This window comes from Photobacterium sp. CCB-ST2H9 (genome assembly GCF_023151555.2).
Lineage (GTDB): Bacteria > Pseudomonadota > Gammaproteobacteria > Enterobacterales > Vibrionaceae > Photobacterium.
On sequence record NZ_CP100425.1, the window covers coordinates 57,672 to 115,342 of the forward strand.

At 46.7% G+C, this 57,671-nt stretch carries 51 protein-coding genes and 1 pseudogene (2 of these 52 cut by a window edge); 35 read left to right on the forward strand and 17 right to left on the reverse strand.

The features are described 5' to 3' along the window. Window positions 1-502, forward strand: the 3' end of a protein-coding gene (gene traF / locus L4174_RS00265) for a conjugal transfer protein TraF (protein ID WP_248144594.1). The gene continues 743 nt to the left of window position 1, outside the view; 502 of the gene's 1,245 nt are visible here — the last part of the coding sequence; its start codon lies off the left edge, out of view; the stop codon is at window positions 500-502. 358 nt (window positions 503-860) lie between these two features. Beyond that, entirely contained in the window at window positions 861-1,388 is a 528-nt protein-coding gene (locus L4174_RS00270) for an AidA/PixA family protein (RefSeq protein ID WP_248144593.1), read from the forward strand. A gap of 167 nt (window positions 1,389-1,555) precedes the next feature. On the opposite strand, the gene mdtI is transcribed toward L4174_RS00270, so the two are convergent. From mdtI to L4174_RS00285, 3 genes are all read right to left on the reverse strand, one after another. Then, window positions 1,556-1,885 (reverse strand): multidrug/spermidine efflux SMR transporter subunit MdtI, encoded by a 330-nt coding sequence (gene mdtI / locus L4174_RS00275; protein WP_248144592.1) that lies wholly within the window; start codon window positions 1,883-1,885, stop codon window positions 1,556-1,558. After that, window positions 1,882-2,274, reverse strand: coding sequence for an SMR family transporter (locus L4174_RS00280; protein ID WP_248144591.1), 393 nt, complete (start codon window positions 2,272-2,274; stop codon window positions 1,882-1,884). The genes mdtI and L4174_RS00280 overlap by 4 nt, the downstream gene beginning before the upstream one ends. Window positions 2,275-2,450: 176 nt before the next feature. Next, a complete protein-coding gene (locus L4174_RS00285; RefSeq protein ID WP_248144590.1) occupies window positions 2,451-3,392 on the reverse strand; it encodes a LysR family transcriptional regulator in 942 nt (313 codons plus the stop codon). A 452-nt stretch (window positions 3,393-3,844) separates the two neighbouring features. Between L4174_RS00285 and L4174_RS00290 the strand changes: the two genes are divergently transcribed. Then, window positions 3,845-6,841, forward strand: a complete 2,997-nt coding sequence (locus L4174_RS00290) for an amino acid adenylation domain-containing protein (RefSeq protein ID WP_248144589.1) — start codon at window positions 3,845-3,847, stop codon at window positions 6,839-6,841. Between the two features lie 164 nt (window positions 6,842-7,005). Here L4174_RS00290 and gorA read toward each other — a convergent pair whose 3' ends face one another. Together gorA and L4174_RS00300 are read right to left on the reverse strand one after the other, a co-directional pair. Beyond that, complete coding sequence (gene gorA, locus L4174_RS00295) at window positions 7,006-8,361, reverse strand: glutathione-disulfide reductase (protein WP_248144588.1); 1,356 nt, start codon at window positions 8,359-8,361, stop codon at window positions 7,006-7,008. A gap of 164 nt (window positions 8,362-8,525) precedes the next feature. Next, window positions 8,526-9,365, reverse strand: coding sequence for a 23S rRNA (adenine(2030)-N(6))-methyltransferase RlmJ (locus L4174_RS00300; RefSeq protein ID WP_248144587.1), 840 nt, complete (start codon window positions 9,363-9,365; stop codon window positions 8,526-8,528). Window positions 9,366-9,557: 192 nt separating this feature from the next. Here L4174_RS00300 and prlC point away from each other — a divergent pair, with 192 nt between their 5' ends. Next, window positions 9,558-11,600, forward strand: coding sequence for an oligopeptidase A (gene prlC / locus L4174_RS00305; RefSeq protein WP_248144586.1), 2,043 nt, complete (start codon window positions 9,558-9,560; stop codon window positions 11,598-11,600). Window positions 11,601-11,668: 68 nt separating this feature from the next. Here prlC and gppA read toward each other — a convergent pair whose 3' ends face one another. Next, a complete protein-coding gene (gppA, locus tag L4174_RS00310) occupies window positions 11,669-13,165 on the reverse strand; it encodes a guanosine-5'-triphosphate,3'-diphosphate diphosphatase (RefSeq protein ID WP_248144585.1) in 1,497 nt (498 codons plus the stop codon). A gap of 14 nt (window positions 13,166-13,179) precedes the next feature. Continuing rightward, window positions 13,180-14,484, reverse strand: coding sequence for an ATP-dependent RNA helicase RhlB (gene rhlB, locus L4174_RS00315; protein WP_248144584.1), 1,305 nt, complete (start codon window positions 14,482-14,484; stop codon window positions 13,180-13,182). 113 nt (window positions 14,485-14,597) lie between these two features. On the opposite strand from rhlB, the gene trxA reads away from it, so the two are divergent. The 6 genes from trxA (at window position 14,598) to fre (ending at window position 20,220) form a co-directional block, all read left to right on the forward strand. Continuing rightward, a complete protein-coding gene (gene trxA / locus L4174_RS00320) occupies window positions 14,598-14,924 on the forward strand; it encodes a thioredoxin TrxA (protein WP_248144583.1) in 327 nt (108 codons plus the stop codon). Window positions 14,925-15,126: 202 nt separating this feature from the next. Then, window positions 15,127-16,392 carry a transcription termination factor Rho gene (rho, locus tag L4174_RS00325; protein WP_036750450.1) on the forward strand — a complete coding sequence of 422 codons (1,266 nt, stop codon included), beginning with the start codon at window positions 15,127-15,129 and terminating at the stop codon, window positions 16,390-16,392. A 146-nt stretch (window positions 16,393-16,538) separates the two neighbouring features. Further along, the gene (locus tag L4174_RS00330) at window positions 16,539-17,597 is read left to right on the forward strand and encodes a hypothetical protein (protein ID WP_254589106.1); all 1,059 of its coding nucleotides are present in this window, start codon (window positions 16,539-16,541) and stop codon (window positions 17,595-17,597) included. A 140-nt stretch (window positions 17,598-17,737) separates the two neighbouring features. Continuing rightward, window positions 17,738-19,210 (forward strand): 4-hydroxy-3-polyprenylbenzoate decarboxylase, encoded by a 1,473-nt coding sequence (gene ubiD, locus L4174_RS00335; RefSeq protein ID WP_248144581.1) that lies wholly within the window; start codon window positions 17,738-17,740, stop codon window positions 19,208-19,210. A 19-nt stretch (window positions 19,211-19,229) separates the two neighbouring features. Further along, window positions 19,230-19,526 (forward strand): 2Fe-2S iron-sulfur cluster-binding protein, encoded by a 297-nt coding sequence (locus tag L4174_RS00340; RefSeq protein ID WP_254589107.1) that lies wholly within the window; start codon window positions 19,230-19,232, stop codon window positions 19,524-19,526. Continuing rightward, window positions 19,510-20,220, forward strand: a complete 711-nt coding sequence (gene fre, locus L4174_RS00345) for an NAD(P)H-flavin reductase (RefSeq protein WP_248144579.1) — start codon at window positions 19,510-19,512, stop codon at window positions 20,218-20,220. Before L4174_RS00340 ends, fre begins: the two co-directional genes overlap by 17 nt. A 114-nt stretch (window positions 20,221-20,334) precedes the next feature. Here the strand turns inward: fre and L4174_RS00350 are convergent, their stop codons facing one another. Together L4174_RS00350 and L4174_RS00355 are read right to left on the reverse strand one after the other, a co-directional pair. Then, entirely contained in the window at window positions 20,335-21,207 is an 873-nt protein-coding gene (locus L4174_RS00350) for a carboxylate/amino acid/amine transporter (RefSeq protein ID WP_248144578.1), read from the reverse strand. A 124-nt stretch (window positions 21,208-21,331) separates the two neighbouring features. After that, window positions 21,332-21,754 carry a universal stress protein gene (locus L4174_RS00355; protein WP_248144577.1) on the reverse strand — a complete coding sequence of 141 codons (423 nt, stop codon included), beginning with the start codon at window positions 21,752-21,754 and terminating at the stop codon, window positions 21,332-21,334. Between the two features lie 242 nt (window positions 21,755-21,996). On the opposite strand from L4174_RS00355, the gene ftnA reads away from it, so the two are divergent. The 7 genes and pseudogenes from ftnA (at window position 21,997) to L4174_RS00390 (ending at window position 30,265) form a co-directional block, all read left to right on the forward strand. Further along, window positions 21,997-22,524, forward strand: a complete 528-nt coding sequence (ftnA, locus tag L4174_RS00360; protein WP_248144576.1) for a non-heme ferritin — start codon at window positions 21,997-21,999, stop codon at window positions 22,522-22,524. A gap of 111 nt (window positions 22,525-22,635) precedes the next feature. Further along, window positions 22,636-22,974 (forward strand): universal stress protein UspB, encoded by a 339-nt coding sequence (gene uspB, locus L4174_RS00365; RefSeq protein ID WP_248144575.1) that lies wholly within the window; start codon window positions 22,636-22,638, stop codon window positions 22,972-22,974. Window positions 22,975-23,116: 142 nt separating this feature from the next. Further along, entirely contained in the window at window positions 23,117-24,304 is a 1,188-nt protein-coding gene (locus L4174_RS00370; protein WP_248144574.1) for an NAD(P)/FAD-dependent oxidoreductase, read from the forward strand. A 124-nt stretch (window positions 24,305-24,428) separates the two neighbouring features. Beyond that, a complete protein-coding gene (locus tag L4174_RS00375; RefSeq protein ID WP_248144573.1) occupies window positions 24,429-25,256 on the forward strand; it encodes a TnsA endonuclease N-terminal domain-containing protein in 828 nt (275 codons plus the stop codon). After that, a complete protein-coding gene (locus L4174_RS00380) occupies window positions 25,225-27,405 on the forward strand; it encodes a transposase (RefSeq protein ID WP_248144572.1) in 2,181 nt (726 codons plus the stop codon). Before L4174_RS00375 ends, L4174_RS00380 begins: the two co-directional genes overlap by 32 nt. Beyond that, window positions 27,395-28,846: pseudogene (locus tag L4174_RS00385) on the forward strand (ATP-binding protein). Before L4174_RS00380 ends, L4174_RS00385 begins: the two are co-directional and overlap by 11 nt. A 6-nt stretch (window positions 28,847-28,852) precedes the next feature. Continuing rightward, window positions 28,853-30,265 (forward strand): TnsD family Tn7-like transposition protein, encoded by a 1,413-nt coding sequence (locus L4174_RS00390; protein ID WP_203496809.1) that lies wholly within the window; start codon window positions 28,853-28,855, stop codon window positions 30,263-30,265. 11 nt (window positions 30,266-30,276) lie between these two features. Here the strand turns inward: L4174_RS00390 and L4174_RS00395 are convergent, their stop codons facing one another. Further along, window positions 30,277-31,197 carry an S-4TM family putative pore-forming effector gene (locus L4174_RS00395; protein WP_157629874.1) on the reverse strand — a complete coding sequence of 307 codons (921 nt, stop codon included), beginning with the start codon at window positions 31,195-31,197 and terminating at the stop codon, window positions 30,277-30,279. A 3-nt stretch (window positions 31,198-31,200) separates the two neighbouring features. Beyond that, window positions 31,201-32,190, reverse strand: coding sequence for a nucleotidyltransferase (locus tag L4174_RS00400; RefSeq protein WP_228213368.1), 990 nt, complete (start codon window positions 32,188-32,190; stop codon window positions 31,201-31,203). A gap of 119 nt (window positions 32,191-32,309) precedes the next feature. Between L4174_RS00400 and L4174_RS00405 the strand changes: the two genes are divergently transcribed. The 8 genes from L4174_RS00405 (at window position 32,310) to L4174_RS00440 (ending at window position 42,995) form a co-directional block, all read left to right on the forward strand. Next, a complete protein-coding gene (locus L4174_RS00405; RefSeq protein ID WP_248144571.1) occupies window positions 32,310-32,918 on the forward strand; it encodes a restriction endonuclease subunit S in 609 nt (202 codons plus the stop codon). A 3-nt stretch (window positions 32,919-32,921) separates the two neighbouring features. Next, on the forward strand, window positions 32,922-34,439 hold the full coding sequence (locus L4174_RS00410) for a type I restriction-modification system subunit M (protein ID WP_248144570.1): 1,518 nt from the start codon (window positions 32,922-32,924) through the stop codon (window positions 34,437-34,439). After that, the gene (locus tag L4174_RS00415; RefSeq protein ID WP_248144569.1) at window positions 34,429-35,700 is read left to right on the forward strand and encodes a restriction endonuclease subunit S; all 1,272 of its coding nucleotides are present in this window, start codon (window positions 34,429-34,431) and stop codon (window positions 35,698-35,700) included. The genes L4174_RS00410 and L4174_RS00415 overlap by 11 nt, the downstream gene beginning before the upstream one ends. Window positions 35,701-35,765: 65 nt before the next feature. Beyond that, the gene (locus L4174_RS00420) at window positions 35,766-37,103 is read left to right on the forward strand and encodes an AAA family ATPase (protein WP_203496815.1); all 1,338 of its coding nucleotides are present in this window, start codon (window positions 35,766-35,768) and stop codon (window positions 37,101-37,103) included. Then, window positions 37,087-37,731 carry a TIGR02646 family protein gene (locus L4174_RS00425; RefSeq protein WP_248144568.1) on the forward strand — a complete coding sequence of 215 codons (645 nt, stop codon included), beginning with the start codon at window positions 37,087-37,089 and terminating at the stop codon, window positions 37,729-37,731. Before L4174_RS00420 ends, L4174_RS00425 begins: the two co-directional genes overlap by 17 nt. Next, entirely contained in the window at window positions 37,731-41,009 is a 3,279-nt protein-coding gene (locus tag L4174_RS00430; protein ID WP_248144567.1) for a type I restriction endonuclease subunit R, read from the forward strand. Before L4174_RS00425 ends, L4174_RS00430 begins: the two co-directional genes overlap by 1 nt. Before the next feature lie 2 nt (window positions 41,010-41,011). Then, on the forward strand, window positions 41,012-41,803 hold the full coding sequence (locus L4174_RS00435) for a M48 family metallopeptidase (protein ID WP_157629882.1): 792 nt from the start codon (window positions 41,012-41,014) through the stop codon (window positions 41,801-41,803). Further along, on the forward strand, window positions 41,796-42,995 hold the full coding sequence (locus L4174_RS00440; RefSeq protein WP_248144566.1) for a hypothetical protein: 1,200 nt from the start codon (window positions 41,796-41,798) through the stop codon (window positions 42,993-42,995). Before L4174_RS00435 ends, L4174_RS00440 begins: the two co-directional genes overlap by 8 nt. A 77-nt stretch (window positions 42,996-43,072) precedes the next feature. Here the strand turns inward: L4174_RS00440 and L4174_RS00445 are convergent, their stop codons facing one another. Beyond that, complete coding sequence (locus L4174_RS00445; protein WP_065771970.1) at window positions 43,073-43,540, reverse strand: hypothetical protein; 468 nt, start codon at window positions 43,538-43,540, stop codon at window positions 43,073-43,075. 1,048 nt (window positions 43,541-44,588) lie between these two features. After that, window positions 44,589-44,924, reverse strand: coding sequence for a hypothetical protein (locus tag L4174_RS00450; protein WP_248144565.1), 336 nt, complete (start codon window positions 44,922-44,924; stop codon window positions 44,589-44,591). A gap of 678 nt (window positions 44,925-45,602) precedes the next feature. Between L4174_RS00450 and L4174_RS00455 the strand changes: the two genes are divergently transcribed. From L4174_RS00455 to L4174_RS00500, 10 genes are all read left to right on the forward strand, one after another. Continuing rightward, on the forward strand, window positions 45,603-45,950 hold the full coding sequence (locus L4174_RS00455; protein WP_248144564.1) for a hypothetical protein: 348 nt from the start codon (window positions 45,603-45,605) through the stop codon (window positions 45,948-45,950). Between the two features lie 2 nt (window positions 45,951-45,952). Then, a complete protein-coding gene (locus L4174_RS00460; protein WP_248144563.1) occupies window positions 45,953-46,264 on the forward strand; it encodes a hypothetical protein in 312 nt (103 codons plus the stop codon). Between the two features lie 6 nt (window positions 46,265-46,270). After that, window positions 46,271-47,878, forward strand: a complete 1,608-nt coding sequence (locus tag L4174_RS00465) for a hypothetical protein (RefSeq protein ID WP_248144562.1) — start codon at window positions 46,271-46,273, stop codon at window positions 47,876-47,878. Between the two features lie 95 nt (window positions 47,879-47,973). Continuing rightward, window positions 47,974-49,107, forward strand: coding sequence for a hypothetical protein (locus tag L4174_RS00470; RefSeq protein WP_248144561.1), 1,134 nt, complete (start codon window positions 47,974-47,976; stop codon window positions 49,105-49,107). Continuing rightward, window positions 49,104-51,476, forward strand: coding sequence for a hypothetical protein (locus L4174_RS00475; RefSeq protein ID WP_248144560.1), 2,373 nt, complete (start codon window positions 49,104-49,106; stop codon window positions 51,474-51,476). The genes L4174_RS00470 and L4174_RS00475 overlap by 4 nt, the downstream gene beginning before the upstream one ends. 195 nt (window positions 51,477-51,671) lie before the next feature. Further along, window positions 51,672-53,315, forward strand: a complete 1,644-nt coding sequence (locus tag L4174_RS00480) for a HEAT repeat domain-containing protein (RefSeq protein WP_248144559.1) — start codon at window positions 51,672-51,674, stop codon at window positions 53,313-53,315. Window positions 53,316-53,360: 45 nt separating this feature from the next. Further along, window positions 53,361-53,693 carry a hypothetical protein gene (locus L4174_RS00485; protein ID WP_248144558.1) on the forward strand — a complete coding sequence of 111 codons (333 nt, stop codon included), beginning with the start codon at window positions 53,361-53,363 and terminating at the stop codon, window positions 53,691-53,693. Window positions 53,694-53,798: 105 nt separating this feature from the next. Continuing rightward, complete coding sequence (locus L4174_RS00490) at window positions 53,799-54,128, forward strand: hypothetical protein (RefSeq protein ID WP_248144557.1); 330 nt, start codon at window positions 53,799-53,801, stop codon at window positions 54,126-54,128. A gap of 18 nt (window positions 54,129-54,146) precedes the next feature. After that, window positions 54,147-54,503 carry a hypothetical protein gene (locus L4174_RS00495; protein WP_248144556.1) on the forward strand — a complete coding sequence of 119 codons (357 nt, stop codon included), beginning with the start codon at window positions 54,147-54,149 and terminating at the stop codon, window positions 54,501-54,503. After that, on the forward strand, window positions 54,503-54,829 hold the full coding sequence (locus tag L4174_RS00500; RefSeq protein WP_248144555.1) for a hypothetical protein: 327 nt from the start codon (window positions 54,503-54,505) through the stop codon (window positions 54,827-54,829). The genes L4174_RS00495 and L4174_RS00500 overlap by 1 nt, the downstream gene beginning before the upstream one ends. Window positions 54,830-54,879: 50 nt before the next feature. Here L4174_RS00500 and L4174_RS00505 read toward each other — a convergent pair whose 3' ends face one another. From L4174_RS00505 to L4174_RS00520, 4 genes are all read right to left on the reverse strand, one after another. Next, the gene (locus tag L4174_RS00505) at window positions 54,880-55,200 is read right to left on the reverse strand and encodes a hypothetical protein (protein WP_248144554.1); all 321 of its coding nucleotides are present in this window, start codon (window positions 55,198-55,200) and stop codon (window positions 54,880-54,882) included. Between the two features lie 401 nt (window positions 55,201-55,601). Beyond that, window positions 55,602-55,958 (reverse strand): hypothetical protein, encoded by a 357-nt coding sequence (locus L4174_RS00510; protein WP_248144553.1) that lies wholly within the window; start codon window positions 55,956-55,958, stop codon window positions 55,602-55,604. A 118-nt stretch (window positions 55,959-56,076) separates the two neighbouring features. Further along, window positions 56,077-56,676 carry a TetR/AcrR family transcriptional regulator gene (locus L4174_RS00515; RefSeq protein ID WP_254589108.1) on the reverse strand — a complete coding sequence of 200 codons (600 nt, stop codon included), beginning with the start codon at window positions 56,674-56,676 and terminating at the stop codon, window positions 56,077-56,079. Window positions 56,677-56,700: 24 nt separating this feature from the next. Continuing rightward, window positions 56,701-57,671, reverse strand: partial view of a coniferyl aldehyde dehydrogenase gene (locus L4174_RS00520; RefSeq protein WP_248144551.1) — the 3' portion only. The gene runs 472 nt beyond the window's last position; the window shows 971 of its 1,443 coding nt (coding positions 473-1,443); the start codon falls outside the window, past its right edge; the stop codon is at window positions 56,701-56,703.

The following is a 57,671-nucleotide window of genomic DNA, read 5'->3' on the forward strand; positions in this document are numbered from 1 at the left end:
TTTCCAGGAAGAATATCGCGATGACACCGCTTTTAACCTGGATTTCGGTCTGGCTTATCAGCCAATCCCTGCTGTTACGGTGGGCTTCAGCGGCCGCAACCTGTTCAAACAGGAGCTGGAAACCAATACTCCGGTGTCCCCTGCAGGCAAAACTGAGAAGTTTACGGCCAAAACACTGGTGGTTGAGCCGAAGTACACCCTGGGTGTGGCTTACAGCAACAGCTGGTTTACCGCAGCCGCGGATGTCGATCTGAACGAGCAGAAATACTTCAAAGAGTTCGATCTGGCGACTCAGTATGCCCGCTTCGGGATGGAACTGAACGGTTGGGACTGGATACAGATGCGTGCCGGTTACAGCCTGAGTCTGACCGATTCTGCGAAAGACACCATGAGTGCCGGTCTGGGTCTGAGTCCGTTTGGGGTGATGGCGGTTGATCTGGCGCTGCAATATGGTCAGGACAACAACTACGGCGCAGCCCTGCAGTTTGCTTTCACCATGTAAGGTGGCTCTCTGTTCTGAAAAAACTCGTCACAAGTTTGACGGGTTTTTTTATGTAACCAAGAAATTAATTACATGAGAGTGTGTGGTGAATCGTAAAAAGGACAGAAAATAACAACCAAAAAATAAAGCCATGAAATGCAACGACAATTTATTGTGTCTTTTCATGCATGAAATTCGATCTCACTGAAATCTTGACTAGTCTCATAGGCAATGGAGAGAGACTTCATTGAAGTAGTAACTTGAGCAACATTCAACGCTTTCTTTATTTACAGTTTCCGGTGTATTTGAAACCACGAGTGGCAGTATCGACGTGCTCTCAAAATGGAAATCATTTTCAGAAACAACAAGGAAACTTACTATGTCGACAATCCACAAAGTAGAAATCGTCATCGACTGTGAAGCCGTTGAACACGGTGCGCAGGGGTATCAGGCCGTCCAAATGTTTGCTGATTCGGATATTGTGATAGATAACTCGCAAGGTTCTTATGAGTTAAGTATTTTGGTGAATAATGGCGACATTATGCGCTGGGCAGCTTTTCCGAAAGTGATTGAGTCTGAGGATGGCCACCATTATTCAGTGCTGATTGATGCGGAACATGAGTGGAATGACAGCACACTGATTAAAGACTGGACCGCGTATCAGGGAAATACCCAAGTCTTTGTGTACGAAAGCGATGCGATTCCAATGAGTGATGAAGTACATCTTTCTTATCAACGCCAAACAGCTTACCAGCCATATGTTCAGGCTGAAGCGACGTTGCCAGGTCGTCCAAATCCAGGGGCAAAACAAAAAGCCGCGTATACATTCTGGGTTAAGGTCTTTAAAGATGATACATGTATCGCCGAAATTAACTGGGACCCTTATGTCACCGCGGTTCAGCCTTAATGTGTCTGGTCCGGAAGCTTTCTCTCAGGTGATATGTGGGTGCTCTGGAGATGCGTGAGCAGGGTTTGTAAGCAACATACCTGTTGGAAGCAGCTAAAAATGCCAGAGGAATAACCTCTGGCTTTTTGTTTTGCAGCGGAGAGATTACTCGTTGTTGCCCTGACCGGTCAGGCCGTTTTCATAACCACCACTGCAGCAATGACGACAAAGATGCCGGTCCATCCCAGTGGCGTCAGCCGTTGTTTGAATAGCACCGAACCGCCGATGGCTGTGCCCAGAATTCCGATGGCACCCCATGACGCATAAGCAACCGCCAGATCAATCTCTCTGACAGCCTGGGCCAGCAGGGTAAATGCAGTGAGGACCAGCACAATAGAAGTGGCTCCCCAAATCCGGTGTTTGAATCCGTCGGAGCGGGTGAGCGCCATATTGGCTGCAATATCCACGACAGCTGCCAGCACAACAAAACCAAATGACAGAGTAAAAAACTGATTCATGACCAACTCCCTGAGGACGTGTGAGACTGAGGGCGTTCTTCGGCGATGGCCTTGTCTGAACTCTGTTGTTGCTCGCCCAGCGTGACCATCACAATCCCTACCACCGCCAGACCCAGTCCAAGCAGTTCCTGCGGATTTAAATCGGCGTCAAACAGCAGTAGGGATGCCAGCGTGATCAGTGCGATTCCCAGCCCCTCCCACACGGCATACGCTACGCCAATCGCAATTTTCTTGGCAGCTAAAGAGAGAAAGTAATAGGACACAGTGATCAGCAAATACATGACTCCGTAGCCCCAGAGTGAGTGTTGCTGACCAATGAAAGTCATCGTGCTGGTGCCGGCGACCTCAGAGGTAATTGCCAGCAGCAGAAAGATTCGTGCAATAAACATGCTATACCTGCCAATGAATGAACATAAATGGATAGCAAAGGATTGCCGGGTCATGAGGCTGGTCGAGACAAAGAAAAGTCTGAGCTATGGATGACGGGCAATGCTTTGCAATACACGGCAAGGTTAGCTGTTGGTCTACTGGGTGGACAGGTATATGAGATATTCAATTATGAATATCACTTTGGTCGGCTGGGACCGGCCTGAAAGCATTTCTTTATCACACGATGCAAATGCTGATGGAGCGGGTGATTGCGGTTGGACTGTAAGAATCCACCGGAAATCACAAAATCACTGAATTCGCGGTTAACCGTCGGCATCGGGTAGGCGGCCAGTTCAGGAAACAACCGGATGGTGCTCTGACTCGAGTACATAATGGCGTCGGTATCCAGCAGCATCTGTGCCGCGACCCGCAGGTTATAGGTTTTCAGCAGAACATTTGGCTGATAGCCCATACGCTGATATTCCGATTCGACGGTACACAGCGGGTTGTATGAGGCGGGCGCGGGCAGGGAAATGATGGGCAACTGAGCGACAGTTTCCCATTCGTTGACGTCTTTATGTTGCGATAATGTTGGGTGGTACTTCCGTGCCACAATCATCCGCTTTTCTGTAAAGAGCGGCCGCATATAGAGATCTTTTGGCAGCTCGGTCTCCTGATCCAGAATGCAGTAGTCATGCTGACCTTCAAGCATTTCGTCCTGACTGTAACTGTTCCAGTTGGAAAAGGTAAAAGTTGCCTTCGGAAATGCCTGATGGCAGACGCGCAACAATTGCTGACCTTGTTCATCCAGCAGGTAGGGGTCAATCACCAGTGACAAATGGCCGTCGTATGCCCCGGCACTGAAGTCTTCAAACTCTTTCAGCACTTTATCGATGGGGGCCAGAATGTTGTCAAATTCTTCCGCCAGCCGTAATGCCATGGGAGAAGGCTCTACGCCGTGCGGTTTACGCACAAACAAAGGGTCGTTCAGCGTCGCTTTTAAGCGTGCAATGCCCCGGCTGGCACTGGGTTGCGACATGCCCAGATGCATCGCAGCAACTTTAATACTTCGATGGTCGACCACGGCTTTGAGTAAGCGCATGAGATTGAGATCCAGTGCATCGAGCTGATGGGCCATGGTTTTGCCTGCAAGTGATTGTCCGGGGAGAATATCAGTGATTGTAATCTGCCGGGCGGATCAGGTCACGACCCGACCCAGTTTGTTTTTCTGAGACGGGAGGCGCGGAGAAAGGTCTGAGAAACAATTCACCCCGGGAAGAATAATAAAGACGAACCATTTTATTCTGTGAAATAAAAAAGGAGATGCATAAACAAAATGAGATTGAGTGATTTTATGTTTTATATTTATTTAATTATTTTTATATCGATCTGAAAAATATTCGTCTGTTAAAGTCAATTTTTTTATTTTTGTTCGGTCTGGATGTTTTCTGGTTTTCGGCTGTGAATCACGCTTTCAAATGAATAAGCGGCTATACATAGGTTTTGATATACAAATGGGGCGGCAGAGAAGAAGAGGGCTGGTTTTAATCTCTGTCTGTGCATTTTTGCGAAATCTTTCAGGTGCTTATTATGGCTAGGACTGTGTTGGATGGGTTTTATCAGCAATTATCTGAAAATAAAGATAAAACAGCGGTGGTGTATCAAAATCAGCAGCTCACCTTTCAGCAGCTTCATGAATTCAGTGATCAGCTTTGTTACTTTTTAAAAGCAAAAGGCGTGCGAGCCAGTCAGATGGTTCCCATTATTGCGCAGCGAACGCCCAATTTAATCATTGGTATTCTAGCTGTCATGAAATCGGGGGCAAGTTATATTCCGGTGGATGCTTCTTATCCGCAACGGCGAATTCAGGATATTCTTGAACAGGTGAATGCAACCGTTGTTCTGACCACGGATTTATTTTCAGAATTGACGTCAGACTTTGTGCCTTACTGTTTCATCAATATAGAAACAGCAAAAGAAATGATGAGTCAGGAACACGAGAAAAGTGACATCAGCCCGGATGATCTGGCTTATATCATTTTCACTTCAGGTACCACAGGCAGTCCGAAAGGTGTGATGATCCCACATTCGGCTTTACAGAATGTGGTTGCCTGGCATAACACGCATTTTGACATGACGGCAGCCGCCCGGATGCCATGGATTGCCGGGATCAGCTTCGATGTGTCTCAGTGGGAAATTTGGTCGGCACTGACTTCCGGGACGACCCTGTTTATTCCGGAGCCAGCGATTCGTCAGCAGCCTGATCAGTTGTTGCAGTTTTTCGCGGATCAGCAAATCACGCATGCTTTTGTGCCCACGGTCTATATCGAGGCGATCGTTTCGCAGCCTCAGCCAGAGCATCTGGTGCTGCGTTATCTGTTTACGGCCGGTGAAAAACTCAGTCCGGTGGATTTATCCGGGGTGAACTACACCCTGATTGATTATTACGGTCCGACAGAAGCGACAATTTTTGCAACCTGCCAGCAGGTGCCGTGCCGCAGTTTGCAACAGCCGGAGTCAATTGGCCGGCCGATCGCAGGCGCTGAAGTTTTCATTCTCGACACCGACCAACAGGAAGTCAAAGCCGGTCAGTCGGGAGAGCTTTGCATTGCCGGTCCCGGTTTGGCGGCGGGTTACCTGAATGCCCCTGAACTGACCGCAGAGAAGTTTGTCCGGCTGCCCCGGGTGTCCGATCAGCGGTTGTACCGCAGTGGCGACCGGGCACGCATGTTGCCGGATGGACGGATTCAGTATCTAGGCCGGCTGGATGATCAGGTCAAAATCCGTGGCAACCGGATTGAACTGGGCGAGCTGGAAGGGGTGATTCAGGAGCTGGAGGATGTCAAACAGGCAGTTGCCCTAGTTGCCCATGCGGACAATCCAGCTCTGAAGAAAATCCTGGTGTTTCTGCTTGCCGACACTAAAGAGAGCTCGGCGCTGATTGCCTCGGTCCGGCAACAGATTGACAAGTCGCTGCCTGAATATTTTCAGCCTGCCGCGATTGTACCGGTAATGCATTTCCCGTTGACTTCCAATGGCAAAATCGACAAGCAACAACTGCTGAATCAATACCTCGCACAATTGGAACAAGCAGAAGCTAACATGTCTCATCTGTCTGAGGCGGAGGCTCAGATTGCTGCGATCTGGTGCGAATTGCTTGGAAACCGGACGTTTTTGCCCGGCGATGCTTTTCTGGATGTCGGGGGCGACTCTTTACAGGCCGTGCAGCTGGCGATGCTGATCAGCAACCGACTGGGGGTTCAGACCTACGTCAGGGATATCTACGATTTTCCGACCTTACAGCAGCTGGCGCATGCTATGGCCCGCAGAGCAGGCGCCATACCATCGGAAGTGGACAGCGAGCCCGTCCGCGAACTGCATCAGGACGTGAATTTGCCACCGGATGTGCAGATCAATCCGATGTTTGAGCTGAAGCAGATCATCGCACCTCAGAGCATCCTGCTGACCGGAGCGACGGGTTTTGTCGGCTCTCATCTGCTGGCGGAATTGCTGCGAACGACCGCCAGTCAGATTGTCTGCCTGGTGCGGGCGACGTCCGCTGAAACTGCGATGGCCCGGCTGCTCTCTGTCCTGACGCAGTACCGGATCGAACTGACAGAACCACAGCGACGGCGGATTCAGGCTGTTGCGGGTGATCTGGCTGAACCTGATTTCTCAATGGACTCAGAGCAATATCAAGCCTTATGTCAGCAGGTGGATCTGGTGTATCACTCGGCCAGTGCCGTGAATTTCATCCAGCCGTATTCCTATATGAAGCATGACAATGTGCAGGGGCTGAAAGAAGTCATCCGGTTTGCATCGAGCGTAAGAACCAAGCCTCTGATCTTGCTGTCGACGGTTTCGGTTTACAGCTGGGGACACCTATTCACCGGCAAAACCGTGATGTATGAAGCGGATGACATCGACCAGAATCTGCCGGCAGTGGCGAAGGATATCGGTTATGTGCGCAGTAAATGGGTGATGGAAAAGGTCGCGGATCTGGCCGCGGCACAGGGGCTGCCGTTAATGACCTTTCGGCTGGGTTATGCGACGACGCACAGCCAAACCGGGGTGACTGCAGATTATCAGTGGTGGGGACGCTTGGTAAAAACCTGTCTGAAGACCGGTTGTGTGCCGGATTTGAGAGATTTTCATGAGGGCCTGACCACGGTGGATTACATGACCGCTGTCATTGCACATATCAGCCGGAACCCGGAAGCACTGTCGCTGAAGTTTAATCTGGTTCATGAAGTAACGAACAACCTGAAGCTTCCGGAATTCTTCCGTCGTTTGGGGCAAGCCTGTGGCACCGATTTTCAGGTCTTGCCTTACCGGAGCTGGCTGGCGTTGTGGGAATCGGAACCTGGGATGCCGCTCTATCCGCTGCTCAGCATGTTCAAAGATCGGGTGTATCAGGGACAGTCGACGGTTGAGCTGTATCAGAAAACCTATCAGTGGGACTGCCGCAACGTGAAGCGTTTCCTGCAAGGCAGCCACATTCAGGAACCGGTTTTTAACCAGGCGTTGCTCAGGCGTTATCTGGAACAGTCGATCCGGGCAGAGACAGCAGACTTGTCTTTGGCGTAATGTCAGCTTTGTACGTCCGTTCAGACATATTTGATGACAATTGAGAGATGGCCGAGATGAATGAGCCGATGAAGGTGTGAACGCAGGCCAGTAAAAAAGCTATACACCAAGGACAGTGTATAGCTTTCTTTTTATTTTCAGGCTTAAGTTGCTGGAAGCGCCTATTAACGCATGGTCACAAACTCTTCCGAGCCGGTTGGGTGGATGGCAACCACGCTGTCGAAGTCGGCTTTGGTTGCGCCCATCTTCATGGCGACGCCGAAGCCCTGGATCATTTCATCGACGGTATAGCCGATGCCGTGCAGGCCGACCACGGTTTCTTCCGGACCGGCGCACACCAGTTTCATCTTACATGGTTGGCGGTTGCTGGTAACGGCGGTGTACATGGCGGTGAAACCGGATTTGTACACTTTCACGTTGTCTTCGCCGTACTGAGCGATGGCTTCCGGCTCGGTCAGGCCGATGGTGCCGATTGGCGGGTGACTGAACACCACGGTTGGCACCAGCTTGTAATCCATCTTGGCGTCCGGCTTGTTGTTAAACAGTCGCTCAGACAGCTGACGGCCTGCTTTGACAGCCACCGGCGTCAGCTCGATACCGCCTTCCATGATGTCGCCCACGCAGTAGATGCCCGGCACGTTGGTCTGCTGGTATTCGTCAACCTTGATGTAGCCTTTGTCAGTGGTTGCAACGCCGGTCGCTTCCAGATTGATTTTGTGGGTAACCGGGTTACGGCCGATGGCCCAGATCAGCAGGTCGGTGTTATGAGACTCGCCGTTTTCGAAGTGCAGGGTGATGCTGCCGTCGGCTTCTTTCACTACTTCTTTTGGCACAGAATGGGTGTGCAGCGTCGGGCCTTCATTGTTCATCACTTCCACCAGCGTTTCGACAATCATCGGGTCGAAGCTGCGCAGCGGCGATTCTTTACGGACGAACAGGTGGGTGTCGGTGCCCAGCGCATGCAGCACACCGGCGATCTCAACGGCAATGTAGCCAGCACCGATCACGGCGGTACGTTTTGGCTGTGCGTTCAGCTCGAAGAAACCGTTGGAATCGATGCCGTGCTCGGCGCCCGGAATGTTCGGAATAGTCGGCTCACCGCCCACGGCGATCAGGATGTGGTCGGCGGTATACTGCTGACCGTTCACTTCGACGGTTTTGGCATCAACGAACTTGGCAAAGCCGTGAATGACTTCAATTTTGTTATTGCCCAGGACGTTTTCATACGCCTGGTGGATACGGCCGATGTAGGCTTCCCGGCTTTCAACCAGGGTAGACCAGTTGAAGTTTTTCACTTCCACATCAAAGCCGTAGTCTTTGGCATACAGATGCATGGCTTCTGCAATCTGAGCGCCGTGCCACATCACTTTTTTCGGCACACAGCCGACGTTGACACAGGTCCCGCCCAGGGCTTTGGCTTCAATCAGCGCGACTTTCGCGCCGTACATTGCTGCGCGGTTTGCCGATGCAATCCCGCCGCTGCCGCCGCCAATACAGATGTAATCAAAATGCGTTGCCATGACTTTTCTCTCTATGCTGTGGAATCTTAGCTGGCGGACAGTGTATACCTAAGTCACCGTCAGATGCTAGGTGCGGCGAAATGGACGCCTGGGATGTGCTTTCAGGGAAAGGAGACCGGTGACCGGATAGTGCGGTTGGTCACCGGTTGGTGTGTGATTGCCGATTACTCCGGCACCACCCAGCGCAGGGTGGTGTGGCCGCGCGTCGGGGCAATCACGGATTGCAGCCAAGGCAGCAGGGTTTCCATCTGGCTTTCCAGCTTCCAGGGCGGGTTGATGACAATCATGCCTGAGGCGGTCATGCCGCGCTCTTCGGTATCTGGCTCAACACCCAGCTCGATTTGCAGGATTTTGCGAATCCCGAGTGCTTCCAGCCCTTCCAGCATGGCGTCGATGTTGCTGCGGTAAACCACCGGATACCAGATGGCATAGGTGCCGTTTGCCCAGCGTTTGACACTTTCGTCAATGGCTTTCACCACGTCCATGTACTCGTGTTTGAGCTCATACGGCGGGTCGATCAGCACCAGTCCGCGACGTTCTTTCGGTGGCAGGCTGGCTTTCAGGCGGGCAAAGCCGTCTTCTTTATAAATGCGGACCTGACGGTCGCCGCGGAATTCCTGCAACAGCAACGGAAAATCGGTCGGGTGCAGCTCAGTCAGTACCATGCGGTCCTGCTCGCGGATTTGTGCCCGGGCCACTTTCGGTGAACCCGGATAGTATCGCAGGGATTCACCTTGATTTAGGACCCGGATTGCATCCAGATAAGAAGCCAGCTCGGCGGGCAGGTCGTCGCGCTGCCACAGGCGGGCAATGCCCTGCAGGAACTCACCGGTTTTCTCGCTGCGCTCGTCCTGCAGATCATAGCGGCCGACCCCTGAATGGGTGTCGTGATAGACAAAGGCTTTGTCCTTTTGCTTGAGGGCATCAAGGATCAGGCTCTGGACGATGTGCTTGAGCACGTCGGCATGGTTGCCAGCGTGGAAACTGTGGCGATAACTCAGCATGGGTCACTCTGTGATAGTCGGTGAAGGGCGCTATTATCGCCGAATCAGTCGGAATATCCAGCGTGTATGTGGCCTGTTCACAAAGCTTGCCACTAAAATAGAGGATGCAGCCCGCCAAAATTGCGCTAAGGGATTGAAAAAGGCGTCGTTCAGACGCATTTATTCTGGAATCACTTCAAAAAGGATACGCTGATGTCGAACCCACTACTGACCATGACGGATCTGCCGCCGTTTTCACAAATCAAACCCGAACACATCTTTCCTGCCGTTGAGCAGGCCATCAAAGACTGCCGGGCCAAGGTAGAAGAAGTTCTGGCCAGCGGTGAGACGCCGAGCTGGGACAGCATCTGTGCGCCACTGGCGGAGGCGGATGATCGCCTGGGCCGTATTTGGTCGCCGGTCGGTCACCTCAACGGGGTGAAGAACAGCCCGGAACTGCGTGAAGCCTATGAAAGCTGCCTGCCGATGCTGTCGGAATACAGCACCTGGCTGGGACAGCACAAAGGTCTGTATGAAGCTTATAAAAGCATTCGTCAGAGCGAGTCATTTGCTGAACTGTCGAAAGCAAGACAAAAAGCGATCACGGATGCACTGAAAGAATTTGAGCTGTCGGGCATTGGCCTGCCTGCGGCAGAACAGCATCGCTATGGTGAAATCAGCAAGCGACTGTCTGAGTTGTCCTCGACTTTCAGCAACAATGTGCTGGATGCGACCATGGGATGGACCAAGCTGGTCAAAGATGAAAAAGAGTTAGCCGGGATGCCTGAGTCAGCCTTGCAGGCCGCTGCAGCTGCGGCGGAAGCCAAAGGTGAAACCGGTTATCTGCTGACACTGGAGATCCCGTCTTACCTGCCGGTGATGACTTACGGAGACAACCGCGAACTGCGTCGCGAGATGTATGAAGCATTCGTCACCCGTGCTTCAGATCGGGGTCCGAACGCCGGTCAGTGGGACAACAGCGAGATCATCGCAGAGAAACTCAAGCTCAGCCATGAACTGGCACGCCTGCTGGGTTTCAATACCTACAGTGAAAAATCACTGGCGACCAAGATGGCCGAATCGACCGAGCAGGTGCTGGGCTTTCTGAACGATCTGGCTGCCCGTGCGAAACCTCAGGGGGAGCGGGAAGTGGCTGAGCTGCGTGATTTTGCCCGGGAGGAATTCGGCGCAGAAGAACTGGCGCCGTGGGATATTGCTTACTATGCCGAAAAACTGAAGCAGCATCGTTACAGTATTTCTGATGAGCAGCTGCGTCCTTATTTCCCGGAACACAAAGTGGTGTCCGGACTGTTCGAAGTGCTCAAGCGTGTCTTCGGCATGACCGTGACTGAGCGTGAAGGCGTGGATGTCTGGGACCCGAGCGTACGTTTCTACGATATCTTTGATGCCAGCGGCGAGCTGCGCGGCAGCTTCTATCTGGATCTCTACGCCCGAGAGCACAAGCGCGGCGGAGCCTGGATGGATGAGTGCATCGTGCGCCGTGTGCGTGAGGACGGCAGCCTGCAGCGTCCGGTGGCTTACCTGACCTGCAACTTTAACAAGCCGATCGGTGATAAACCGGCGCTGTTTACCCATGATGAGGTGGTGACTCTGTTCCATGAAACCGGCCACGGCATTCATCATATGCTGACGAAGGTGAATGAATCAGCAGTCTCCGGCATCAATGGCGTGCCTTGGGATGCGGTTGAGCTGCCAAGCCAGTTCCTGGAAAACTGGTGCTGGGAAGAAGAGGCGCTGGCCTTCATTTCCGGTCACTATCAAACCGGAGAGCCACTGCCGTCTGAACTGCTGGAAAAAATGCTGGCAGCCAAGAACTTCCAGTCGGCGATGGGCATGCTGCGTCAGCTGGAATTCGGCCTGTTCGATTTCAGTCTGTACACTAATTACGATCCGGAAATCGGCGCACAGGTGCTGGATACGCTGGCGTCTATCAAGCAGAAGGTCTCTGTGGTGCCGAGTCCGGAATGGGGACGTTTCCCGCACAGCTTCAGCCACATTTTTGCCGGGGGCTACAGTGCCGGTTACTACAGCTACCTGTGGGCTGAAGTGTTGTCGTCTGATGCCTATTCCCGCTTCGAGGAAGAAGGGATCTTCAATGCGCAGACCGGCGCAGACTTCCTGGACTGCGTGCTGGAACGCGGCGGCAGTGAAGAGCCGATGGATCTGTTCAAACGCTTCCGCGGCCGGGAGCCGAAAATTGATGCATTACTGCGTCACAGCGGTATTACTGGTTAAGCACTGCTGTGCTGAAACTGAAAAGGCTCCCTCGGGAGCCTTTTTTCATGTGAGTCAGACGATGTTGATCAACTGGTCTGACTGATGTGCAGCGGCCAGCCCAGATCGGTCTGGCGGTGTGCTTCCTGATGCAATTCAGCATCGGTCAGCGGGTTGGCTGCCAGCCAGCTTTGCGGTAATTCCAGAGTGAGCTGACTGTCGTCAACAGACAGACGGGCCGGTGGTTGGTGCTGACTGTCGCGGCGGTGGCAGAGGATCACGGCCAGCCGCAGCAGGCGCAGGATCCGGACTGCATTCGCGGCCGGCAGGGCATGTTGCTCCGGCAGGCTGGTCAGGTTGTCGCGGTAACGGCGCAGCATTTCCCCCAGCAGGTGTTTCTGGGCGCGGGTAAAACCCGGCAGATCCAGATGCTGAATCAGGTAGGCGGCGTGGTCGCCGCTTTGCTTGAAGCCAATCCCGGTGCCGATTTCGTGCAGCATGGCACTGGCATGGAGCAGCGAGCGGGTCTGGGCATCGGTTTGCCACAGAGGCTGGCAGTCATCCAGCAGGGTCATGGCTGTTTCTGCCACCGTGGCGGCATGTTCGGCATCAATCTGGAAACGATACTGAAGACTGCTTAGCGTTCGGGTACGCACGTCATCATGGCGCATCTGCCGGCTCATCATGTCGTATACCATACCTTCGCGCAGGGCACCGCCAGCCAGTGTCATGGTCTGGATTTCCAGGGTTTCAAACAGGGCGATCAGAATGGAAAGACCACTCGGAAAGACCAGTGCACGCTCGAGCGTCAGACCTTCAATATCCAGATCTTCCAGGCGCTCGTACTGCATCGCCTGACGCTGCAGTCTTTTCAGTTTGGACAGCGTAATCAGCTCGTCCATACCCTGAGCAACCATGATTTCCTGGAGTGCCTGTACGGTGCCGCTGGCACCGACACAATGATCCCAGCTCAGGTCACGGTAAGGCTCGACGATGGGCGCGATCGCTTCTTTGGCTGCCTGAATTGCGGCACTGAAGTTTTCGGTCGTCAGGTGGCGGTCTTTGAAATAGCCTTCCAGCCAGGTGACACAGCCGATCTTCAGGCTGGTGAGCGCCCGGGCTTCAAAACCTTCGCCGATAATGACTTCGGTACTGGCGCCACCGATGTCGACCACCAGTCGCTTACCCAGTCCGCCGGATGTATGTGCGACACCCTGATAGATGATGCGGGCTTCCTCTTCTCCCGGAATGATGTCGATCGGATGATTGAGGATAGCCGTAGCTCTGGAAAGAAAGTCGTCAGCATTCACAGCTGTGCGCAGCGCAGCCGTGCCTACAATCCGGATCCGCTCGGCCGGGATATCCTGCAGGCGTTCAGCAAAAAGTGACAGGCACTCCCAGCCGCGCTGCATGGCTTCCTGACTCAGTTCATTCTGGCTGTTCAGGCCAGCTGCCAGGCGGACTTTGCGTTTGATTTTCGCCAGAGTATGCACACTGCCGGCCACTTCACGCACGATCCACATATGGAAACTGTTAGAGCCCAGATCGATGGCTGCATACAGTGGGGATACGACACAACTTTCCATAGCGTCTTCTTCAGTTACTGCGTTTTCTGTGGAGAACGGCGGCGGCTCCGCTGACGTCCCTGTTGTCCTTGACCCTGACGGGATCCACTGCTGCGACGGCTGCCCTGACGCGGTGCGCGCTGAACTTTGACCGGCGGCGGCAGGTCTTCCAGCATTGCACTTGGGTCGTAATTCGAACGTGGAATGGTATGCTCGATATAAGTTTCAATCGCGAGCAGATTATGCGAATAGGCTTCACAGGCAAAGCTGATGGAATGACCACTGGCTCCTGCACGGCCCGTCCGGCCAATCCGGTGTACGTAGTCTTCGGCATCGTCAGGCAGATCGTAGTTGAACACATGCGTTACCTGAGGAATATGCAGACCTCGTGCAGCCACATCAGTCGCCACCAGAATGTCGACCTCGCCCTGGGTAAACTGTTCCAGAATGCGCACGCGTTTTTTCTGCGGCACGTCGCCGGTCAGCAGTCCGACGCGGTGATTATCGGCTTCCAGGTGTGCCCAGATGTTTTCACAGCTGTGCTTGGTGTTGGCAAAAATAATTGCACGATCCGGCCAGTCTTCTTCAATCAGCGTCTGCAGCAGGGGCATTTTGTCCTGATTTGACGGATAGAACAGTTCTTCCTGAATGCGGTGACCGGTTTTTTGATCCGGCTCAACGACAACGTTTTCCGGGGTGTTCATGTGCTCGAACGCCAGCTCTTTCACCCGGTAAGACAGCGTTGCTGAGAACAGCATGTTCCGGCGTGCTTTCGGGTTTGGCATCTGGCGGAACAGGAAGCGGATATCTTTGATAAAGCCCAGATCGAACATCCGGTCGGCTTCATCCAGAACCACCACTTGAATGCCTTTCAGGTCAATCACGCGCTGTTTGAAAAAGTCGATGATCCGGCCGCAGGTGCCGATCAGAATGTCGACGCCGTTTTCCAGATGCTGTTTCTGTTTTTCATACGCTTCGCCACCGTAAGCCAGACCTGCGGTCAGGCCGGTGCTATTTAGCAGTGGCGCAGCATCGTTGTATATCTGAATTGCCAGTTCCCGTGTAGGTGCCATAATGATTGCACGGGGCTGATTGGTCTTTCTCTCCTCAGGTGCTGGCGTCAGCATCAGATGGTTAAAGGTGGCCGTCAGGAAAGCCAGGGTCTTGCCAGTCCCTGTCTGCGCCTGACCGGCAATGTCACGGCCGGAGAGCACTACCGGCAATGCCTGGGCCTGGATTGGGGTACAATAATGGAACCCTTTCTCTTCCAGCCCTTGTAAAACCTGAGGGTGTAGCCCCAGGTCGGCAAATTTTTGCTCTGTGATATGAGTCGTCTTCATTCGTATAGAATATCAGCTTAGGGTTGCAATACGAAACGTATTCAATTCAAATAGGGCATCGATTTGCTGGTTAAAATAGAATCAGCGTTGAAAATCAACCATTGGAGTGGAAGATGAGCGACAAGATTGTGCAGCTGACAGACGCAAGTTTTGATAACGATGTGATTAACGCTGCAGGCCCTGTTTTAGTCGATTTTTGGGCCGAGTGGTGCGGACCATGTAAGATGATCGCGCCTATTCTTGACGAAATCGCAGAAGAATACGAAGGCAAACTGACGATTGGTAAGCTGAACATTGATCACAATGCTGCGACGCCACCGAAGTTCGGTATCCGCGGTATTCCGACCCTGCTGCTGTTCAAGGACGGCGCAGTGGCAGCGACCAAAGTGGGCGCGCTGTCTAAGACGCAATTGAAAGAGTTTCTGGACGCTAATCTGTAATTAGCAGAATTGAGACCTGTGCCGCGTACAATACTTTATTGTGCGCGGTGACTTTTCAGCGTACTAGACGGACGCTGGCTTTAGTGCTAAGTTATTGCACGTAAATTATACGACAGTTCATTTCTTGACCAGCCCCATTGGTCAAAGCTTTTCTCAATTAACCTATAGAACCCCTAATTTGACTGACAAGAAACCCACCACTATGAATCTTACAGAACTGAAGAACCAGCCTATTTCCAAGTTGGTTGCGCTCGGCGAAAGCTTAGGACTCGAAAACCTGGCGCGTTTGAGAAAACAGGACATTATCTTCGCCATTCTCAAACAACACGCGAAAAGTGGTGAGGACATATTCGGCGACGGGGTTCTGGAAATTCTGCAAGACGGTTTTGGCTTCCTCCGCAGCGCAGACAGCTCTTACCTGGCCGGCCCGGATGACATCTATGTCTCGCCAAGCCAGATTCGCCGCTTCAACCTGCGTACCGGTGATACCATTTCAGGTAAAATCCGACCACCCAAAGACGGCGAACGCTACTTTGCCCTGCTGAAAGTCAACGAAGTTAACCACGATAAACCTGACAACGCCCGCAACAAGATCCTGTTCGAAAACCTGACCCCGCTGCATGCAAACGACCGTATGCGTATGGAACGCGGTAACGGTTCTACTGAAGATATCACCGCACGTGTTCTGGATCTGGCCTCACCGATTGGTAAAGGTCAGCGTGGTCTGATTGTGGCACCGCCGAAAGCGGGTAAAACCATGCTGCTGCAAAACATTGCGCAGAGCATTGCCTACAATCACCCTGAGTGTGAGCTGATGGTGCTGCTGATTGACGAACGTCCTGAGGAAGTCACCGAAATGCAGCGTCTGGTCAAAGGCGAAGTGGTTGCTTCAACGTTCGATGAACCAGCTTCCCGTCACGTTCAGGTTGCAGAAATGGTGATCGAAAAGGCCAAGCGTCTGGTTGAGCACAAAAAAGACGTGGTGATCCTGCTGGATTCCATCACGCGTCTGGCACGTGCCTACAACACCGTGGTGCCATCTTCCGGTAAAGTTCTGACCGGTGGTGTGGATGCAAACGCCCTGCATCGTCCGAAGCGTTTCTTCGGTGCGGCCCGGAATGTTGAAGAGGGCGGCAGCCTGACCATCATCGCGACTGCGCTGGTGGATACCGGTTCGAAGATGGACGAAGTGATTTACGAAGAATTTAAAGGTACAGGTAACATGGAACTGCACCTGTCCCGTAAGATTGCTGAGAAGCGTGTCTTCCCGGCGATTGACTTCAACCGCTCAGGTACCCGTCGTGAAGAGCTGCTGGCGAAGCCGGATGAGCTGCAGAAGATGTGGATCCTGCGTAAGATTGTTCACCCGATGAACGAAACGGACAGTATGGAATTTTTGATCGACAAACTGTCGATGACCAAGACCAACGACGAGTTCTTCGAGGCCATGCGTCGCCAGAAATCCTGATATCTCTGGCTTCACATCACAGTTCACAAAAACGCCACCTTGTGTGGCGTTTTTTATTGCTGATAATATTCATCAAACTGTTTTATACAGCATTCAATTCATGCGGTATGAATGGTTGTGACTCACAACGGAGCAGGCCTGCCAGGATGGCGGCTCTCATAACTTATCTGACGATAACACGTGCCGGTGATGGCACTGAGGATAACGACATGCGACAAGGATGGGGCATGTGGCTCGGGTTGTGGATGGCTTGGCTTGCCTTACCGGTTCAGGCTGATGAAATCAGTCAGCGGGAATACCGGCAGGTGACTGAAGCTATCACATCTGAACTGAAACCGCTTAAAAACCTCTACCGTGAAAGTGAGATTTCCCGGCTGGATCAACAGCTGACCGATTTTCCTGTGCTGGAACAGGAAGCCCTTCGTGCTGCGCTGGTGGATTACGCGCAAAGCCTCAAGCAACTGGATGAACAAAAGATTGGCTGGCTGGAAACACTGGCCTCCCGCAATCCCCGGTTTACCCTGACAGAGCAGGGCGACGGCTATACGGTAACCCGATCTGCTTTCAACTACGGCCCTCAGGCCCGGCAATTACTACAACACTGGGAAAGTGAACAACTGGCGCAGCGCTTTGTCCGCGAAGTTGAAGCCGGCACGCTGGTGCTGACCGACTGGCTGGGGGATGAACTGAACACCCAGCGGACTCGGCGTGATATTGCACTGGCCCAGTTATCTGAACTGTCTGAATCCGGCGTACGTTATCTGGCCGATCAATTTCTGTCTGACCGGCATCTGTTATGGTTGCCGGATAACGGCCTGCTGTCCCGGCTGGCAGAAATCAGCGGTGATCAGGGATTATATGAGCAACTCTGGCGACGCCGGACCGATCGTTACAGTCGCGCAGAACTCAATCGCTTAATTGATCTGCTGCCTAAGCCAGCAGCCATTACCCAGCTGATTGAAGCGACACGGAATCCGTCGCTGAAGGATCAGGCATACCAGGCACTCGCTACGCTGAAACCACTACCGAGTCGGGTGGAGGTTTTTCTGCTCAGTAAGCTGTCGGAGCCGGAAGATGGCGGGCTGGTGGCCAGCCAGCTGGTCAGTCAGGGCCATTCCGGCTGGTTAGCCAAGCTGGCGGCCGGATCGAAAAGTTATACCCTGAAGCGAAACCTTGAAACGGCCTTGTCCGCATCAGCACCTTAGTGGCTCTGGCGTATTGAAATAACGAACGGTCAATAATTTCCCACGAAACAAGCATCTTGGTCATGAGACGTATATAATGTGTCCTATTTTCATCCCGGTCTGCTGAATGGGCCGGGCGAATTGACAGATAGGGTGCAGGAATGAAATTCAACGATCTGCGCGACTTCATTGCCTACCTGGAAGAGCGTGGGCAACTCAAGCGTATCAAGCAGCCGATCGATCCCCGGTATGAGATGACGGAAATCTGTGACCGTACCCTGCGTGCGGGCGGCCCGGCATTATTGTTTGAAAATCCGGTGGGTTACGACATGCCTGTGCTGGCAAACCTGTTCGGCACCGCAGAGCGGGTGGCCATGGGGATGGGCCGCGAAGATGTGCTGGAGCTGCGGGAAGTCGGCAAGCTGCTGGCCTATCTGAAAGAGCCGGAGCCGCCAAAGGGATTCCGCGATGCCATCGATAAACTGCCGGTCTTTAAACAAGTGCTGAATATGCCGGCCAAGCGGCTGAGCAAAGCACCGTGCCAGCAGATTGTCTGGCAGGGCGATGAGGTTGACCTGGATAAGATCCCGGTGATGAGCTGCTGGCCGGGGGATGTGGCACCACTGATGACCTGGGGTCTGACCATCACCCGTGGTCCGGAAAAGAAACGCCAGAATCTCGGGATCTATCGTCAGCAGAAACTGAGCAAGAACAAAGTGATCATGCGCTGGCTCGCTCACCGCGGCGGCGCACTGGATTTGCGGGAATTCATGCAGGCGCATCCGGGCGAAAAATTCCCGGTATCGGTCGCCTTTGGTGCTGATCCTGCCACCATTCTCGGTGCGGTGACCCCGGTGCCGGATACCTTGTCAGAGTACGCGTTTGCGGGTCTGCTGCGGGGCAGCAAAACGGAAGTCGTGAAGAGCATCAGTAATGATCTGGACGTGCCTGCCAGCGCAGAAATCGTGCTGGAAGGCTATATTGATCCCAACGAGTATGCGGATGAAGGGCCGTATGGGGATCATACCGGTTATTACAATGAGGTGGAGCGCCACCACGTATTTACTGTCACTCATGTCACCATGCGCAAAGACCCGATTTATCACAGCACGTACACCGGCCGCCCGCCGGATGAGCCTGCGGTACTGGGCGTGGCGCTGAATGAAGTATTCGTACCGATCCTGCAAAAGCAGTTCCCGGAAATTGTTGATTTCTATCTGCCGCCGGAAGGGTGTTCGTACCGTATGGCTGTGGTGACGATGAAGAAGCAGTATCCGGGTCACGCCAAGCGGGTAATGATGGGCGTATGGTCCTTCCTGCGCCAGTTTATGTACACCAAGTTCGTGATTGTCTGTGATGATGATGTGAATGCACGCGACTGGAACGATGTGATCTGGGCCATTACCACCCGGATGGATCCGGCGCGGGATACGGTGATGATTGAAAACACCCCGATTGACTCGCTGGACTTTGCGTCGCCTGTGGTCGGACTGGGCTCCAAAATGGGGCTGGATGCGACGAACAAATGGGAAGGTGAGACTCAGCGCGAATGGGGCACGCCTATCGTGAAGGACCCGGAAGTGGTTGCGAAGGTGGATGCTCTCTGGGATGAGCTGGGAATTCTGGCGAAATAGCAGCCAGAGAAAACAAGTCATGACAACGTACCGGATCAGACTGCTGCCAGAACAGGTTGACTTCAATGCCGGTGAGGAAGAAACCCTGCTGAGTGCGGCACGCCGGGCAGGACTTGCCTTTCCCCACCGCTGTCAGGTCGGGGCCTGCGCCAGCTGCCTGTGTCGTAAACTGTCGGGCGAGGTGGCCTATCAGCTGGCGCCGATGCTGACCGGGAAAGAGCAGGCTGCCGGATGGATTTTCCCTTGCCTGGCGATGGCCCGCAGCGATCTGGTACTGACTATGGATAACGAGGAACAGAATGTCGATTCAATGTGAAGTGAAGTCAGTCGAGTCACTGGCATGCAATACCTACCGTATCCTGCTGAAGCCTCAGCAGGCGGTAGATTTTAAGGCTGGCCAGTATCTGCTGGCGGTCATGGGTGAAAAGGATAAGCGTCCGTTTTCCATTGCCAGCAGTCCTTGCCGTGGCCAGGAGCTGGAGCTGCACATTGGTGCTGCGGATCATAACCCGTTTGCCATTGAGGTGGTTGAGGCCATGCGTCAGGCCATGGAAGACGGCCAGCTGTTCGACATTGAAGCGCCCATGGGTGATGCCTGGCTGCGTGAAGACAGCACTAAACCCTTGCTGCTGATTGCAGGTGGCACCGGATTCTCCTATGTTCGCAGCTTGCTGGATAACTGTCTGAGCCGGGGCATGACCCAGCCAATCTTTGTGTACTGGGGCGGTCGTGATGATTGTCAGCTGTATGCTCATGATGAGCTGGTTGAGCTGGCATCCAAACACGCGAATCTGACTTATGTCCCTGTGGTTGAAACTGCCCCTGAAGGCTGGCAGGGCAAGCTTGGGAACGTACTGGAAGCTGTCAGCGAGGATTTTGTCAGCCTGTCTGCGTACGATATTTATATCTGTGGCCGTTTTGAAATGGCTGGCGCTGCCCGCGAACTATTCACCGCTGAGAAAGGTGCAGACCGTGAGCGGATGTTCGCGGATGCTTACGCCTTTATCTGATTCGTTCAGTATGAATAAAAAAGCCCCTGTGATTACCTCAATCGCAGGGGCTTTTTATTGTTCTCACGAAACCAGTGCCGATGGCGAGGTGGTTTTGTATTTCAGCAATGCTGATCAGGCATGTGCTGCAGCGACCCGGCGTTTCACCCAGGTCTCATTGATCCACAGTGACAGCAGAATAATCGCACCCCCGATGAGCAGACGAGGATAGTCGACATCCCGGTTCCAGATCACGATGTTGACGATCAGACCCGCAGGCACCAGTGCATTATTCATGATGGCCAGCGCCCCGGCATTGACCAGGGTTGCCCCCTTGTTCCAGATAAAATATCCCAGGCCTGAAGCCACAATCCCCAGATAGATCAGGATACTCCACTGAGTGTTGGTGGTCGGCAGTTTTTCCATGTTGCCGAATATCAGAAACATCGGCAGGGCAATACAGGCTGCACCGAGATAGAACAGACCGAAAACAGTATGCTGAGGCAGATCGGCTTGTTCTTTTTCCATAATCACCTTGTAGCCCACCTGGCCGATGGCGAAACACAGGTTTGCCCCCTGAACAATCAGGAAACCGAGAATGAAGTTTTCGTTAATGCCTTCAAACTTGATCACCGCAGCACCCAGTACCGCAATGACCGCAGTGACCAAATACCAGGCCGAGAAGCGGCGCTGAAGCAGGTCGTAAATCAGGGTGACGTAAATTGGCGTAAAGATGGTGAACAGCAGTACTTCCGGAACCGTCAGATAGAGGAAAGACTGATAGTAGAAGCAGTACATGATCCCGAGCTGGAAAGCCCCGACGACCATCAGCTTGAGTGACAGTCTCAGTGTCAGGTGCTGGCGACGCAGAAATGGCAGAAAGACCAGTGCAGCCAGAGCGACCCGGGTGAGGACGGAGAACCAGGCATCGACCTGTCCGGCCAGATAGACTCCAATCAGGCTGAAAGAAAACGCCCACAGCAGCGTTATCGCAGTTAAGTATCCCATTTGACAGTGTCCTTTGAATTTCGGCCGCCTAGTGTAACCGAAATCAGTGCTGAGCCAATGGGTGGGCTGGTCTGATGTTGCGGGAGACTGGCTGACGCTCACAGTCGTCAGCCAGAGCAAAGACTTAGTGTAGCGGGACCATTAGCAGGTCAACCGGGGTGTGGTTGATCAGTTGCTTGGTGGAGGAGAGGATTTTGCTCCAGAAATCCTGATGGTGGCCGCAGATCATCAGGTCAACATCCGACTCTTTGATGATATTGCAGATTTCATCGCTCAGATCACCGCTGCCGACAAAGGTATGCGTGACCGGATGTTCTGCTTTTTTAGCCAGCTCCTGCAGCTGTTCCTTCGCATTATCGGCCATACGGAACTGAGCTTCAGCCAGATTGATATCAATCAGACCGGTGTAGAGTTCGGCATAGTTGGTATCAATGTGGATCAACGACAGCTTGGCATTGAGTGTCCGCGCCAGTGCTGCGCCTTTGCTGACCAGAATGTGACTGTCTTCAGATAAATCAACCGCAACCAAAATATGTTGATAGGTCATAACCTGCTCTCCTGTATGTTTTTTGTATGCTAGCATGGCGTATTCGGGAAAAATGCTGTGCTGATCTCATTGCGTACACCGACGGAAAATTCTGCGAGCTCTGTAGCCAAGCAGTTGGATCTTTTTAGCTTTTTTATGATTTGCCGTCAGGATAAGCATGATACCTTGTCAGGTGAGTTGCAAACTCAGTTATGCATAGTGACAATGTGTTGATTACACTTGATTAGGAAAGGAGTAGTGCGATGCTAGCTCAAGCAATGGTTGATAAACTGAACGAACAAATCAACTTGGAGTTCTTTTCATCAAACCTGTACTTGCAGATGAGTGCCTGGTGTGAAGATAAGGGCTTTGAAGGAGCGGCAGAGTTTCTCCGCATGCATGCGGCAGAAGAAATGCAACATATGCAGCGTTTGTTTACCTATGTAAGCGAGACGGGTGCGATGCCGATTCTGGGCAGCATTGAAGCACCGCAGCATGAGTTTGGTTCTCTGGGTGAAGTGTTCCGCGCCACTTACGAACATGAGCGTCTGATCACTGGATGTATTAATAAGCTGGCACATGTCGCTTTCACCACTCAGGACTACTCAACCTTTAACTTCTTGCAGTGGTATGTTGCAGAACAACACGAAGAAGAGAAACTGTTCAAAGGTATTCTGGACAAGATCGAACTGGTTGGTGAAGACGGTAAAGCTCTGTTCTTCATCGATAAAGATCTTGCCGCCATGGCGAAGCAGGAATCCAGCTCTGTCATGGGTCAGCAGGCCGGCTGACAGGCACTGGGGATCACGGCGGCGTTCCTCTCCGAAAGTTCGCCGCTGTGGATTGCAGCCCCCGGCTTATCCCGGCCAGCATTGAACAATAGCCGTTGTTCGGGGGGTACTATGTTTAGTGGCGATGCAATCCTCATGGCACTGTTTTTAGTGGCCATTATCAACATTTCTCGTTACGTCAGTACGCTGAAAACCTTGCTGGTGGTCATGCGTGAATGCGATCCGCTCTTATATCAGCAGGTTGACGGCCGGGGCTTTTTCTCCTCTCAGGGGAATGTGAACAAGCAGATCCGGCTCTTCCACTATATCCGCAGTCAGCAGTACCAGAAGCATCATGATGAAATATTCATGGCCAAGTGCGAAAAGGTACGCAAGCTGTTTGTTCTCGCCAGCACCAGCCTGATGGTTTTCCTGATTACCATCTTCGTGGTCGCCTATCTCGGTATCTGACTTCTGCCACCCACTTTCTGAGATTGGTATTCCGGCGACAGATGAGTAAAATACGCGCACTAGAAAAGGATGCCTGGTAACCAGATGGGTTACCGCATCCTTTTTCTTTGGTTTACGCACAGGTCGCAGAGCAGGAAAGACAATGGCAGAGAAGTTTGATGTAGTGGTGATTGGCGCTGGTGCCGCCGGGCTGATGTGTGCCGCTGAGGCGGGTAAGCGCGGGCGCTCTGTCTTAGTCGTGGATCACGGGAAGAAGCCGGGCCGGAAAATCCTGATCTCCGGTGGTGGTCGCTGCAACTTCACCAACTACGATGTGACGGCCGGGAACTATGTCTGCCGCAACCCGCATTTTGCCAAGTCTGCACTGGCCCAGTATACCCAGTGGGATTTCATCGCCATGGTGTCTAAATATGAGATTGCCTATGAAGAGCGTGACCATGGCCAGCTGTTCTGTCTGGATTCTGCTAAAGACATTGTGGAGATGCTGCTCAAAGAATGCGACCTGCCAACGGTTCAGCAGCGTTACCGCTGCGATGTGCATGACATTACCCAAACCGATGACGGCTTCACCCTGATGCTTAATACCGACACCGTGCACTGTGAATCTCTGGTGATCGCGACCGGCGGCCTGTCGATGCCGAAACTGGGTGCGACGCCTTTCGGTTATCAGGTCGCGGAGCAGTTTGGTCTCAAGATGGTGCCGACCACGGCCGGACTGGTCCCGTTCACGCTGCATGTCGAAGATAAAGACGCTTTTGCTGATCTGTCCGGGATTGCCGTGCCTGCGGTCGTCACCGCAGAAGACGGCACCAGTTTTAAAGAAAACATCCTCTTTACACACCGGGGCCTGTCTGGCCCGGCAATTTTGCAGATCTCGTCTTACTGGAAACCGGGGCAGGCGGTCTCGATTGATTTGCTGCCGACGCTGAGTCTGGATGAAACCCTGCAGGCTATGCGCGACAAGCATCCGAACCAGAGCCTGAAGAATTCTCTGTCCCGACTGCTACCGAAACGTCTGATCGAAGCCATGCTTGAACGTGGTGATATTGAAGACAAGCCACTCAAGCAACTGAACCCGAAAGAGGTGCAGGCACTTCACGATTATTTCCATCAGTGGCGAATTGCCCCGAACGGTACCGAAGGTTACCGCACTGCTGAAGTCACCCTCGGCGGCGTGGATACCGACGGCCTGTCGTCGAAAACCATGGAAGCCAAAACGGTGCCGGGATTATATTTTGTCGGCGAAGTGATGGATGTCAGCGGCTGGCTTGGTGGCTACAACTTCCAATGGGCCTGGAGTTCTGGTTTTGTCGCCGGTCAGCATGTGTGAAAATGTTTAGGAACAATAAAGTTTGTACACTGTCGATAAAGTTTGTACAAAGGTCCATTTTGGAATAATAAAGTTTGTACACTAGACTATAATATACTGTATCGAATTGGATTGAGTATATGTTGTGGCTGGACGAAGAAAACTTGAGAAGCTCGCTGACTTCAAGCGAGCTTTGAAACAGAGTTATGGTTTAGGTGAGGGAGCCAGTTATACACCTTGGATAAGAGTTCAAGATGTTAAATCTCATGGTCATAGCGGTAAGATTGAAGGATTAAAATCAGGTCGAAGTCACCATACCCTATCGGAACAAGAGTCGTGTTTTTTCTACTTGGCTGAGTTTTCTGATTCAGTTATAGACATCCGGGAGCTGTTTCCTTTGCTTCCTCTCTCCCTCTCATTAAAAATCGCTCAATCACTTGGTATTGAGCACCCGAAACACCCTGTCACCAAAGATCCTGTCATCATGACCACCGATTTCCTTTTAACCTGTAGTGATGGTCAAAGGGTTTGGTATGAAGCTGTATGTGTTAAACCAAGAGAAAAACTGTCTGACAAAAGAACAGCCGAAAAACTAGATATAGAGCGGGTGTGGTGGGAGTTGCTTGGCGTCCCTTTTCACATATTTTATCTATCGGAGCTTAATCAGATTAAGTCCAAGAATATTCAATGGATTACAGACGCTAAACGCAAGAAATACCCATCAACACCGAATGAATTTAGAGATGTGGCCAAACGTCTGTTGACGATCGGAACTATGCAATTGAATGAAATCTGTGAAACATTTTCTCATGAAATTGGCATTTCGCAAGATGATGCCTTGATTTTGTTAAAGTCTCTGTTGGCTGACAAAGAAGTAACAGTTGACCTGTCTCGCCCTATCGTCCTATCAGGGATGATTGAAATCATGGAAATCAAGATAGATGGAAATTCAAAGCAACATGCAGCAAGTTGAGCTAAATAGTGTTTGGCAAATTGAAAGCTTGGATGGTCTCAATGATGGCCTATACCGAGTTTTACAGCAGCATACAGCGGATCGCATTATCATCTTGTTTCCTTTGGTCGAATCAAAGGCTTTGCAACGGCCAATCAAACTAGCTTTTGAGCTTTTTAGTGAGGCAATAAAAGTCGGTAAAGCTCAGCAAAGCCTGTATGAATTGCCTTATTACCAACTGCAATCTGAAGATGATATTTCAGAGAGTCATCTCGCCAAAAGAAATGAGAAATACTCACTGATCGTAGACTTAGTTTCTTCTTCTGATTTTTTACTTAATCTAGTTGACCAACCTCGCAGTACCTTGGTTTCGCAGCACGCAAAGGCGAACAACACATATGTACAGAATATATATAGATCACTGAATCTCTACTGGAAGTATGGCCAAGAGAGAAATGCACTTTTACCAAGCTACAAGAACTCAGGAGGGAGAGGGAAAACTAGGGCTGCTGGTAAAGTAAAACGTGGCTCACCAGTACAGTTATCAAGTCCTAGTATAGATGCTCCTATAGGAGTGAATACTACCGAAGCTGATAAGGCTTTGTTTCTTAAAGCAATGAAGCGGTTCGGTCTCAAAGGTGAAAAAATCCGATACAGCCGAGTCTATGACAAAATGCTCAAAGAATACTATGCAGATGAATTAATCGCTTCGGAATCTGAGTCTAGAGATGCAAGAGTGCCAAATTATAGAGCATTTGTTTATTGGGTTAAGAAACTAATCCCAGCACATACATTGATTCGTAAGCAGACCAATCAGGGTGATTTTGAACGAAATCGACGTAGTTTGAAGGGGGCCGCGACTGATCATACAGAAGTTCCTGGTAGTTGCTTTGAACTGGATGCAACGGTTTTAGATGTTCATATTGTTTCGGACTTTCAGAGGAATCATGTTTTAGGTAGGCCAACAGTTTACTGTGTGGTGGATAAAGAGAGTCGGATGATAGTGGGGCTTCATGTTTCAATGGAGTACGCTTCATGGAGAGCGGGACGACAGGCTTTAATTAACAGTTTTACTTCAAAGAAAGGGTATTGTGCTGAGTTTGGTATTGAAATAGATGAAACGGATTGGCCATGTCATCATATCCCTCAGCGGTTACTTTGTGACCGAGGAGAGTTCATTTGCAAAGATGCCGAGAACCTCGCGGTACCACTGATTGGTCACTTGAGTATTGCGCCGCCTTACCGAGCTGAGTTGAAAGGGATAGTTGAGCATCGCTTCAATATTTTGAATGAAAAGCTAGTTCATGAACTGTTGGGGACAACTAAGGGGCGACACTATATTAGAGGTGATAGAGACCCGAGATTAGATGCAGCATTAACACTTAGGGACGTAACGAAGCTACTTATTGATGCAGTATTGGAGCATAACAGCTCAATATTTAAAGACTTGGCCAAGCAGAGCACGTTACTTATAGAATCAGGACTTCCTCCAACCCCCTTTAATTATTGGAATCTACATGTGAAAGCGCAGAAGCATGCTTTGAGTAGAGCAGATGAAGCGCATGTTCGCGCTCGTCTTTTACCTGCCACTAAAGTAACCATGACGGGTAAAGGTATTAGACTTAATGACCAAATGTACTACGACTCGGGTCACCCTAGTTTTGATAGTTGGAAGGTCATTGCTAGAAATCATGGGTCATGGCCTCTCGATGCACTGATTGATCATGATAACTCTAGCTTTATATATGTCAGGCTTGAAGAAGAAAGCGGTTTTACACGGTGTAAGTTGATGAAAGAATCAGCTAACTTTTCCCATAGGCACCAAGCAGATATTTTGTATTTTGAAGATTGGCTTAAATTAGAGCAGAAAAAAGCCAGACCAACAGCGAAGTCGATAGAGCGTCACCAGAGAAGAAATCAGACTATCCAAAATGCAAAAGAGGAAGCTGCATTAGCTCCATCACTTAGCTCAAAATCTGAGAGAACAAAGGGCATGAAAGCGAGAAGGCGGGAAGCTATTCTCGCACAAAGGCTTGAGGATGGTGACACTCAATCTAGTCTGACAGAGCAGAATATGGAATCTGGTTCATCGGGTGAGTATATTGATAATAAAAAGAAAAAAGTAATATCGATGCTAAAGCGAAAAAAGGTTAATGATAATGAGATGTGAAAACGCTAGTTACCATGAAGCTATTTTGCCAGAGCACCGAGGTAACCCCTTAATTGAAGCTTTACCACCCAAAGTGGGTGATTCTGAATTAGTTGTAAAGTTGAGTAATTATCCTGAACGAAACCTTGATGAAACGAAATTAGAAGAGATTGAAAGGTTAGAGTACCTTACTCGACTGAAAGAGCTGAGGCAGCCTCTTCCACTCTATTTGGATGTCTTTAGGGCTATTGAAATGGCGATTTAGGAGGGATATTCAGCAAAAAACCCATTGTCACCAACGACGATGAATTACCTTCATTACTCATCTGATAGTCGTCCTGATGTTGAACCGAGAACAGGTTTTTTTAAACCGAAGGGCAGCGGTATAACAATCATAGGTGAAAGCGGTGTAGGAAAGACATGCATGCTTGAACAAGTGCTCAACTGCTTTCCAGATGTCATCGAACACCGATATTACCAGAATAAAGTATTAGCAATTCCGCAAGTTGTTTGGATTAAAGTAGATTGTCCTGATGATTCAAGTGTGAAGGGACTCTGCCATCGCATTTTAGAGCAAATCGATCGAAAACTAAGTCTTCCTCCAACTAAACCAGCGGGAACCATTGCTCTATTGTTAGAGCAAATTGAAGCTAAAATGAAATCCAGTTTTCTCGGTGTCCTTGTTATTGATGAGATGCAAAACCTAAATCTCGCCAAAGCTGGCGGTGCTGATCGACTTCTGGGATTCCTGCATAACTTAGTCAATAATCTAGGAATACCGTTACTTTTTTGTGCCAACCCTCCGTTTGACACATTGTTAAGTAAAAGCTTTAAATCAGCGCGAAGAGCGGAAAGCAGTGGTTATTTCAACGTAGAGCTAATGAAAAATGACGATGAATGGGAGTTGTTTGTTGATGAACTTTGGTGTTTACAGTGGACGAATGTTGCGACGCCATTGACCCCTAGCTTGAGTAATAGACTTTACTCGTTGTCTGCTGGGAATATGGACTTGGCTGTTCGCATTTACTACGCCGCTCAAAAAGCCATTATAGGTTCATCTGATGAGAGGATTACTGAAGAGGTACTTGAGCTTGGTGCTAGTATAGCCGTACGCCTGACGAAAACACTTACGGAAGAGCTGAGGAAAAAGCAAAGGCTCTCTATTTTAAAAAGAAATAGAGAAGGAAGAAACTCAGATCCAAATGGTGATATAGGTGAGGGCCGTACGCAGGAAGAAGTCGTTAAAACACAGTCTAAGCCCGTGACAATTCCAGGAGATCTTACTCGTCCACACCACCCAGAGTTTGCTGAAGCATTAACTGAAGTTGGGCTAGCTGAAGATTTGATAGATAGGGTCTTGGATACCTCTCTTATTCAACGAGCAGCCCAAGATAGTGACCCGATTGAAAGCCTTCGTTATTCGGGGTTGTTATGTGATGACCCTTTAGAAACGTTTAGTTAGTGCAGTATGTTTGTTACACGCGCATTTGATGATGAGTTACTCTTTGGACGATTAGTTCGTCATTTTTGTTTATTAGGTGAGTCTTCAAGCCAATTTACTGAAAAAGTTTTAGCGTCTTCTAGGCATACGTTTCACCCTACGTTGACTGTAGGGGTATCGAAGCTATCCTCATTACTAAGAGATAGCGAATCTAAGCTTCTATATGAGCAAACTCTTGCGCCACTCTTCTTCTTTTTTTTACCTCAGCACTCACACGAGTTGCGAAAATCACTTCTGAATAATGATGGGAATAAGGCTTTGTGGGAAAGCCAGCTTGCTTCCTTTGGGCAAGGTAGTACAGTTTATCTGAAATGGTGCCATCAATGTGCCATTGAGGACATTTCCAATCATGGCGTTGCGTATTGGCACCGAAGTCATCAGATTTGTGGTATATCCACATGCTACAAGCATCGAGAGTTGCTGCAAGTAACTCGATTGAATTCAAGACAAAAGCTTGAACGAGGTTTGTTCCCTCCGCTAACAAGCCCACCTGAATCAAGCCCTTTAGACGTTGAAGTCAAGGTTGCCACCTATAGTTACAGCTTGTTAAAAATCTTGAGCAAGGAAATGAAGCCTTTTAATTGGGCGCAAGCATATCGTAATAGATTGGATGAGCTTGGGTATGTTACTCGTGGTAACCATGTAAGAAGGCAAGTGCTCTTCAAGGACTTCTTTAACTATGCTCATCCGTTTGCTGATTATGGTGACAATCCGTTACCAAAGCATATTCGAGACTATAGATATTTATCAGAACTATTACTTTCGATGAGCAGCCATCACCCATTTCGACATCTTTTATTTGGTTCGTGGCTATTTGAGCGTGCAGAAGATATTTTTGACTATGATGTCGTGAAAACAACAGTTGCAACGCAGGAGACTGTTAGTAAAAGTAAAGATATAGAACGTCAATGTCTTGCACTACTAAAGCAAGGCGAATCAATGGCTGAGGTCTATCGTATCACAGGAAAAAGCCGTTCTTACTTAAAGCGGATAGCTTTGCTAAATGGCGTGCCGATCAAACTAAAGCCAAGAATGTTAACCAATGGTATCAAAGATAAGATAATTAAATTAGCAACGCTATCAATGCATAGAAAGAGTATTTCCGAAATCTGTGGTGTTGGTATCGGTTCGGTAGAGCAAGTGATCTCTAGCAAGAATGGGCTTGTTGAGTGGAGAAAGCGTTGTCACTTTGAGTCTAAGCGACGTCGATGTAGGTTGGAGCTATTGCGTTATGTTGCCGTCAATTCGTCGTCACTCAGACGGGATATTAAATCTAAGTGTAATGCTGCTTTCTTCTGGCTTTACCATCATGACAAAAAATGGCTTGAGGGGATATTGCCTCAAGCCACGAAGCCGATAGGGTTTGGTAAGTTTCTCTGAGTTGTACTTCCTTATAGAGTGTCTTGATATTGTTTTACTAATTCTTTGGTATCAATGACCATATTCATCTCCATTTGACGCTGAGAATAATTGTATATCCACTCAAAAATTGGTGTTGCGGATTGGCGGAAGCTTTGCCAAAAATTCATATGTTGTTCAGTCACCTCTTCGATTTCATCCACTGATAACTTGCCAGTTACAATGTTTCGCCAAGAGGTGTGACATTCTTTAGTTAAGTCATTAGCGATGTTTAAATTTTGCCTATTCGTTATCCACTCATCTAGAAGCACGGAGATAAAGGGCGTAAATGGTGCAATAGTAAATATGATTGATTGGGATATTGTGTAGTTCAGGAGTAGGGCTAAGACAATTGGACTTACTATACTTGCAGCTAAAAGAGCGGTTAACAATGCTTGATACTTCTTACGAAGTTCACTTTCCCATGCAAAAGTTGAGTACGTCGCTATTACTTTTGCAACAGAGAACGGTACTGTGTCCAGTGAAGTCGACCACCAGTTTTCAAGTTCCTGTTTGTCGCTTGGTGTATTGCGAATCTGTTTCTGACTCAACTCAATGATTTTGCTTTTTGGGAGTTCGATATGGGTGGGTCTTACTCCGACAGCCATAACTAAATAATCATGCAAACGTTGAAGCGTACAACCTATATCGATCCATTTTGTAACTTGCAGCTTACCAAAGCTGCCTGCGAAGACTGATGCTAGAAGTAAACTCACAACATAAGGTGTAGGATCTATCTCTGGGGTGCCGTTGGAAAAAATGTACGCTGACGCTACTGTTTGTACGACAGCAAACAGCAATGTAGTTGACCATATTGCTGTTTTCCAAGCTTTTGCTTTTTTGTAGGCAAAGCGAAATGCTGTGCCAGCCTCAATGGCCTCAGTACTTTTCTGATTAGCTATGATATTTGTCATTTTTTATCCATATTGTGGGAAGTCGTTACCAAACACCTTGCGCCACTCTCCAATTGCTTTTTTGTGGTCTTCTTCTTTCTCAAACTCGCGGGCTGCTAGGGCTGTATTAAAATCTTTTTCCGCCTTTCGCGAAATTTTAGTCTTTTCATCCCAAGATAAAGTGTTCAAATTTCCTTGAATTCCTTTTGGATCATTAACATTCCACCAAATGTTGTCCTTTATGTATTGAAGGACATTGATGATGTTGATGTCGACGAACAGGCTTGCTTCGCCTTTTTCCGCAAAATAATTAAGAACCAAATTCTCTAAGAGATAAGACGACATTGAAGGCATCGTCGCTCTACGTTGCCAGTATTTAATTGCTCGGATCGCATTAAGAACATGACCACCACATTGCTGATTGATGTCAGTGACTCGCTGGCTATCTAGTCTTGGGTCTGTCTTTATCCAGTGACCGTTGCCGTCAGGAATGATGTAAAAGGTTTTTCCGTCGGCATCTTCAGTGGTAAAAAAGGCTGGAACAATGTCAAAATTCCAGTCATAACTTGTTAGTTTAAGTGTTGCTGCGTTTTGATTTCTGTGTAGTTCTGCTTTGCTATAGTGATTCAGTTCAGTCAATTTGCTAACAAACTGATTGATGACCTTACGCGAGTTGAGGCGATATGAGTAGTCATGGCGAAAGTTCTTATATTCAGGGGATTCAGTCGGTGTATTGATGTATACAGTACCGTCAAAACTCTCTTCCCATGTGCAGCCATGTGCCGACAGTGTGAAAATCATATCTATATCATCCAAGGGACGAATTTTCGTTCGTCTCGCAAAAGAACCAAAATTGATATCCTTATCGCTGTAAAGCGGAAAGAAATCAGTTAGCCCTTTTACTTGCCCTTTCAAATAATCTCGGCTGGAACGCGCTGTGGTTGTTTTCTTACTATCAATATTGACGTTGTCAGCCATAAATTGATTAAACGCAGAATTTACAGTTGTCGGCATATACCCTCCATGTTTTTTAATGCATCACTATAGATGATGCTCTTTTTTTAGATTACGTTGACATTTCGTTCATCGTCAAGCATTATTTTTGCATCACATGAAATGATGCAGGTGGCTTTTTGCTTGTAACACTAAAAGAAATCGCGGTAATTCGGTCAGGTCACCCTTTTCGAGGTTCGATAGAAGAAGCTTTAGAGGGGAACGGTTATGTCATTCAAACTCGAGACCAAAGCGTAGATGGGAAAATAAGTTGGTCGAAGCTTGTTCGTGCCGATGTTGCTGGGCGAAAAGAGCCTGAATGGCTTCAAGCGGGCGACGTAATATTTGCGGCGCGTGGAATAAGAAACCTTGCATCTTGGGTATCAGAAGGCGATTTGAGCGTGCTAGAGCTACCAGTGATCTGCTCGCCGCACTATTTTCAGATTCGCTTGAACTCCACAATAACGCTATTGCCAGAGTTTCTTGCATGGCAACTCAATCAATCGGTCGCACAACGTCATTTTCAGCAATCTGCCGAGGGTACAATGCAAGTGAGTATTCGACGTTCGGTACTAGAGGAAACGCCAATCACAATTCCGCCATTAGAAACGCAGCGAAAAGTGCTGTCGTTAAGCCAGCGAGCACATCGAGAAGAGCAAATATACCAAGAGTTAATCCAGTTACGACGGATGGAGATGCAAGCCATCGCCAATCAAGTTTTAAACGAACAATCAAAAAATAAGAGATAGAAAATGCCAAACTCTCCAATCAATCAAGAAGAAATCAACAAAGCCGTCTGGTCGGCGTGCGATACGTTCCGTGGCACCGTCGATCCATCCATCTACAAAGACTTCATCTTGACCATGCTGTTCTTAAAATACATCTCAGATGTACGCCAAGACAAAGTGGAAGAACTCACTACACAGTTCGGTGGCAACCAAGAAATGGTTGAAGCCATGCTTGCTAGCCAATCATTCAAAATTCCAGCAGGTTCAACCTTCTGGGATTTGTATGATGCACGTAATACCGCAGGTAACGGTACGCGTATTGACCAAGCGCTGCACGCGATTGAAGAAGCCAACGGCACCAAGCTAAAAGGCGTGTTCCAAGACATCAGCTTCAACACCGATAAACTGGGTGATGAAAAGCAAAAGAACGACATTCTACGCCATCTATTGGAAGACTTTGGTAAGCCAACCCTAAACCTACGCCCTAGCCGTGTTGGTTCGCGGGATGTAATTGGTAACGCATACGAATACCTGATCAAACACTTTGCCGCTGGCAGCGGTAAATCAGCAGGTGAATTCTATACCCCGCCAGAGGTATCGGATCTGCTTTCTATCATCCTAGAGCCACAACAAGGCGACAGCATTTGTGACCCTGCATGTGGTTCAGGCTCACTATTGATGAAGTGTGGTAAGCAAGTTCAAAAGAACTTTGGCGGCTCTAAGCAGTATGCACTGTTTGGTCAAGAAGCGATTGGCTCAACATGGTCACTGGCGAAAATGAACATGTTCCTGCATGGCGAAGACAACCACCGTATTGAATGGGGCGACACCATTCGTAACCCTAAGCTTCAAGACAGCAACGGTGGCTTACTGCACTTTGACGTAGTAACCGCAAACCCACCATTCTCGTTAGATAAGTGGGGACATGAAGATGCAGAAAGCGATCACTTTGGTCGCTTCCGTCGTGGCGTGCCACCGAAAACCAAAGGTGACTACGCATTCATCTCGCACATGATCGAGACTTTAAAGCCAGAGACTGGTCGTATGGGTGTAGTTGTGCCTCATGGCGTGCTATTCCGTGCATCTTCTGAGGGTAAAATCCGTCAACAACTGATTGAAGAAAACCTATTGGATGCGGTAATCGGTTTACCTGAAAAACTTTTCTTTGGTACGGGCATTCCTGCGGCAATCTTGATCTTCAAGAAGAAAAAAGACACCAACGATGTGATGTTCATTGATGCTTCGCGAGAGTTTAAGTCTGGCAAAAACCAAAACGTACTGACACAAGAGAACATCGACAAGATCGTCAAGACTTATCGCAGTGGCGACAACGTGGATAAGTACGCGTATGTGGCAACCCTTGATGAGATCCGTGAGAACGACTACAACCTGAATATCCCTCGTTACGTCGATACCTTTGAAGAAGAAGCGGAAATCGATTTGATGGCAGTGCGTAGTGAGCGTTTGGCGCTACAGACCGAACTAGCTGACCTAGAAGCAGAAATGGCAGGCTACCTAGAGGAGTTGGGTTATGGTGCCTAATGGTTGGGAAGTGAAATCACCATCAAAACTATTTAAATTATTTAGTGGTTTTGCATTTAAAAGCTCTGATGCAAAAGAATCAGGGGCAAAATGGTTAAAAATTGCCAACGTTGGTATAGGTGAAATCAAATGGGATGCAGATAGCTTCCTACCTGAACATTTTTTGTTAGAACATAAAAAATATCTACTTACTAAAGGGGATATTGTTGTGGCACTAACTCGACCAACTCTTGGTAATAAATTAAAAGTTGCAAGATTAACCAAAGATAGTGATACCTCATTACTTAATCAACGTGTAGCTAAGATCGTTTGTAAGGACAATGTTGATTCAGAGTTTACATTCCAAGTTCTCCGTAGCGATCAATTTGCATTTCGTATAAATGTAGGATTACTCGGAACTGATCCACCGAATTTAAGTGTTAAGGTACTAGAAGATTTTACGATTCCTGTCCCACCACTCCCAGAACAACGCAAAATCGCCCAAATCCTTTCAACATGGGATAAGGCAATTGCAACTACAGAAAAGCTGATTGATGCCAGCAAGCAGCAGAAAAAAGCCTTAATGCAGCAGTTGTTGACGGGTAAAAAGCGTTTGATTGATCCTGAAACGGGTAAAGCGTTTGAGGGGGAGTGGGAAGAGGTGCGACTGTCAGCATTATCCATTAAAGGAAAAGGCAACTTTACGGATGGCGATTGGATTGAATCTCCTTACATTGCTGATTCTGGTTGTCGACTAATACAAACAGGAAATATAGGTGTCGGTTGCTTTAAAAATAAGGCTAAAAAGTACATTTCTGAAGCAAGCTTTGTCAAATTGAAATGTAAAGAAGTAAAAGTTAATGATTTACTGATTTGTCGTCTAGCTGAACCCGCAGGGAGAGCTTGTGTTGTTCCAGATATAGGAGAAAGAAAAATGCTTACTTCTGTTGATGTAACAATAATGCGCGTAGACAAAACAAAGTCTTCACCTGAATACCTTAGTTACTTTTTCAGCTTAGATCACACACTATATACTGTTACGACACTCTGTGGTGGCTCAACTCGAAGTCGCATATCAAGAACGAATTTGGGGCGGATGAAAATCTTCTTGCCTGCACTTAATGAACAACAAAAAATCGCCGCAGTCCTCTCTGCTGCCGATAAGGAAATCGAATTGTTAGAAGCCAAACTTGCACACTTCATGCAAGAGAAAAAGGCGTTGATGCAGCAGTTGTTGACAGGCAAACGTCGTGTGAAGGTAGCGGAAACCGAAGCCGCTTAATTGAATAATCCCCTCATTCGAGGGGAGAATAGCAGATGTTCTCAAATGATTGAGTTGATAATAATATGAAAATAAAGGCATTAACATTAAAGAACTTCCGTGGTTTTAAAGAGTTTGAATGTACCTTTAAGCCTGGCATCAATGTATTGGTTGGTTTAAATGGGTTTGGTAAATCATCACTCCTTGATGCGATTACGGTGGCATACGGACAGTTTATGAGTGGATTTGGCACGAGTACCGACCGAGCCATCCGTGATAATGATATTCACTTGGGTAAAATTGCCTCGGGTGAACATGGTTTCACCATGGAATCACAATTTCCTGTTGTCGTTTCTGCTCAATCATTTGGTGATTATGTTGATGACTTCCCCATTGAGTGGTCTCGTGCGCGTAATACACAGAAAAGTACGGGAACCAAAGTATCTGAATTGGTTAATGTTGCTAAGCGCTTAGAAAAAATAGTCCAAGATGGGGCGCAACCACATCTGCCTGTTATTGCCTGCTATGGTACAGACAGACTTTGGAATCAGAGCTTTGATACTTCTAGCGACATGCCAAAATTGGGCAAGATGAGCCGCTTAGAGGGGTATCGTGATTGGGATAAGCCGAGCAGTGGTTACAAAACATTTGCCAGCTGGCTCTATCAAGAAACCATGGCAAGTTTTGAACAGTCGATGAAACAGCAGCAACAACGTATGTCTGGCAACCTGGTTTCGGGTAATGTCCATGAGGCTCGCCTAAACGCATTACAAAAAGCTATCAATGCTGTACTGGAACCATCGGGCTGGTCAAATGTTCATTACTCTGCAACTGAAAAACAAGTTGTGGCAACGCACGAAGTACAAGGTAATGTACCGATTTCACTGCTCAGTGATGGTGTGCGTAACATGATTGGTATGGTTGCTGATATTGCTCGCCGAGCGATCCAATTGAACCCTCATCAGGGGGAGCATGTGATTCGAGAGTCACATGGTATTGTATTGATCGATGAGGTGGATATGCATCTACATCCGCAATGGCAGCGCCATATTCTTGGTGGTTTACAAAAGGCGTTTCCAAAGATTCAGTTTATTGTGACAACCCACAGCCCGTTAGTTATCAGTGACATCAAAGGCGTGTATGTGAATTTGCTGGATAACCCAGAAAAAGCCACTCCAGTACCAGAATTATACGGTCAAGATGCCAACTCTGTTTTACTTGAAATCATGGATACGGATATCCGTAATGCTAAGGTCAATGAGAAATTGGGTGACTTGCTTGATGCTATTCATGACTCTGAAATCGATAGAGCAAAAGAACTTTTGACACGCTTAGAAGATGACTTACCAGCGAGTAACTTAGAACTATCTAAAGCAAAACTTTTGCTTCGTAAGAAGGAGCTAAAAATTGCGAAAGATAACTAAACGTGCAGGATACGAGCCACAAGAACTGACAGATTGGAAGCGCTCTAATCCGAATCAGCGATACCCACAGCTCAAAGACGGTGCTGTTCGCCAAGCCATAAGAACTGAAGCTCTTGCAGAACAATATTATTTATGTGGTCACTGCTGTCAGACTTTGTCTGGTGATGGCGATTGTCATAATGAACATGTTGAAGCACAAGATCTCAATCAGAATAGAACTCTAGATTTCAGCAACATTATAGCGAGCTGCAATACACTAAAGCAGTGTGGGGACTCTCATAAATCTCAACCTCTGCCACTTACACCATTAATGGCTCAATGCGAGACTGACTTAGTGTTTAAACTCAGTGGTCGTGTTTCAGGTAAAACTCCTGATGCTATTGAGACCATAAGAGTTTTAAATCTTGGGGATACAGAAAAAAATAATAAAAGCCTAATAGAAAAGAGAAAGCAGTTATCTTTCGCTTTGTTGACTGAGCATGCAATTGCTCCAGAGGATGAAGAAGACTGGGCAGAAGAACCAGAGCTGCTTGCAGATGTTATCAATGATCTCCTTACTCCTGATAATGGCAAACTAAAGCCCTTTGCACCTGTGGTTGCTAATGTATTAAGGCAATGGATTGCATAATGAATAACTCTAATCATCTGCCTAACTTCAAAGAAGAACAAAGCGCAAAAATCCCTGCACTAACTTTGCTTACTAACCTTGGCTATCAATTCATTTCGCCGAGTGAATGTATGGCAATGCGTGGCAACAAAACCACGGTGATTTTGCCGCAGGTTTTGCGCAAAGTATTGAGCTTTAAAACCTATTCATTCATGGGTAAAGAGCGTCATTTATCGCAAGCTGCGATTGATAAAATCGTACAAGAGCTTGCCAATCCTGCGATGAATGAAGGGCTAAAAGCGGCCAATGAAAAGCTCTATAACGCGTTAACCTACGGCATTAGCGTGACTGAGTTTGTCGAGGGTAAAAAAGCCAACCCAACCATTCAAATCATTGATTGGGACACGCCTGAAAACAACCAATTTCATTTCACCGAAGAGATGGAAGTTGATAACGCCCGTAGTACAGGTAAACGCATTCCTGACGTGGTCTGTTTCGTTAATGGCTTGCCTTGGGTGGTGATAGAAGCAAAACGCCCTGACAGCAGCATCAATGGTAAACCCACCATCACCGAAGGTATTTCGCAAAACATCCGCAACCAAAAAGTGGATGAAATTCCGCATCTGTTTGCTTACAGCCAACTGTTGTTGTCCATCAATGGACATGATGGCTTATACGGTACGTGCGGCACACCTGAGAAGTTCTGGGCGAAATGGAAAGAAGAAGACATCACCGAAAGCACCTTTGAACGCATTAAGAACACCCCACTGAATGACGCGCAACTGAATGCGATTTTCAGCCATCGCACGCCAGCGATCAAAGATGAATATCTATCACTGATTGCAGGCGGTGATTTGGTGGTGACAGACCAAGATCGCTTATTGGTATCCTTACTGCGCCATGACCGCCTACTAGAGCTAACCCGTTTATTCACATTGTTTGACAAAAAAGCAGGCAAGATTGTTGCGCGTTATCAGCAAGTGTTTGGCATTAAAGCCTTAGTGGAGCGCATCACCTCTTTTGATGACAAAGGCGCACGTAATGGCGGTGTGATCTGGCATACCACAGGTTCAGGCAAATCATTCACGATGGTGTTTTTGTCAAAAGCACTGATTTGGCTAAAAGAGTTAGCGAAATGCCGTGTTGTGGTTGTGACTGACCGTGTCGATTTAGAAGATCAGCTTGCTCGCACCTTTGCCTCTGGCGGCGCACTGTCAGATAAAGACAAAAAAGATGCAATGGCAACTACAGGTAAACGCCTTGCCGAGCAAATTGGTAAAGGCAATGAACGTATAATCTTCTCGATCATCAACAAGTTTGGTACGGCGATTAACCTACCAGAATGCTACAACGATAGTCCAGACATTATCGTATTAGTGGATGAGGGACACCGTAGCCAAAACGGTGAAAACAATATCCGAATGCAACAAGCCTTGCCAAAAGCGGCTTACATCGGCTTCACAGGTACACCCCTACTGCAAGACGATAAAACCGAGAACAAGTTCGGTAAGATCATTCACTCTTACACCATGCAGCAAGCCGTTGAAGATGGCACGGTGACCCCTCTGTTATACGAAGAGCGTATTCCTGATCTCAGCACCAACGACAAAGCCATTGATGCATGGTTTGACCGTATTACCGATACCCTATCGGAAAAGCAACGCGCTGACTTAAAGCGCAAGTTCGCTCAAAAAGGTCAGATCTACCAAACCGAAGGTCGCTTAGAGTTAATCGCGCACGATATTTCTGATCACTTCCAGAACTTCAAGCAGCAAGGTTTGAAAGGACAACTTGCTTGCGACTCTAAAGCCTCTGCGATCCGCTATAAGAAGCTTCTCGACCAAATCGGTAAAGTCACTTCAGTGGTTGCGATGTCACCACCCGATACCCGTGAGGGACACGATAACGTCGATAATGAAAGTACCGATCTGGTCCAAAATTGGTGGAAAGAGAACGTCGCACAGAAAGGCTGGAGCGATGAAAAAGCCTACACCAAACACATCATTGCAGAATTTGAAAAGGATGAAGGTCCCGACATTATGATTGTGGTCGATAAGCTTTTAACTGGCTTCGATGAACCTAAGAACACAGTATTGTATATCGACAAACCGTTAAAGCAGCACAACCTAATCCAAGCAATTGCACGTGTTAACCGCCTACACAGTAAAAAGCAGTTTGGTTATTTGATTGACTATCGAGGCATCCTCAAAGAGTTGGATACCACCATTGAAAAGTACCAAGACTTAGCTGAGCGCACCCAGGGCGGCTTTGATATCGATGATCTCAAAGGTTTATATAACCGCATGGATACCGAGTACAAGAAGTTGCCAGGTTTGTATGATGACCTATGGGCAATTTTTTCTGGTGTGAAGAACAAGCAAGATGGACAAGCACTTCGTCAGGCTTTGGCACCTAAAATTGAAAATATTGACGGTCAACTGACTGATACCAACTTGAAGTTGCGTAATGATTTTTATGATGCGCTGACAGCGTTTGCTAACTGCTTAAAAGTCGCATTGCAATCGGCTACGTATTTTGAAGATAAGAGTTTCGACAATAAGCGAGACCTTTACAAGATCACGCTGAAATCCATGAGTCAACTGCGCCAACAAGTACGCGCTGATGCAGAGGAAACCGTGGACTATGACGAGTATTCGGAAAATATTCGCTCCATGTTAGACAAGCACATTGCAGGCGTGTCGATTGAAGAGCCAGAAGGCGCTTATCTGGTTGGTAATATGGGCAAAGATGCCAAACCAGAGCAAATGACCGATGATGAAGCCAAAAACAAAAAGGATGTCATCACAGGTCGTGTGACCAAGATGATTGAGCAAGATTTAGCGGATGACCCGTATGCCCAAGAGTATTTCTCAAACTTGTTAAAGCAAGCCATCGAGAAAACCAAGGAGATGTTTGATAGCCCTGTTAAACAGTATCTTCTATTTGCGGATTTCGAGCAGCAGGTCAAAGACCGTGATGTAGCAGGATTGCCGACGGATCGCTTTGCAGAGCTTGACCCTAAAATCAAACGTCACGTTCAAGCCTACTATGGTCTGTTCCTAAAAGTGCTAGGTGAACCATCACCGCTAACGGAAGATCAATGCTTTAAGTATGCCTTAGACATTGATGGCATTGTGCGTAAAGCGGTTGCCGAGTTTTCAATTAACCCATCGGAGATTGAAAACCAAATTCGTTTAGGACTGCTGCCACTGCTGTTTAATGATGTGGGTATCGATAAAGCGCAAGCTATTATTACGGATGTTATTCAGATCACCCGTCTTGGCTTATCAGGTCACTAAGCATGGCTTCTTTTGACCTGAAAGAAGGCGATGTCGAGGAATACAGCTTCATCTATGGTGATGAAGCTGTTACCTACGAAGTGATCCGTAAGGCATTTGCTTTGGGCAAAAACGGGGAAGCTAAGAAAAAGAAAATCACCATCCGAGTGCATCCAGATTGCCGAGTGGCTGTTACTGCGCCTCAGGATGCTGATAAATCGGCAATCCATGAGGCGGTCATGCAACGCGCTCAATGGATTTGGAATGCACTGGTCGAGTTTCGATCTCACTTAGAATATGTTCAAACCAAACACTATGTGAGCGGTGAGATGCAATTCTACCTAGGCCGTCGCTATGTGTTAAAGGTGGTTGAAGACCAAGATGCCATTTCCAACGTGAAGATGGAACGAGGCAAGTTGTTAGTCACTCTTAACCGCTTTAACGAAGATAAGCCAAAGCTCGTCAAAGCACTGGTATCTGGTTGGTATGGCGTTCGTGCAGAACGGGTTTTCCATGAACGCTTAGCTGAGCTTTTACCGCAGGCTACGTGGGTAGAGGGCATCCCTTCATTTCGCATTATGCCGATGCAAAAACAATGGGGAAGCTGCTCAGCCAAAGGAACCTTGATGCTCAACCCTCACCTAATCAAAGCCCCCAAAGAGTGCATTGATTACGTGATCCTACATGAGCTTTGCCACATCGCAGAATACAACCACAGCGAGCGCTTCTGGCGCTTATTAACCAGCGTGATGCCAAACTGGAAAGAAGTGAAAAGTAAGCTCGATGGTATGGCGGAATTGTATTTGAATGAGTGATTTTCATCATGGTTTTGGTCCTATGCCTGATGAATCTTTAAATGGTTTTATTTATAGAGTTCTGTGGAGAAGTGGGTATAGGTGTTTTCACTCAATTCTAATGACTGGAGGCTGGGGGGATAAACCAAGTGTACCTTTAGCAGCAAAGCATGAATTTAATTTCCTTGACCGATATCTTAAACTCGACCTATATGAGAAGACGTTTAGGCAGGAAAAGAACCAACTTTCGATTTTTTCTAACCCAATCAGTCATGTGAATAATTTTGAGAAGACATTTTCCCCCATAAAAGATGTAAAATCTTGTGGGAATCCTATACAAATTAAATTCTGCCGAAAGTGTATTGATGTACAAATAAAAGAATCTGGGTTCTCATACTTTAAAAATGAGTGGCTAAATGAAGATTTTTGCAAATCCCATCAAACTGTTCTTCACGCCATTGACCCCAGAGTAAACAGGAAGGAAATATTTGAGGTCGTACAATGCATATTGTCCGGAAACTGCGTTGATAAGTATCTTTGCAAAATATTGGATGGTTTTCATGCTCATACAAGTATGCCTCTAAGCAAATCTGAAGTAAAATTTGCGCCATGCACCAAACCATTACTTATCAATTACTTAAAATCAAAAAGCACTTGCTATCCAGATGGTTATACAGAATTGGTAGATTATGGCTATCTAACGAAGAAAGAGCGTTATGCTACTATCAAATATAAGCGATCTGAAGAAATTAAATTTTCATTGGAAGAACACTTGGATTTCTATCTAGAGTTTGATTATGATTCAATTAGTAAATTTCTGGTAGAACACTTAAAGTTACAGTCATTCTCCCCAGCTAAAGCTAATCTTCATAAGAGAATGTATAAACTTTGGAAAGATCGAAAATCTAACTGCTCACTCTGTAAGATTAATATAAATTTTGGTGAAATGTGTCCAGTGGCTGAGCAGTCTCAAGTTTACTTCAAAAAAGCAGTTTCTCTTTTACATGCATATATACCACCAAAAAATATTTGTGATGAGAAACTATCTGAGATGATTGATAAAGTTTATTCATATCAAGTGAATATAGGTGTTAGAGAGGGTGAGATTCTAGTAAGAAAAGATATAAAAAAATCAGAATTACACTCTTCTTATGGAGGAGAGAAAGCATATTATGAATATGTGTCAAAGGTTTTGAGAGATTTAAATTTTTGAATATTTCCTCTTTTGATAACTTGAACGATGTTTTGTTCTATATAATTACAAGTTGTAAATGACCTAACTCTATAGCGTCAATTGGCCATAAGTTTAGTAGTAGACTTGTAAAAAGGTGCTGAATAGTCTTGGAATATAAGATTATATTGGTCTTGGCTATCAAGAAGAAAAGTAACTCGAATATGTTCCACGTTGTTAGTAGTAAGAATAGATCTTAGCCATCCAGCTATCGAGGTGTTCAGCAGCGCTCCACAATTAATAAACCAAATCCAAGTCGGCTGCTTATTGTGTTGAATAATGTTTAGCAAGTGAGTTCTATACTGTTCATCATCTAACTGTAGAAGATCAATATAAGCCGTATCTGCCCCCAATTCATGATTAATCTGATTGTATCTGTCTTGTGAGTCTTTACTACAGTTTATAGACAGTGTGTGCAATCTCATCATACCCAACTGCCAATATCCATGGACTAAGCGCTCAGTCGAACCTATAGGCCAATTTTCAAAGTTTGGCGCGAATGGTAATGAAGTTGTTTCGTATTTCATATGTAACTACTCAATTTCTATAAGTTACCACTGTAGTGACGTTTCTTTGAGAGTAGCAAAAGTAGGTATCGGCCCTTCATAAAACAATGTATTTAGGCCAACAATCTCAATTTCAATACGAATAGTGTACAAACTTTATTGTTCCAAAATGGCGTTAGTGTACAAACTATATTGTTCCGATACAGAAAAGTAATGAAAGCCACCAAGTTTGGTGGCTTTGAAAATAATGACTGACGAACTCTTATTTCTTTAAGAGAGATGTGATTCGTATCTGAATCAATTTTTCAACGTTCATTCCAAATATTACTCCAGTTGTGAATACCATCAAAATCATTTCAATTTTTGTATTCAATAAAAAGTAAATTGATATGATTAATATTATGGTCATGAAAATCAGGCCATAACATCTGCATCTTGATATATTTTCCCAGTCTCGTAACAGCTTATGGTCATGCCAGTTGACCAAGCGTCTAAAATTCATATCTATCCTTTGTTTTTGAACTAGTGAGATCCTGAACGGGGTAATTTTGAAATGGTAAATAAACTAGTGTTCATTGTATGGTAGTTGTTTTTATTTACCGTATATTTTTGATTTATCACACATTATCCAGTGCCTTTTCTTGAGGTTTATCTAAGGAATTTTGGAAAAGTAACTTTTCTTAAACATAGGTTAAGAACTTGGTCGAAAAACATCAGGATTTCAAAAGAGGCTGAAAGGCAAGCTGTCTAAAAGTCAGGTTTGATTGTTGAGTGAATAGGGATGATCTGCTTGCTTCAAAACAGGTAGCGGCGATCAAGTTAAATGTTGTGCATTCTTGCTATTGAGAGACAAGACAGAGGAGATTTCTTTTCCAGAGCAGACTATTACTTTCAAATTTTCATTTAGATGATATAGGTATACTTTTGGGTGTGGTCATAGCGATTTTTGATGATTTGATGTCAGGCTAGTTATCACAGGTAAACAAGAGTGTCGTCACTTATATGAATCGGGTGCATCAAAGAAGCCCTCTGCTGACTCAGCTTAGTTTGAATGCAGAGGGCTTACTTCTCAAACACCGGATTTGATGCGTAAACCCGTTAAAATTGGGCGGCCCCAGTCATCACAGTCAGAAATATCAGGCCAAACTTTTTTATTTGCGGTAATCGCTGTCAGCAGGGTGCTGATAAAATACTGACCTTTCCGCGTGTCTCCGTAAATCCGGATAAAGTCTCCTTTTTGCTTGGGGCAATCAGCGAGCGGAAAGTACTCTTGGAAAACAATATATGCACGAGAGCCATTATCATCTCCTTCATAAAGCAGTTCTACAGGCTGAACATAATTTTTCCACTCTGCTTGGCTTAAAGCAGGAAATAGTAAAGCAGATAACAAGAATAAATTTTTCATTATTTACCTTTGTATGTTGAGAGAAATCTTATGCCAGAAATCAACTGGTGTGGATGGCTCAGCGAACGGTCTTCGCATATAAATCCATTGAATTTATATGGCTTTAATCCAACTCTGGAATGACGGATGTATCTTATGACTCATGAAATCATACTGGGATGACGATGGTGAATTAATAACACTCGAATCAATATTGTAGTAATGAACTATTTATTAAATAGCGCTTCTGTTCTGAAAAATGTTCCCAAGTCATCTGTGTCAATCTTGTTCAAAGTTGTACTGAAAAAATGGATGCAGTAAACGTAATGATAGATAACATTTTTTCATATTTACTTCACCTTTCGCTGTATTAGCAGGATCTAAATCATGGTTTGTACAACTGCTGCGCATTATAAGCAAAAAAGCAATCATATGCATTGAGTTTTTATGTATTTTGTATACCATACACGCCAGTTCATATTGATGTTTTGAGCCATTTGTTTCATATCATGAGGGAGATGGGAGCGGTGCCATTTCTCATTCCGATTGATATGAAGGATTACATAAAAATAGTTACAGCATCGTTGATCAGATTGGATTGACATTTTGCATGGACTTCGTGACTCACGCTCGCTGTATTGGCTCACCCAAGCAAGTTATTTCCAAGATGAACATATATTTGCTCACTAAGGATGGAAGATGAAAGTTAAATCTCTGTTAGTTATTGCATTTTCTGCTTTTTGTTCTGTTGCTCATGCCGAAATCTCGGAACCACAACTGATTCAGCAAGTGGGTTGCGATCAGGAAAGCCAGCAATGTGCTTTATCATTCGGTGTTGAAAAAGTTGGGCCAGCTGAGTGTGCTTCGAACAAAATCAACTGGTCGAGTGAGACCACGCAAGGAAAACTCGCGGTGGCGCTTCTTTCCTCGGCAATGATGACTCAGCACCAAGTCGCGGTTGCAGTTGATTCAGTCTGTGGGACGAATGGTCTGCCTCAGCTGAAATCTTACGAGGTTCTGGCGAAATCAAAGAACGTGGGAGCATAAGCATGAATAAGAAACATGGCTTAATGCTTTCTTTGTCTCTCGCTGCTGCAACGGCGAATGCATCGTATGGGGATGTGAATACCATTCAGAGTATTCAGTGTGATATCAATGCCACTCATTGCCAGTTGGTGTTGGAGAAACCAGTTGACTCAACAGTATGTATTAAAAACACAGTGATCGTGCCTGCTGAAAAGCAACAGCTTTTATCCGTATTAAGCTCAGCAATGTTCACCGGAACACAAGTGAGGGTCCATTTCACATCTGAATGTGTCAATGGTGCGAATGAATTACAAACATTTGATTTGGTACAGTAAGGATTCATGATGAGAAAAACGAATTTAGGTTTAATAATTGCCTGCACCCTTGCTGGTTTTCCATTGAGTTCATTGGCAATGACTACCTCTGATTTTTGTTTGGGTGAGAATAAAGGGACTTATCCGGTTCACCGTGACCGTGTTTGTAGTCTGGAAAGGTGGGCGACGAATCAGGAAGTCCCGGAAAAGCGTTCTGTATTGAATGCTGGAAATTCGTCAATCAAGCTGACGCCGGATGATTTAGCTGGTGATGTACTGTTGAGCCTGAATCAAGACATTTTTATAGTCAACAAACGTTACCAAAACTGTAAAGATGTTTACGAGACCTTTAAAGGTGAGATTAAAAAAACGGCCGGAACGATTGAGTGTACTGCCGGTAATCATGACCTGGTTCCTTCCAGCTACTATGGCTCGGGTAATGGCTGCTTTGTCAAAAACAACATCGAAACTTGTACGTCATCAAAGCTAACGCTGACTCCAGGTGATGTTGATATTAATCAGGTGCAAAGAAAGGCGCGTTACAGCGGAGATCTTGTTAAAACCACAAAGAAAAATGAATTGTCTTATCGTCAGGGATATATTCCGGTATCAAATGGTGGTATTACTTTCTTTGTGACGGGGACTGTGACAGATCGCAGGCAAGTATCCCTTGTGACGGATGATATGTGGAAAGGGCATATTTATTCATCAGTAAATCCAACACCTTACTTTGAACTCTCCTGCTTGAGTGAAAAGCCGGTTACGCCAGTAAGCATTAGTCTGGTGTATAAAGATTCGACAATGACAGACATTGGTTTTGATGGCAGTGCTCCAGTCAGTACCTTTTCTGGAGAAAACTTCACAACATTTAAGAACCATTGCGTAGCTGGTGTTCGGTTGACATTGGTGAACTATGAGGACATTGCGACTTCAGATTGGTCGGTAACGTTTAAACGTACAGGCAGCAAAGATGCTTATATCAATGAGCTTGCGAGATTTGGTTCGCAATTATTAAAAGAAGCAGAATCGGTCATTGCCGAATACCAAACCCTCCAGGCAATTGATATGAATTCAGGTTCTATTTCAGATCAGATTCGAGCAGAAATTAGTGTAAATTGGGAGACGTTTGCTAACTCTGTTCAAGTTCCAGAATTTTTTGATCCTATACTTTCCCTTGAACGTTATCAGAATGTTAATCAGTCGGTGCTAGAATCGACACTGAATATAATTGATGTAAATGGCAATAAAATGCCAAACTTTGAATTGATGAAATCATTGGTTGAAGAATTAAAAGCAGAACATCCTACTTTGACTGTAGGTGCATTGATTAATCCGGATCTTGAATTTATTTACGATTATCGATTAATTAACCAATGGAACTCAATTATAGTTTTGTCCAAGATTAATGGGCACATCACTGATCTGGAACTAGTTCAAGAAGGTTCAGACAGTAATCTTGAGGGAATAAAGAAATCCATTGCTCAATATAAAGCGACATTAAATGCAAAGGTAACAGATATCTCCGCTGTTGTTCAAAAATTCTTAGAGATAGCAGAAAAAGCCGATGCTGCGGAAGTTGAAAAATTAAAGGACTTGAAAGATAAATTATCGAAAGCTATTGAATCATCTAAATAAGACAGCCTAGCTATATGCTTAGCTTGTATCAGAGGGTGATTCCCCTCTGATATTTCTCTGTATCTTTTATTTATATCTTATAAACGGGATAGGGTATGAAACGTCGACTGCTTTCGTTTTCTTTCTGCATGATGATGATTCCCTGGACATCATCTGCAGCCAATGTGACACCAGAAATGCTGGATAAGCAGCAGTTCCAGCTCAATCAGGTAAATTACCGACTAGATGAAGTGCTGGATTCTTTAACCAAATATAATCTGGCGCGCGAACAATATTATTTGGGGAATAATGGTTCTGCGACTTTGGCAGAGGCCTGGTATCAGAAACATTTGTTGTGGCTGAATCAGATGGATCAACTCAGACGTCAGATTAGTAATCACCAACAGCTTGCAGCATCTGATAGTGGCGCGTTTCAAGTCCAGATATCAACGTTGATGAACGATCTCTATCAGTCTCAGGAAGACGCACGTAAAATTTATAGCCAGGCACGGACAGGTTTATCCCTGTTAGAGGGAATTCCAAGTTATCCGGAAAATTATGTTCAGGAGCTTCAGTCTGTGATCGTCGCGTTGAACGATAATGTTGTGCTGACGCATCAAGCGTTTCAAAATTTAAATGACGATTTCTCAGAACAGCACCTGAAGCGGCTTGATGATGCATTATTGATGACTAGAGAGGTTCTGAAGTCATTGATTAATCGTTCTAAATTAGAGTTTCCTGAACTGACCACTGCACTACAGAAGTTAAGTGAAATTTTTGCAGTGGATCAGTTACTGTCTGTGCCGATGGATAGAGCATCGAAGCATGCGGCTTATATTCAGTCTTATGCAAGCCGGGATTGGTTCGCCGCTGAATCGCGTTTTCAGCAGCTTGAAAAACAGTATCAAAAGGACATGAAACTCATTCTTGCCAGTCCGCTTGATAACAGTCTGAAGCAGCCTGGTATTGATTTTATTGATGCTCACTATGCTCAGGCAAAAAGAAATATTGATGCTTACCGTTCCCGTGCATACGCAGGTTTGTACCGGCAGTACAGATCGATTACAACGATGTATGTCAGCCAATGTCAGGATGAAGCAAACTATCTGAAGTATAACTGTTCACTATTGAAGACGTTGGTTGGTTTAGATTTAAATTCGATTAAAGGTATGAATCTTGAACAACAACGGTATTTATATCAGCAATTAGTGAGAGTTCCTCAGGCGCCTTATACGGAGATCAGCCAGTGAGTAAATTGATAAGATACGGATTGTTTTTATTCTATGCTTTCAGCTGTCTCTCTGTTCAAATGGTTCATGCTGCGACCCAGAAAGTTGAAGATGGAGAAGATGTTATCCGGCTTGTTCTTGGTGACCGAACGCCGTTACCATATGAACCATTCACACCAGCGGAATTGAAAAAATTAGCTGATGATAACCCTGACGATGAATTATCAGTGTTGGTTGAAAATAATGTCACATATTTGCTGATTGATTTAAGTGTTCGTGGTGATGTTAATGTAGACGTTAAAGAACCATTTAAAGTTGAAGTGAATGAATACGTCAACATGGCAAATCAGCTGGAGAAGCAGATTACACCATTTGGTTATTCTCTGAGAGATGACAGCTTTGAGCAATTGCCCGTAGACTTGTACGAGTTGTTCAACGATCCGGAAACCATGAGAAAAAGGTTACTGGATGCATTACAACTTTATGCAAAAGAAGAGTTGTTGCGTCGTTTAGATGCTGTTGATCCAGGTCAGTGCCCTCAAATTGACGTGGACAAGCTTGTTGCTAAGGTGAATGAACGTGTTGGTGATGCTGCTGAAAAGAATGGCTTGAAATTTGATAAAAAGTATCGACTAAAAAGCGGCGATTTAACAAAGTTTGATGATTATATCCGCGGGATCAATAACAGCAGTAAAATTCTTTGTGCTTTAGGCTATAACCTGCCGAGTGCCATGGGATTCAATATTGTCTATGAGAATGGGGAGGCGAGAGTTGATGAAGACAGTATTCTGTCTATGCTTGGCCTTGACTTTGATCTGCAACCGTTGATTGATTCTCTAGATTTAAAAATATCCTTCGCTTTTAAAGGACTGGGTTTGTCGATTCCGGGTGGTGAGAGTATTTTATCCTGGGCACCATTACAGGAAGCCATGAGCTGGGCCTCTGAGTTGTTGGAAATCGATGATTTTAAGATAAAACTTAAGATGCCATCTCCTGAGTTTTTGAAGGCAAAGATTACGGAGCTGGGTTTAGATTTACCTGAAAATCTGAAAATGCCTGAATTCCCAGTTATCTCATTTAATAAATCGTTTTCGCCACCAACTCGTGAAGCACTGAAAGTGAAGAAACGTAAGGACTGGAATGGGTTTGATTTAGGCAGCCGTAAAGTTATAGGTGCGCAGGCAAAAGCCTACTATGAAATCCGGGGTTCTGAAGAAATACAATGGGGGATTGCGGTAGGGCGTGCTGATGTCTTTGTGTTCGGTAAGACCAAGAACGCGATTGGCGCTTATGCGCAAGCTGAAGTGGGACCGAAGTTAGTCGAGTTTAATACTGATATTCAAGTCCTGGGCATGCAGCTCAATAAAATTAATAAACGCAGTACAACTGATCCTCTGGCATATGAAGCGGAGCTGTTGGGGGGCGGAGACGGTTACAGTTATAACTACAAATATACACAGCAATTTGCCATTGGCCCGATCCCTGTGTACGTTTCGGTGGGCGTTTATGCTACTGCTAACACTAAGTTGAGAGTCGGCCTGACGTTCACGCAAGTCTATGCTGAGCTCGTACCGATGGCGAAAGCGGGTGCATTTGGTGAAGGTGCAGTTGGTGTGGCGAAAGTGCTATCTGTTGGGGTGAAAGGTTCAGTGGATGTTCTGAATCTGCAAGTTCCTTTGCGTGGTAAAGCCGGATTGTTTTTTGCGCCAGGTGGAGAACCCTACTTAAAACTTTCACTGACATCAGATGCTTTGGTCAGAGCGTTAAGCGGTGATATCAGTGCTTTTGTTGAGTATCCATGGGTAAAAATTTGTAAGAAGAAAGTTGGATTTATTAAAATCCCTTACCCATGTATTAAAACAAAGAAAAAGTCTAAATCTATCTATAAATATGGTGGATATGCCTGGAATAAGTCGATCATGAACTGGGGATTGACTTATGGATACCAGGGCGTTCATGTCAGCGGCTCAATGCTGGATCAAACTGATCGGAAAGAAGCTGCGGCCCTGCAAGGCAAAGTTGACTTGTATCAGCGTCATCTGGCTCTGGAAGACTACAGCAAGAAAACGGAAGCCCGAATTAGTGAAGTCTTTAATTTGGTTAAAAATACAATCACTGAAGAAGCAACGACGTTACTGCCGCAAAAAGATGCTGCATTGAGAATTCAATTTGAAAATGCGCAAGACAATATTGAGCAGTATGAGTCTTGGTTGTTGTCATCAATTGAGAACAGCACCCAGCGGACGATGATGGCGGAACAAAAGAGCATGGTAACCACTGAATGGTTGGCTGAATCTAGTGCTGGTATATCTCCGGTTGTCACTTCTGAACAGCAGTCGAAACAAAATGATGCTGCAGTACTGAGAAGCCTGCATGGATTCTTGTTTTAGTCGTAATAGTTGAACCTTGAAGAATATAGGTAACACATGAAAAACAGAGCTGCCGTACTTGTATTGAGTACAATTATTTTTGTGGGCATTATTTTGCTTGTTTTGTTCAAGTTAAAGAGTGAACCGTATGTCATTCAATATGAGCCCGGCAGCTCTTATCTTTACGAGGTAAAGTACCAGAACCAAGCGGCCGGAATGACTAGTCTTATGGGGCAGGGACATTCTTATCAGCCTGATTTAAAGGTGAATTACAGTTATACCGGGCAGGTGTTCTTTGATGTACTTGAGCAAACGGCTCAGGGTTATACATTGGCATTCAGATTCCAGTCTGAGTCGTTTATTGCAGAGATGAATGGCAATACCAGCAGCCGCTGGCCGCAGGATATGGTTGTCTATGCCAATCTGAATCGAGATGGTTTGTTCAATGAACTGAAGTTTCAGGAGGAATACTACGAAGAATTTTCTCCCCTGTTAAAAGACATGATTGCGCAGTTCCAGATCTCACTTTCAAATCAGGGGAAATCTAACTGGCAAACCATCGAAGCAGATTTTTCATCTGCTTATGATGTGTATTATGAAATTGACAAGGCGTTGATTCCGGGTTGGGACATCCGTGTGAACAAATCTTATCGTCCCCAAAATGCTTTGTTGCGACTAGAGCAGGCGGTTGACATTGATGTCAGTCGTTTCTCAAAGCGCATCAGCCAAATTGTAATGGACCGCAGTAAAGAAACGTATTCAGCCAGCGGTAAACTGGCTGAGGAAAAAGCACATTTCTCGGCTGTGTTTCTGTCTGTTGCAGATGTGCCTGAAGCCGACAGTCAGACGGACACGATCTATATCAGCGATACGCTCAATGGTGAGTACCAGCGACAATTGCTGGAAAAGCAGATGTATGAGCAGACGGTGGGGACAGAAAACGTCACAACTTTCAGTACCCGGCTCAGGCAAGTTCCTTCACTGGATAACCGTGGCAAGGCGAGCTTGTTTTATCAGTTGCGGGCATGGGTAGCACTTGACCCTTCTCGTCTGGAACAGGTGAAACTTTGGTTGAGTCTTTATCAGGCCGATCATCCGGCTTTTCAGATGCTGAGCACTTTGCTGGTCTCGATTGGAAGTCCTGAAGCACAGAATATTTTGCTGGATGTGATGGCTGCATCTTCACCAGAAAAGCAAAATGCAATCATGCTGAAATTGATTTTTCTGGATCATCCGACGCTGGAAAGTGAGTCCGCTGTCCGTGACCTGGCAAAGTCACTTCCTTCTGAAGAAGAAAGGCTGCAAGCGCAACTGGTGCTGGGAGGCATGGCCCGATTCTTACAGGATGATGATCGCGCCAGAAGCCTGGCTATTTTTGAGGAAGTCAAAGGGCAGCTCACAGCGAGCAGCGATGCTCAGCACATTGAAGATGCACTGAGCGTCATCGGGAATATGGGATTGGCGGAGCAAACCGATGTTGTCACGGGATACTTATCGCATGAAAGTAAACAGGTGCGATATTCAGCTCTGGACGCGCTACGTTTTGTGAATACGCCGAAAGCACAAGGTGTGCTGTTAAAGCATCTTTCTGATGACGATGGGCGGATGAGAGAAATTTCTTCAACTGGCCTGAGCTTCACGACACCCGGTCCTGAATTTGTGGATGTCTACAGAGACAGACTGAAGGTTGAAAACAATGAGTATGTGATTCGGCAACTCATAGACAACCTGGGTCAAATGTCTGTGCAGTATCCGGAATCGATCAAGGTCCTGAAAGACTATATTCCAAACATTGGCATTACGAGTCTGAAAAACTATGCGGAAGGTGTGTTAAATAATGTGCAATCCAATGATGAATAAGTCTTAGGAAGAAACTGTTTATCGTATTTTTATCAGGAGTTAGCGATGAGATTTGTACTGTTTTTCGTTTTCTTTTTAGCTCCGACTGCATGGGCAGATTGTAATAATATTTCCTGCTATGGAGTCGGAAAAGATGTGGTGGTAAACACTTACCTTTCAGCCACTGGTAATATTTACATTGGTGCGCCATCTGGGAAAGGTAAGCTGAACTGTCAGTTGGTTGAAGGGAATTACATGACGTTGAAAATGAATCACCTTTTATACAAGGAGATTTATTCGACCCTTCTAACAGGGATTGCGGCACAGAAACATTTACAGATTCGAATTGTGGAAGGTTCACCTGTGTGCGAAGTGTCTTATGTGATGATGAGTTCCTAAGTCAATGCTGACAGAAAGTTCTCAAATTCACTCTTGTTTCATTGAGTATTCTGTTTAGCTTAAGAATATTCGAAAACTGTTCAATGTATTGAAAGAGATTAAAAAATGAATAAATTCTTAATGGGAATTAGTGCAGCACTCTTACTATCTTCTGCAAATTTTGCAACTGCAGCCAGTCATTATATTTCAGGGACGATTACCAACATTACTGCAATTGAAGGCGCATTGTTAATTAATGTGAACAATGGGAATATCCCAGACAATTGCAAAGGCACGCCATATAACTGGTTAAAGATAAAGCAGGAAAATACTACGATGGTTTCTGTGGTACTGGCGCAGTGGGCTTCGAATAAACGATCGGCCACTGTTTATACGTCAGGAATTGAAACGGCCGGAGGTTATTGTTTGGTCACTCAAGTTGATCCGATTGAATAATTATTTGAGGGGAATTAAATGAAAAAATTGATGATTTTATTGTTCTGTGTATTTTGTTCAACGGGGGCTTTTTCAGATGAGAAAAAGTGGATCGATACGCAAGGTAAAGTTAAAAACTTATCGACCTATGCTCATACAGAAACCGTTTTGGTTTATTTGGATAATCCAGGCCAAAGTATTTCGCAATGTACTGATACGACAGCTTTTGCCATCAGTCACTCGATTTCCAGTGAAGCACGCTCAAGAATGTTTTCGTTGTTGCTTGCTGCAAAAGCAGCGGGGACACCTGTAACCGTTTCTTACCTGAATACCGGTGACTGTGAGCCTTGGGATGCGTCGACGAGTGCTTATCGAAAAATTACGAGGATTCGATAGTGTTCAGAGTTTTATTTTCGATTGTCATGTTGTTATCAACATCTATGGCTTACGCTGGTTATGTTCAAGGTACTGTCGCCAGGTTGATTGTCCGTGATGATGGCTTGCATTATGTTCATATTGACGGCCAGATGAAAGATCGTCCTGAATGTGCTCGAAATCATACTTACTGGATGATTAAAGACGAAAACAGCGTTTACGGTAAGTCGCAGTACAGCATGCTACTGGCGGCGAAAGCCAGTGGAAAAGTTGTGACTGTCAGCGGGACAGGAGCCTGCATGCGCTGGAAAGACGGGGAAGATATTCAATACGTTTCAATGGACTAAATCAACATAGAATGCTGAGGCCCGTAAATTTTAATTTACGGGCCTTTTGATTATTCGAGGTATATATCTTTCACCTTAAACCAGTTTCCTTCACAACCTTCAATTGTAACAGTCACCCGGAGGCTCGCTGTTTTTGCTGCCAGTATCGCCGATTGAATTGCACTATCTGCTACTTGAAGTCCGGCCCATCCATTTGATTTTGGGCACTGATTGTCTCCTTTGGCTCTTGGGAAACCGTTTTGAAGCTGTAAGGCGATAGCGCCTTCAGGGTTGACATAAACTTTGCTGATCACGCCATTATCCTGTGAATAGGTTGCAGCAAAGGTATTCAGGCTGAATAAAGAACAGAAAATAAAGGGCAGTTTTTTCATGGATATATCCTTTGACTCAGTCAGTCATGGTAGCCATAACTGAAATATGAATTACCAACAGTTATAAGTTTCATTTTTATTGCATGGATTTCTTAAGGCAGATAAATCCCAATAATATCGCCCTGGCTCTGCGGGTTACAGCCTTCGTAACGAATAATGACAGGTTTACTGGAGTTAACAAAGTGGAAACAATGGCATCATATTTCGGATGCTTTGGGATAGGTAGTATCCGATATTCAAACAGCCGGTGATAACAAGTCCACATTATTATTTCTATATAATTCATAAACATGAAATTTTTGGTATCGATGCTAGATTTGTTACAGGATCTGCGGATGCATTGAATGCACCTAAGAGTAACATTGAGGTGAGAGCAATCTTTTTCACAGCCCTTCCTTTGGCTATTTTTTTGTCAGGCGAATACTGCGTACCTTGCAATAATTTTCTTTTGAACCTCCCCAGATTTTATCGGCATCATTCCATACCTGGAAACGAACTGTTTGATTGGAAAAATAAGCAGCCATTGCCATGGATAATAACTTGTCAGAATATTCGGAATGTTGAATGTAAACGCCACCTGGACAGTTTGCTAGTTCTGTGGGGATTTTTATTAATGTATCACCATCAACAGAGGGGGTAACTTCCGATTTCCCCCAGCTGTATATGTCTGTAATTAATCCAAGTTGGGTGTTGACAATTTCTGCATTTACAGTACTAGTGGCTAAAAATAATAATCCGGTTAGTAAAGTTTTTCTCATGGGATTTTCTCTATTTTTAAAAAATAAATAATATCAAAATTTAAAATAGAAAAAACGCTTTGTGTTCAAATAGAATGGAAAATTCTATTTCTGTAAAAAATTGGCTTTATTTGAGTTGTCAGCGACGCGCCATACCATACCAGAGCATATCAAAGGCTGTCTGTAGGCAGGCAGGATCAATGGCAAGCTCGGGCTGCTCAGTAAAAAGGCTGACGGTTGATAAGAACTGGCAGTGACAGGTATTGAGGATCAGTGCCTGTGGCCAGTCGGCCAGGATGCCTTCACTTTGGCCCTGTGCGATGAGTTGCGGCAGTAAAGGCAGTGCCAGACTCAGCATGGCATGCTGCTGACTGAGTGGGTATTGCGGATCGTTTGCGAGTTGACGAAGGAATTGAAACTTTTGCGGATGGCTCAGTCCCCATTGAATTGCAGCCTGCCAGAGGTGAATCAATTGCTCACGCAGAGGGAGGCTTGAGTCCGGCGGTGTGATTGCCTGTGCCATTTCTTCCTTGATACTCAGATGCAGCGCTTCGACCAGTGCTTGTTTATTGGCGAAATGATGAAACAGGGTACCATTGGCAACACCGGCTGTTTTAGCAATTTTAGCGGTTGCAGTGGCCTGGATACCCTGCTCGATGAATAAGTGCAGGGCGGCGTCTAACAGCTGTTGTTTCTTCGTCTGGCTCATCTGGCGTTTGTCATCGGAATGCTGGCTCAACGGGAGAGCCAGCATAATACAGGATCAACGCAGGAAGAAAGTCATCATGGCTTTTTGGAGCATCGCTTTCCAGCCCGTGTAAGGCGGCATCACCAGTTTGGCTGTATTAATTTTGCCCCGGGTCAGGACAGTTTTCGCCTTTGAGAAGGTCAGAAAACCTTCTTTGCCATGATAGTGCCCCATGCCAGACGGGCCGATCCCACCAAAAGGCGCGTCATCGGCTGCCACATGAAAGATAGTGTCATTCATCGCCATGCCACCTGCATGCATGTTGTTTTTGACCTGTGTTTGCAGCGCAGCATCGTGCGTCATCAGATACAGCGCCAGTGGTCTGGGCCGCTGTTGAATGTAAGAAAGCGCTTCTTCGATGGTACGATAGGTGATGACGGGCAACAGCGGGCCGAAAATTTCTTGCTGCATCAGCGTCAGGTTTTCATCCGGATTCAGCAGCAAATGCGGCACCATGCGATGTGCTTTATCGTCCAGCGCTTCGGGATGCGCCGGTTCGATGACCACGTCTTGGTGACGGGCTTCTTCAAGCCACAGATTCAGACGGTCAAACTGACGTTGATTCACAATGGAGGTGAAATCCCGGCTGTGGACCCCTTGCGGATACATGGCCACAAATTGTTGCTTAAACTCAGAGATGAACTCTTGTGCTTTGTCTTCAGGAACCAGGACATAGTCTGGGGCCACGCAGATCTGGCCGGCATTGAGGCATTTTCCGAAAATCATCCGCTCCACAGCGTGCGCTATATCGGCATCCGGAGCGATCAGGGTCGGAGATTTGCCGCCCAGCTCCAGTGTGACCGGGGTGAGATTTTCAGCAGCGGCACGCATGACATGGTGGCCGACGGCGGTGGAGCCAGTGAACAGCAGATGATCGAAAGGCAATCGGGTAAAGGTGGCTGCCACGTCAGCTTCACCTTCAATGACGGCGACCTGAGCGTCCTCAAACAAGCTCGCCAGAAGGGAACTGAGAATTTTGTTGGTGG

Bases quoted from the DNA above. Each gene is read 5' to 3' on its own strand.
- fre (WP_248144579.1), top strand. From the start codon at position 19,510: ATGTCGATTCAATGTGAAGTGAAGTCAGTCGAGTCACTGGCATGCAAT.
- L4174_RS00355 (WP_248144577.1), bottom strand. From the start codon at position 21,754: ATGACCTATCAACATATTTTGGTTGCGGTTGATTTATCTGAAGACAGT.
- L4174_RS00370 (WP_248144574.1), top strand. From the start codon at position 23,117: ATGGCAGAGAAGTTTGATGTAGTGGTGATTGGCGCTGGTGCCGCCGGG.
- ftnA (WP_248144576.1), top strand. From the start codon at position 21,997: ATGCTAGCTCAAGCAATGGTTGATAAACTGAACGAACAAATCAACTTG.
- L4174_RS00415 (WP_248144569.1), top strand. From the start codon at position 34,429: ATGGTGCCTAATGGTTGGGAAGTGAAATCACCATCAAAACTATTTAAA.
- gorA (WP_248144588.1), bottom strand. From the start codon at position 8,361: ATGGCAACGCATTTTGATTACATCTGTATTGGCGGCGGCAGCGGCGGG.
- L4174_RS00465 (WP_248144562.1), top strand. From the start codon at position 46,271: ATGATGAGAAAAACGAATTTAGGTTTAATAATTGCCTGCACCCTTGCT.
- L4174_RS00450 (WP_248144565.1), bottom strand. From the start codon at position 44,924: ATGAAAAATTTATTCTTGTTATCTGCTTTACTATTTCCTGCTTTAAGC.
- L4174_RS00490 (WP_248144557.1), top strand. From the start codon at position 53,799: ATGAATAAATTCTTAATGGGAATTAGTGCAGCACTCTTACTATCTTCT.
- L4174_RS00470 (WP_248144561.1), top strand. From the start codon at position 47,974: ATGAAACGTCGACTGCTTTCGTTTTCTTTCTGCATGATGATGATTCCC.
- L4174_RS00460 (WP_248144563.1), top strand. From the start codon at position 45,953: ATGAATAAGAAACATGGCTTAATGCTTTCTTTGTCTCTCGCTGCTGCA.
- L4174_RS00330 (WP_254589106.1), top strand. From the start codon at position 16,539: ATGGCGGCTCTCATAACTTATCTGACGATAACACGTGCCGGTGATGGC.
- L4174_RS00505 (WP_248144554.1), bottom strand. From the start codon at position 55,200: ATGAAAAAACTGCCCTTTATTTTCTGTTCTTTATTCAGCCTGAATACC.
- L4174_RS00350 (WP_248144578.1), bottom strand. From the start codon at position 21,207: ATGGGATACTTAACTGCGATAACGCTGCTGTGGGCGTTTTCTTTCAGC.
- rhlB (WP_248144584.1), bottom strand. From the start codon at position 14,484: ATGAAGACGACTCATATCACAGAGCAAAAATTTGCCGACCTGGGGCTA.
- L4174_RS00440 (WP_248144566.1), top strand. From the start codon at position 41,796: ATGAGTGATTTTCATCATGGTTTTGGTCCTATGCCTGATGAATCTTTA.
- L4174_RS00420 (WP_203496815.1), top strand. From the start codon at position 35,766: ATGAAAATAAAGGCATTAACATTAAAGAACTTCCGTGGTTTTAAAGAG.
- L4174_RS00395 (WP_157629874.1), bottom strand. From the start codon at position 31,197: ATGACAAATATCATAGCTAATCAGAAAAGTACTGAGGCCATTGAGGCT.
- L4174_RS00430 (WP_248144567.1), top strand. From the start codon at position 37,731: ATGAATAACTCTAATCATCTGCCTAACTTCAAAGAAGAACAAAGCGCA.
- trxA (WP_248144583.1), top strand. From the start codon at position 14,598: ATGAGCGACAAGATTGTGCAGCTGACAGACGCAAGTTTTGATAACGAT.
- L4174_RS00270 (WP_248144593.1), top strand. From the start codon at position 861: ATGTCGACAATCCACAAAGTAGAAATCGTCATCGACTGTGAAGCCGTT.
- L4174_RS00390 (WP_203496809.1), top strand. From the start codon at position 28,853: ATGTTTGTTACACGCGCATTTGATGATGAGTTACTCTTTGGACGATTA.
- L4174_RS00495 (WP_248144556.1), top strand. From the start codon at position 54,147: ATGAAAAAATTGATGATTTTATTGTTCTGTGTATTTTGTTCAACGGGG.
- L4174_RS00510 (WP_248144553.1), bottom strand. From the start codon at position 55,958: ATGAGAAAAACTTTACTAACCGGATTATTATTTTTAGCCACTAGTACT.
- L4174_RS00340 (WP_254589107.1), top strand. From the start codon at position 19,230: ATGACAACGTACCGGATCAGACTGCTGCCAGAACAGGTTGACTTCAAT.
- L4174_RS00290 (WP_248144589.1), top strand. From the start codon at position 3,845: ATGGCTAGGACTGTGTTGGATGGGTTTTATCAGCAATTATCTGAAAAT.
- mdtI (WP_248144592.1), bottom strand. From the start codon at position 1,885: ATGAATCAGTTTTTTACTCTGTCATTTGGTTTTGTTGTGCTGGCAGCT.
- uspB (WP_248144575.1), top strand. From the start codon at position 22,636: ATGTTTAGTGGCGATGCAATCCTCATGGCACTGTTTTTAGTGGCCATT.
- gppA (WP_248144585.1), bottom strand. From the start codon at position 13,165: ATGGAAAGTTGTGTCGTATCCCCACTGTATGCAGCCATCGATCTGGGC.
- L4174_RS00300 (WP_248144587.1), bottom strand. From the start codon at position 9,365: ATGCTGAGTTATCGCCACAGTTTCCACGCTGGCAACCATGCCGACGTG.
- L4174_RS00485 (WP_248144558.1), top strand. From the start codon at position 53,361: ATGAGATTTGTACTGTTTTTCGTTTTCTTTTTAGCTCCGACTGCATGG.
- rho (WP_036750450.1), top strand. From the start codon at position 15,127: ATGAATCTTACAGAACTGAAGAACCAGCCTATTTCCAAGTTGGTTGCG.
- L4174_RS00410 (WP_248144570.1), top strand. From the start codon at position 32,922: ATGCCAAACTCTCCAATCAATCAAGAAGAAATCAACAAAGCCGTCTGG.
- L4174_RS00285 (WP_248144590.1), bottom strand. From the start codon at position 3,392: ATGGCCCATCAGCTCGATGCACTGGATCTCAATCTCATGCGCTTACTC.
- prlC (WP_248144586.1), top strand. From the start codon at position 9,558: ATGTCGAACCCACTACTGACCATGACGGATCTGCCGCCGTTTTCACAA.
- ubiD (WP_248144581.1), top strand. From the start codon at position 17,738: ATGAAATTCAACGATCTGCGCGACTTCATTGCCTACCTGGAAGAGCGT.
- L4174_RS00380 (WP_248144572.1), top strand. From the start codon at position 25,225: ATGGAAATTCAAAGCAACATGCAGCAAGTTGAGCTAAATAGTGTTTGG.
- L4174_RS00455 (WP_248144564.1), top strand. From the start codon at position 45,603: ATGAAAGTTAAATCTCTGTTAGTTATTGCATTTTCTGCTTTTTGTTCT.
- L4174_RS00445 (WP_065771970.1), bottom strand. From the start codon at position 43,540: ATGAAATACGAAACAACTTCATTACCATTCGCGCCAAACTTTGAAAAT.
- L4174_RS00280 (WP_248144591.1), bottom strand. From the start codon at position 2,274: ATGTTTATTGCACGAATCTTTCTGCTGCTGGCAATTACCTCTGAGGTC.
- L4174_RS00400 (WP_228213368.1), bottom strand. From the start codon at position 32,190: ATGCCGACAACTGTAAATTCTGCGTTTAATCAATTTATGGCTGACAAC.
- L4174_RS00480 (WP_248144559.1), top strand. From the start codon at position 51,672: ATGACTAGTCTTATGGGGCAGGGACATTCTTATCAGCCTGATTTAAAG.
- L4174_RS00435 (WP_157629882.1), top strand. From the start codon at position 41,012: ATGGCTTCTTTTGACCTGAAAGAAGGCGATGTCGAGGAATACAGCTTC.